This window comes from Planococcus sp. A6, from assembly GCF_028823615.1.
Taxonomy (GTDB): Bacteria; Bacillota; Bacilli; order Bacillales_A; family Planococcaceae; genus Planococcus.
This window is the reverse complement of sequence record NZ_JAPEHT010000011.1, coordinates 1-43,878: the sequence shown is the minus strand read 5'-3', so window position 1 is coordinate 43,878 and position 43,878 is coordinate 1. Positions and strand designations below refer to the sequence as shown.

Genomic DNA, 43,878 nt, shown 5'->3' with positions numbered 1-43,878 from the left:
CTTACTCTATTTGTGTGCAATTACATAACAGAAGGCGGAAGTTAAATGCCCACCGAGCTATGGTTTTCGCTCTCTGCAGCGGCCAGCTGGAATGCATCCAGCAAAGCGCGCACTTCATCAGTCGTCTCGGTGTGCATCAAATCATTGCGGAGTTCACCGGCACCGCGTACGCCGCGCACATAAATCTTGAAGAAACGGCGCAACGGCTTGAAGGCGATCGGCTCGGTTTCCGTCGAGTATTTATCGTGAAGGTCCAAATGCAAGCGCAACAGGTCGAACAATTCCTGCGTGCTGTGCTCACGAGGCACTTCCTCGAAAGCGAACGGGTTATGGAAAATGCCACGCCCGATCATGACGCCGTCGATGCCGTATTTATCTGCCAGCTCCTGGCCGGTCTTGCGGTCCGGGATGTCACCGTTGATGGTGATTAAAGTATCCGGTGCGATCTCGTCGCGCAGCGCTTTGATTTCAGGAATGAGTTCCCAATGCGCAGGCACGGCGCTCATTTCCTTTTTCGTGCGCAAATGGATCGACAAGTTGGCGATGTCCTGCTCCAAGACATGCGTCAACCAGCCTTTCCATTCGTCGACACTTGTGTAACCGAGACGCGTCTTGACGCTGACAGGCAATCCGCCCATTTTCGCGGCTTGGATGATCTCCGCTGCGTTATCGGGATAATTGATCAAGCCGCTGCCTTTTCCTTTGGCGGCAACGTTCGGTACGGGGCAGCCCATATTGATGTCGACGCCTTTAAAGCCTTGCGCCGCCATGCCAATGCTCATCTCGCGGAAATGCTCCGGCTTGTTGCCCCAGATATGGGCGACGATCGGCTGCTCATCTTCCGTGAATGTCAAACGCCCGCGCACGCTGTGGATGCCTTCCGGATGGCAATAACTTTCCGTATTCGTAAATTCCGTGAAATACACATCAGGGCTCGCCGCTGCCGCTACGACATGGCGAAACACCACATTTGTCACATCTTCCATCGGCGCCAATACAAAAAATGGCTTCGGCAATTCACGCCAAAAATTCTCTTTCATAACTCAATTCCAATCCTTTCCTTGCGGGATGAAGCATTCCTTCATCCAAAAATTCACTGTCATCTATAGTAAGAATGCAAAAATATCAAATGGTTCACTACGTCTCGCTATCTTTTCTTAACCTTATACAGTTTACACGATTCTACGCGCTGTGGAAAGAGAGGCGCTCCTGCTTCCGCTTGAACGCAAAAGCCCTTCCCGCAATCCGCAGATTGCCTGGAAGGGCTGAATAGACCATCTTCTATTCACTAAAGCGTTCTTTCATCTTTTGATCCAATCGCTTGAATGCCTGTTGAACCAAATCTGCTGGTATTTCTGCGTACTGGTCTCCCATCGACGTTTCAAAATAACACGACCCGCTGTCGATTTCTTTCAAATAACTGGTGATGCCGATTCCCGTTTCTTGTTCAAGCTCCACGATGACCGGTTCTATTTCTTCTTTTGGATGCGCGAAATGGACATGGAACATATTCGAAACCGGCACTTCCGGCAAAGTCGCAACGTCCTGGCAGGAATTAAAGAGTGAGGCCACTCGTTTCGCCGCTTCGTAATAGTCACTCATTTTCCCAGAGCGCTCGTCAAAATAATAATCGGCCGAGATGATATACGGATAGAGGCTGATCAAATCGCCCCCATGCCGCCTTTTCCACACTTTCGACTGCTTCTTGAATGCTTCGTCCCCAGCCAGGATGGCGCCTGCAATTCCGCCAATTCCCTTGTATAAAGACAAATAGACGCTATCGAATAGGGCACAAATTTCCGCTGCGGACTTTTCGTAATAAGGAGTAACTTCCAGCAAGCGGGCGCCGTCGAGATGAAGCTTGATCTGGTTGTCGCGGCAATAGCGCGAGATTTGTTCCAGCGTCTCGAAGCTTGGCAATTGCCCGCCGATTTCACGCTGCGGCAATTCCAACAGCACCACTGCTACGTCCTCGTCCAACTCCACCACATCTTTCAATTCCACGACACGGTCCGGGTCCGTCAAATACACCGATTCAATGCCATGCAATTCTTTCACTCCGTCTTCTTCATGGATTTCCAAGTGGCTGAGCGGATGGTAGGCCACTCGTTTCAGACCTTTGTCGTCGCACCAAATCCGCAGCGCAATCTGCTGGGCCATCGTGCCGCTTGGGAAAAAGACTGCCGTCTCTTTTCCTAAAAACGCCGCCATCTTCTCCTGAAATTCTTCAATAACCTGCCCACTTCCATACAAATCACTTTCGACATCATCCGCGATGTCTTCAAAAGCCTTTTTCAACACGCCGGCGTTGCGCGTGCCGTGATTCGCCAATTGATACGTCGATTGCTTAAAGACCGCTTGCAGTCGATTGAGTTCAGCCAATATCCCCACTCCTCAAAACGCATTATTTTGAACTGAATAGAACGTATAGCGGTTCTTCCCTGCTTTTTTCGACTGATACAATGCTTGGTCTGCTTGTTGAAGAAGTTCTTTCAAGTTGCAATCCCCACCGGCTGCATATTGGGCAATGCCGATGCTCGCCGACAGCGGGTAATCGGCTTCCCAATTACTCAAGCTTTCGAGCAGGCGATTTGCCCAGCCGCTCAATTCTTCGGCACTGGCTGGTTCGGTAAAACAGACCAGGAATTCATCCCCGCCAAGGCGGATCGCCAAAGCATCCGGATGGACAGCGGTAAATCGCTGTAGCTTTGAGGCCACTTCTTTTAATACCACATCTCCTGTGTCATGGCCGTACAGATCATTGACCTTTTTAAAGCCATCCAAATCGAGGAAGAATACCGCACCTCCCGCCTTTGAATTTCCTTCAAAAAATCGCGTGAGAAAATGGCGATTGTACAGATCTGTCAGGGAATCCCGGTATGCAAAGCGCTCGAGATCCAAGTAATAAGTGAACATCCGCACAATCCGCTGCAATAAAGTGATGCTTTTTGTATCGAACTGGCTTTTTTCATCGTTCACCGCACATAAAGTGCCGAATCGCTCCCCATTAATGAAGGAAATCGGCAGCCCCAAATACGAGCGCACATTGGCCGCTTCCAGCTTCTCTTCAAACACTCCCAGTGCATGCCCATCTTTGACGTCCTCATAGACTAATGGCTGCTTGTTCTTGAAATCCACGCGGCTGCACAGCGAATCATCCAAATTCAACACCAATCCCTCCGCTATGGGGATCGTCGTGTCGTTCGGCGAATGCTTAAGGATCATTTGCTGGGCTTCACTGATGGAGCTTAAATAAAACAATTGATCCGGCAAAATCTCTTTTGCCAAATCGATCACATCTTCCGCCAGTTCGTCAAAATTTTTATACATTTCCAATTCCCGAAATGTCACCATCATTACACACCTCAATTAGTGTCAGATTTATTGTTCGCCTTCTTTTGGTAAATTAATCTAACAGCACTTGTTAATAGCCAATATTTAACTATATTTATTAAAGTTTAACATAGAACGATAGCCCGTGAAGCTTTCTTCAAAGACAGTGAAATAACAAAAACCCCGGATGGCAGCGCATGAATACGCAGCCCATCCAAGGTTCATAGTGATTTTTCCTGATTTAATAACTGACCCAGCTCAAGCCGGTCGTGCCTTCTCCCGCATGGACGCCCACACAGACGCTCAATGGGATGACGTCCACTTTAAGTCCCGAAAATTCCTTCACAAGCTCATTTTTCCACACTTCTGCACCAGCTTCATTATTGCAATGGATGACCGCCACTTCGGGCACCATTCCCGATTCCATATCCGCGCGCAACGCCGAATTGACACTTTCCTTGGCGCGTTTGTTCGAACGGACTTTTTCTTTCATCGTCGTGACGCCGTCAACAAAAGTGATGACCACTTTGATGTTGAGGATATTGCTGAGAAACGCCTGCGTCCCTGACACCCGCCCGCTTTTATGCAATTGGTTCAAGCTTGACGGAATGAACGACAAATGCGATTTGGCGGTCAATTGATTGATCGTCTCCACAACTTCTTCCGGTTCTTTTCCGGACGCGAACAATTCATTGCCGATTTCGATCATTTTCCCCATCGGGAACGAACCGATTTTCGAGTCGACTGGATATACTTTGAAATCCGCCATCTCGGCAGCTGATTGCGCGCTGTTGAATGTGCCAGACAGCCCGCTCGACAAATGAAGGGCCACTGCCAAGTCATAGCCTTCCGACTGCAGTTTTTCATATAAGGCCATCATTTCCCCGATGGCTGGCTGTGAAGTTTTCGGTGACACTTTCGCCGCACGTAATTTATCGTAAAATTCTCCCTGTGTCAGGTCGATTGACTCGCGGTACGACCCGTCGTCAAACACGACACTTAGGGGCAATACATAGACATTATGCCTTTGGATGAACGCATCATCCAATTGCGCTGCTGTATCCGTGATCCATGCTATTTTTTTCATTCAAAAAATCTCCTCTAGATGCAAATTCCATATCGGAAGCAGTTGTCTGCTGTAGTTAACGTACAGGAGGCGCAGCCATAGCGGCTAGTGACAGATGTCACATAAGGAAAAATTAATGTAAGCGTCGACATAATTTGCACTTATCTGGACACAGAACTTTTCGGGGCAGCTATTTCCCGATAAAAAACGGGCAATTATCCATTACAGATAATTGCCCGTCTCATTCTGTCCACCAAGAACTTTCTATTATAGAGACACTGAACCGCTGCGTGTGGAAAAATTCAATCTGTCTTCCATTGCTTTGCCGGTTCGAGCTAACGTCGTTTAGTTTCCGTCCGTTTTCGCCACTCTTGCCTGGCGTCTTGCTTCAGTGCCGAACTGGTCGGCATACATCGTCTTGGCCGCTTTTGGAGCTGCCCAAAACGTCGTCAGCAACAGCAATGAAACCGGAATCGCCGTGACGACGATAAAGGATTGAATGGCTTGAATGCCGCCTTCACTGATCATGAGTAGCACGATTGCGACAGTTCCCATGATGACTGCCCAAAAGACGCGCATCGCTTTCGGTGGATGGCCATTGCCGGTAATCGCTACCGAAATGGTATAGGCCATCGAATCCGCCGTCGTTACCACGAAAAGAATCGTGACCAACAGGAACAGCGGTGCAATCACTGTATCAAACGGCAGCTGTTGCGTGATGGCCATCATCGCAGCCGGCATGCCGTCCGCGTTCAAGGCAGAAGAAATGACACCCGGGTCCCCAAGCTCATAAAACATGCCCGTCCCGCCTACGACTGTAAACCAGAACGCCGTCACAATCGGCGCCGTAATCGATACGGCCAAGATCAATTCACGAATCGTCCGGCCTCTCGTGATGGTGGAGATAAAAATAGCCATCATCGGGCCATAACCGAGGAACCAGCCCCAGAAAAAGATGGTCCAAGAACCCAGCCACGCGGAATCCCCGCGGAATGTGCTCATCGCCAAAAATTCCTGCAAGTGAATGCCCGATGCCGCTAAGAAAGTGTCGGCGATAAAGCCACCCGGGCCAATAACCAAAATAACCAGCATCAACAATAGTGTCAGCAAAATATTGACATTGCTGAGGAACTGGATGCCTTTCCGAAGTCCAGTAATCGCAGAGATCGTCGCAATCACAACGACCGCCACGATGATCATCACTTGCGTAAACAAGGTATTCGGCACGCCGAACAATGACTCCAGCCCGTAAGCTGCCTGCAAGCCAAGAAAGCCGATCGGGCCGATGGTGCCAGCTGCCACGGCGATGACGGCAGAGGCGTCAATGGCAGTACCAAGCACGCTTTTCCCCATAACTTTTTCGCCAAGCAATGGGTAGAGCAAAGATCTTGGTTTTAACGGCATTCCTTTTTGGTAATGCGCATACATCAACACGATCGTTCCAAGCGTCCCGAGAATAGACCAAGCGAGGAAGCCCCAATGCAAATACGATTGGGCAAAAGCCGGCACGACAGCGCTCGCTGTACTGGATTCTACTCCTGCAAAATTAGGGGACCGATCCAGAAAATGATACATCGGTTCAGCCGCGGCCCAAAATACGCCGCCCCCGGCAAGTAAGGTCGTCATGATCATGGCAACCCATTTGAAATAACTAACCTCGGGCTTATCGATGCCCCCAAGGCGGATATTCCCGTATTTCGAAAACCCTATAAACAAAGCAATAAAAAACGTTCCCAGCAACAACACTTGCCAAAATGCGCCAAAGTACTTCACTGCAAAGGCAAAAGCCAAATTCACGATGGATGACACCATCTCCACATTAATAAATGACGCTAAAACAAACGCCACCAATAGCCCACCACTAATCCACATGACTGGCCAATCGGTCCTGGATGCATATTTCTTCAATCTTATTCCTCCCTTATCGTTCTGTTGTGCAAATCCAGGCCGTACAAAAGAATGACAGAAATCGTAGCTGATGATTTCACTTTCAATAGACAGCTGGCATGATGATATAAAAAGACCGCCACACCCGCAAGATTTTTTCAACAAGTGTCCAATTGTATCCGATGATAAAGTGTTTGCCAACTTTTTAAACTTGAATTTCCCTGCTTTTTTACCTTCCGTTATTTACAGACAAAAAAAGCGGGAAACCCTTATTTCATAAGGGTTTCCCACTTTAAATTCTAGCAATAATCACATTATTGAAACAGGAAAAACAATCTCTCTGCTCCGGCTATTGTGCCTCTTATTCCACCGGCTGCTTTACTGCTTGGTTGGCAATCGCAAAGTCCGCAAGCGACGGAATGAGCATATCTTCCATCGGCGGGTTGTGAAGCCCCGCCCGCACATCGCGGTAATAGCGCTGCAAAGGCGATTTTTCCGACAGGCTGTGTGCACCTGCGACGCGCATCGCCAGATCCACGATATCGACCGCTGAATTCGTTACCGCGACTTTCACGGCCCCGAGTTCCGCAGCCATCTGTGAGCGCTGTTCTTCGTCCGATTCATCCCATTGTTTCGCGACGGAATAAAGGAAATGCCGCGCCCGCTGCAATTCCAATTCGATTTGGCCGATCTTTTGTTTCACATTCGGCAACTCGATGATCGGCCCGTTCAAGCTATTCGGCGAATAATCTTGCGCAAAGCGGATTGCGTAATCCTGTGCGGCCTGTGCGATTCCGAGATAGCATGCCGGAATATGCAAAAGCCATCCCGCTGGCTGTTTTTTACCGGGCACGCTGATTTCGACCAAGGCCTTTTCCTCCACATGGACATTCGTCAACACCAAATCATGGCTTCCGGTGCCGGTCATCGCTACGCTATCCCAGGTTTCGTCGATTGCTATGCCACTAGCTGATCTCGGCACAAGGAAATAACCGACTTCCCCGGTCTCTTCAATCACAGCGGTCACATTAAAGTAATCCAGTACCGGCGCCATCGACGTGAACGACTTGCGTCCATCAATGACCCACGAATCGCCAACTTTTCTCGCTGTGGTCGATGGCTTGCCGCCTCTTGTCGGGCTTCCGGTCTGCTTTTCGGTCGCGCAATTATTGATCAATGCGCCACGCGCTTTGATGTCGTCAAATAAAGCTTCAAGCACCGACTCGTCCCATTTACCGGTCTCGCCCAAATCTTGAACGATGCCCATATGCCAGCCGATCGATAATCCCGTCGACCCGTCCGCGCGGCTGATCGCTTCCTGATAGCGCAGCATCTCCGACAAGGAAATCCCCGCTCCGCCGTATTCTTTCGGAATCGTCAACGCGGGGTAATTAATCGCTTTCAGTTCCTCAAAATTCTCAAATGGAAATTTTCGTTCCGAATCGTTATGCGCGGCCCGTTCTGTAAACGGTGCGACTGTTTCATTCAATATGTCCATGCGTTCTTCAAATGTCTTCGCTTTTAGAATATCCATCATTCTTCACCTTTCTTCTATCTATTGCGTCCATTCCTCCGTCAAAATGAAGCCGTCGTACTGCTCATTCGACTCGATATATTCCTGGAACTCCTCGGATTCGTAAGCTTCTTTCAAATCTTTCGCCCACTGAGTATCCGCGTTTTCTTCCTCGATTGTCACCACAATCCGATGCTGTTCGGGCGTATTCTCGATTTTCAACGCATCCGTAATCTTGCGGTCCGGCACATTGGCAATATAATTGCCGTTGACGACGCCAAAATCGATATCCTGCAGCGACACCAAAATTTGCGCTGGGTCTAAGACTTTCAAGTCGAGATCATAATCCGCATTTTCCACTGCGTTCAAATTAAAATCCGTCACGCCTGCATCGTCTGACACCGTCACCCATCCGAGTTCCTCCAAGATGCGCACTGCGCGTTCCTGGTTGACCGGATCATTCGGCAAGCCGACAGTCGAACCATCCTTCACCTCATCCAAGGATCGGTGATGCACCGAATACAAGCCTTGAGGCGCGCTCGGCACAAACGCAATGCCGGTCATGTCCATGCCCAATTCTTCGTTGATCCCTTCCATATACGCCGTGCTCTGGAATATGCTCGCATCGATCGAGCCTTCCTGCATCGCCGGGTTCAACTGCATGTTTTGGGAAAAAGTCGTCGTATCCACTTTATACCCTTTCTCCTCCAAAATAGGCAAGATCCCTTCCTTGAATTGCTGCTCGTACGTCCCGACGCCAAAGCCGACACGCACTTCTTTCTTGTCTTCCCCGGAAGCTTCCCTGCTATCGCCGCATCCAGCTAATAATAGCGCACCCGAAATCCCAAACACACCAATCCAACGCTTGTTCATCTGCCATCTCTCCTTGGTCTTTTTTATTTTGAATGAAACGCTATAATTCTTGCGGCCAATAGAAAAACCCCTCTTCATAAAAAAGAAGAGAGGCTCACCGTCCGGCTCTTCTCATCTCTCAAATGCTTAACAGCACCTGCTGGATTTGGCACAGTTTCAAATTGGACATCCAATCTGTTCCGCTGCCGAAGCTTCAAAGGGCCAGTCCCTCCACTTCTCTGGATAAGAAATTATGTACTCAATGTTAATGCCGAGTAATTTGATATGATTAATACAATAGCAGAGCTTTGATTTCATGGCAATAGAGGATTTCGAAATCATACTATAAAAATACTCCTTCCTAAGATATTGGGTATGTTTCTTTGCCAGCAGGAAAATAGTGTATAATCTTCATTTAAGAACTCTCATAATTCCAAACACTCTAATATTGAATTTTCCAGTTTATAAAATGCTGTTTCTTCCACTTCAAGAACCAGCACAATCTCATGAGAGTTTCATTGTTTCTGTACACTTGCTATCTATTCATTTCAATGGAGGGATTCACATGAAGTACACGGTAATCACAGGCGCCAGCTCAGGAATCGGATATGAAGCTGCACTGGCTTTTGCGACACGCGGCAAAAACCTTATTCTTGTAGCAAGAAGGGATGCCGAGCTCAATAATCTTAAAGAGAACATTCAAGGTATGAACGCGGATCTCGACGTCGTCATCAAACCCACCGACCTATCCGAAAGCGGGCAGGTCCATGCACTATACGAAAGCCTTAAAGACTACGATATTGAAACCTTCGTCAACAACGCCGGCTTTGGAAACAGCTCAACCGTCGCTGAGCAAGATGTAACTAAAACGGAAAAGATGCTGCGCGTAAATGTAGAAGCACTCACCACGCTTTCCACTCTTTATGCACGTGACTATGCGGACCAAGAAGGCGCGCAGCTCATCAACGTATCATCTGACTTAGGCTACAGACTCGTGCCAAATGCTGTTACATACGCTGCGACCAAATTTTACGTGAGCGCATTTACAGAAGGCCTTGCCCAGGAACTGCAGGATAACGGAGCTCGGTTGAAAGTTAAAATACTCGCGCCATCCATGACCGAAACCGAATTCGTGAAAACAGCGCGGGAACTTGATGAATTCAGCTATGGCGACAATGTGCAGAAGTTCCATACCGCAAAAGAGATGGCACAGTTTATGCTGGAGCTTTATGATAGCGAACAGATTGTTGGCAAGGTCAATAGTGAGACCTATGAGTTTGAGCTGATGGATCCGGTTTTTCAGTATACTACTAGGAAGTAGGATCTTATGGCGTGAAAGTAAGGTTCCCTGTCTTTAAATTCAAGTATCGTTCCAACATCAAAAAAGTCCCTCTCACACAATGTGAGAGGGACTTTTTCTAAATGGACTGATGACTTACATCATGCCGCCCATTATAATGTGAAATTTACTTTTTCTAAATGGACTGATGACTTACATCATGCCGCCCATTATAATGTGAAATTTCAACTAGGTTCACCTGAAATCATTACTCATCAAATCTCACCACGTTATATTCAGTCTGTTCTTACTTAGAGTAAGACTCGCGAAATATTTAGTCATCAATATTTGACAAATGTCTTCATATTACATCAAAACTCATTTCTTATGTTTTGATGTAAAACTATGAGCAAACTATGAGCATTTTATCTACAAAATATATTTCATTAATTCTTCATCCATTGTTTCAATAAATCAATACTGTTGATTTTCTAACTCTATTTTCAAGCAACAGTTTACTACTGTCATATCTATGTATGTTAAAAAACACTACAGGTCTTACTATAACATTTTTTAAGAATAAATTAATTTCTACCGTCTATAATACATTATCACAAAAATTGAAGGGTGGAGATTAAAATGGAAATTACTACAAGAGAACAAATCTTAAATATGAATGAAATCAAATTCAGGAAATTATCCAGTGAAGAACAAGTACTATGGGTAAATCAAAGATTACAAGACACAGGAAACAAAGTTGAGGAAGTTGCTAAAGAGATAAGTATATCGTCGTCATCACTCTCTTCTTTAATGAAAGAAGGCGGATGTCGTTACTCCCGGGCTAAGAAACAATATGTATCAATAGAAGTAAGCCAACAAAGCAAGAAAGCAAATCAGGAAGAATTCTTGAACTACTTAGTGGAAAATGCAGGTATTATTCATAAGATTATCGATGAAAGCAGCTCTAAACAGTTAGTCTTTGATTCTTCTATCTACCAGACTGATGATACTTTTACGAGTAAGACAGTTAAAATAAAAACCAATACTTTAGATGAATTTCAAACACTATTGAAAGATAAATACCCACAATTTCGCTTTCAAGACATGCTTACGCAAGCTATTATAGATTTCACAAAAAAATATAAATAAGACATGAATCCCCATTATTCTAATGAATGATGGAGATTCTTTTTTGTAGTTATGTATTTCTATATTTATTAAGACTGACTATATAGCTTATCGCCATACTTTTCTTTTAACTCAGAAATAATTAAGTTCAAATTTAATTCCTTACCGATTTCTACCGCTTCTCCCCATAGCCCATCTTTGTGAAACGGCCATCCATCCATATAGTTGCTAAATGTCATTTTTGATAACTGCTGATAGATTTGGTCTTTTGTTCCTTGGTTAAAGGCGACATCGAACGATACCTGTGTTTCCTCATTATTTTTTAAATTTATCCCCTGAAAAATAGGAGCCGAAACTTCAATAAACTGAGACTTTTCCGTCACTGGATTAGCACGATACAGACCAATATCAAAAACTTCGTTCTTCACTGTAATCCAGGAATGTGTGAAGGGAAAGGAGAGAAGCGGAGCTTTAACAAAGCCTAACTTTAAATTACAGTCAAAGCTACTCTCTTTTAGTAAGATAAATAACAAACTAGATACACTGTGGCAGGCACCACGCCATCCCTTCTTTTGAGAGTGATTGAATACAGCAAAAAAGATATCGACAAACTTTTCATTTTCAGCTCGATGAATTCCTAAAGCTAAAGCCCGCTCTCTCCATAAATCTTGTGGGTTCAAAAATTTATTAATACAACATTTCTTATACTTTCTTCCGCTCCCGCACGAACAAGCTTCGTTTCTATTCATTGTAATAGACTCCTATTCGTTTTCTAAATGGTCTCCAAATCTTAAAGAAATCTAATAGCACAACTAATTAAGATTAAGACATTCTCTATTTTATTATTGTATCAAACTTACTTCTTATACCAACGTTAAAATTAATATTCTGAATAACTGAGCGACTTAACGCTACGAAACTACTCTCCACGCTATTTGAAGAAATTAAAATAGAACAATACTGATTGCTGACGTGACGGCTTTTCCAGTTGCACTATATTCTATTTTGTTAAACTCCTGCCTCCTTACGTTATGACCACTTTCGTTCTATTACTTACAAAAACAGTAGGAATGATGCTTTTAAATTAGAAGACTCCAAAAAGTCTCTCGGGCTAAAATCAATTATCTGCAATTTTACTCTTCTTTACTAACCTCACCTTCAACCGTAGCATGATAAACAATGTCTGTTTCGGAAGATTGAAAGCATAGTTTTAGATGTCCCCCTTGCTTAACTAAATAATTATTAATGCATTCCTTTAACTTCGTATTACGATAATGGTCAGAGGTGCTATCGACGAGCGCTCCTTCAGAATCCACTGTATAAGACCATTCTGTATAAATACAAATTAGATTATTACTGGTCGTTCCAGATACAAGGTAACGCTCCGGGTCTGTATTTTCTTTTTGGATTTCGTTAATATAATGTTCCCAGTCTGCCATTTAAATCTCCTTTGTTAGTAAGAATTTCATTGTTATAGGTAGCTTATTTGAAATATTGCCCTTCACAATTTGGACAGATAAAATAGAATGAAACAGAAAAGCGAAGGAGTAGTCGAATTGAAAATATTGGATGAAGAATTCGGAAAATATGAAAACTTAATATATGAAAAAGTAAATGGTACTCGATTCCGGATGACAGACTTAAAATCCGGGGAAAAAATGGAGTTTAATTTGAGAGGGATAGACTCCGACCGTTATTTATCAATGGATGCTTTTCATCGAAAACTTGAAAACATGAATGACTACAAGTATACGGAAGGGTATGGGTTTTACTTGAATGGAAGTGCCGAATTTGCTATTGGCGGATTTCTACGCGATGGCGGGTGTGACGAATTTGAAAAAGAAAAACTTTACTGCTTTGGTGAGTATAAATTTGAAGTTAGTCCCCCAACTGATTTGTTTAAATACCTTACTTGGAATGACGACGAATCGAAAGACCCTGATTTCGATACAATCAAACTTACCGGCGTTACAAAAGATACCTTTGTAATAGATGTAGAGAAAGCTATTTTATATCTTGGAACTCATTTTAAGTCGGATTACGAAGAAGAATATGGGCAATTTTATTATCCTCAACTTATGGACTTGCGAGAGGCAGGAATGCCTTATGAGCCATTTGACTATACAGAAGTTATTGAAGAATTAGATTGGCACTCTCCTGTATTGAAAAATATTGGTCTTTATAATCAAGGCGAGTCTACTGATAACTATAATTTTTTTTCCTATTACCGATTCATTGAGACTTTCTTTGAAGAAGGACCAGAGGAGGACCAATTGATTGAATTAGTAGAATCCGTCGATACAACCGAACTTATTGAATTTGCAAAGAAACACGAACTTATTAACGAAAATGGTACTGCAAAATCTCTAGCAAAAGCTCTATATGCTGTTCGCAATAGTTATGTACACCACAAACTGACGAGAGTGAGAATATTCGACCCCACGCACAATATTCCTACTCCATTACTGTTAAAATGGCGAGTCGTTGCCAAAGAAGTAGCTATCCAATTGCTGAATTCACACGGAAAACTAGAAGTTTGATTTCCTTTGAGAGCCCTTTCCGGGCTCTTTTTCTAATGAAGTTGATTAACTAACTTCATACTTACTCTACTATATTTTCTTCATTAGCATTCTTTAATTTTTCTGCTTCATCCTGGGCTTCATTTACGTCTTCCTCGCTTAATTCACCCATCTCAATCCACAGTCGAATGTCCTTTTCATTTACGTCACTGATAAGAAGCTTGGGTAGAGCATCTTTGAATAAATTTTTCTTTCTTTCAGCAATATGTTCCTTCCAACTTTCATACTGTATCCGTTCTGAAGAGCCCATCGCTCCAATTTGATAGCGAATTTCTTGAAGTTCGTCATCGCTCACGCCTGCTCGTTGGCGTAAATATTCCTGTAGCGTATCGAATCTTGGAAACCTGAATGATTTAATGAGCACATCCCGGAGCACCTGTTTTTCGATTTCCTGCCTGTCTAAATCTTTTTCCATGTCTGTTTTCCGCCCTTCCATTTTCATTTCACAATCTGACTATATTGCAGAAGCAGTCGCTGAAGACCTTGAACTCCTCGGACGTAGCTCAACCCCGGAAAACTGGATAAAGAACTTTCGTTTACTATATCGTATTCCTATCGATAACATCCATATTTCCACATTCTTTAGTACGAATTGATTCGACAATGTTAAACATCAATCGGTGAATAAATGCTTGGCGCGCTCTTTATAATACCTTCACAACACCTTTTTAAAGAGGTGCGAAGATATATAAATAATCTTCGGTTCCGGGAAAAATATCACAAAAAAACTAGAGCTAAACCTTTGCTATATCTAGCATTTACCTTTGTTTTAAATTTCCCGGAAAGCTAAAAATTAGCACATTATAAAATAGAAAGGAAGATGCACATGTTAGTTCATACAGGTAAATTCTACTGCACTGTCAAAGAAGAAGAAATTCCCACCGTTTCACGAAATCTCAATGAAAACACCAACGCGTTATCTACGAAAATCGATGTTCACTTTCCAGGCATCACTACCCTATTAAAAGAAGGAAGCTATGATTGGACTCTATTCATCTACGTTGATTTTATTAAGCTTCTTGGAAAGGCGGATATTACGGGAGACGATTCTGAGAAAGCCACAGAGAAAATTAACCACTTTATCAAGTTTGTTTTTGGCAATACACCAAAAGAGCCTGTTTTAACGCGTCTCGACTATCGCTTCGATACCATAGTAAAAGATAAAAGCCAGCGAGAACTACTCTTGAAGTTGTATCGAAAAACATATGATACTCATGGGTTCAAGAAGAAATATGACCGATACGACTCGTCACTATATTTCAATTCAAAATCGATAAATATCATTGTGTACGACAAAGAAGAAGAACGCAATGCGAAACAACAAGAGGTGGAGGATTACGAACGTGACGTACTACGTTTTGAAGTGCGTTTGTTAAATCCCCACATCAATTACATGAAACGGAAAAATGGACTCGTGAAAATACTAAGCAATTACATGGACGAAGATTTTTGGAAGACTTACTTAAAGAAAAACCTCTCTCCATTCTTTTTCGCTGGCAGCTTCAGAAAAATCAATATTGCGGAGAAACTGATTAAATCCAGCGAACTAAAACCAACCGAACAAGAAAATTTGAGACAATTCCTATGTGATGTCTCTATTTATGGATTCGACAATATCCTAAAGTTCAAGAAGACTTCGAGTACTGGTGACGCGAAAACCAAATACACAAAGTATTTGATGAAAAAGTATCTTAAGTGGCTCAAGGAATTAGATATTAATCCTTTGCTCATTCCTAAGAACTTCAAAGTTGACTTGGGTCCTGAGAAAAAGATTGAAAATCCGTTGGCTGACGTGTTTCTATTTTCTTGAAGTTTCGTAAATAACCTTTCATAAGGTTCGTGTACTTTAACTAGCTATCACGCTAAGAGTTGTAGAACATCTCACAGAGTTTCATCAATAGCGTTGCTTTTCTAACTTCATCAACTACTTTTTTCAAAGATATCGTATATAGTATGAGCTCGACACTTGAAAACTGGATTATTTATTCGCTATTGATTTATTGTAAAGATAAGCAGTAGATAGAGCTTTGCAACAGGGGTGGGGGAAAGCATCAAATATGCTGCATGTCTCGCATTCCAAGAATAAAGCAACTAAAAATTACTGATAAAATAAGGGGGAATTAAAATGAACACACACAAAACAGCAAAAGAAATTGAAAAGGACCTGGCAAATGATATAGAGAGGTACAATTTCTTTTACCATTCCATAGATTCTCGGCGCTATGAATTAATAGATTTATATCTTTCAAGAAGTATCGTTCTTGATTTAGATAAATTTAATATGGTTGCAAGCGAAACTGCTTCTTTAGCTGGTGCAACTGACTTCCATACTAATCTTAAGTCGGACAATGACTACCACTATGACCCCGGCGTTGGTTTTTACTTAGATAATTACGTCGAATTGGCAATCCCAGAAGGGATGGAAGTTTCTTTTACGAATGATATATTAAGATTAGGAAATTTTTCACCTAAATATGAAATCAGCAAGCCGACTAGCTTATACTTGTTTATTTCAAACAAAGAACCAGCTGGTCAAACTAACTCTAACGACCTGACGCTTAAAATTCATGGGGTCGATATGGAAGACTTCTTTGAATCTAAGGAAATGTAACCGTTGGAATAAGAAATATGTAAAAAAACATATTTCGTAATGAATCCAAAAGAGCCAAACAACGGCTCTTTTTTTCATTGTCGTGGAAATATTAGCTCACAGAGGATACCCTCAATAACAGTTCTTTTAGCGACATTTAGAAGACACAAGTAAGGGATTTTCTATGTGATGTATCGAAAACAGGCTAGATGGGGTTAAAATATGAGAGAATACGGGGATTCTTTGGATGAAGACCTTAAATATTCAAAGTATATGATTTAAAAATAATCTAGTACGTTGAAAATGCTTTGCATTAACCCGATTTGGATTTCCCAAAACATGAAAATAAAGTTAGGAGTTCAAAAATGCTTTCTCAATACCCTTTCTACCTCTTTAAACGGATGATAATTGATGACACATTAGATAAAAATATTCATTTTGATTGTTAGTTATGTCATAAATGATTAGATTAAATGCTTTATACGATGAAAAATAGCATGAGTATAGGGATTTATAGAGTATGTCTTCAATTTCGGGACTCTTGTCCAAAATCTCCGCTCGATAACGAAAAAATCGTTTTTTCTGATGTGCAGATTTGATGACTCAATTCTTCCGAATACCCTGTCCTATAAAGCGTTCGTGCTCAAAAACTACGGTTCAGTACGGAGTTTTTGAGCACAAATGCTGTAGCTACCAATAAATTTGTGTTGATATCTTCATTGCTTGAGAATTCCATTAAACAATTTCTAGTCAGACGAATTCTCATCACTTATTAAACTAAATGCATATAAAGCAAAAGAAGGAAGCTAAGTGAATTCAGCCTCCTTCTCTTTATATTGGGTTTTAAAGTTGCCTGCCAACATTTCCAGCGCCCGAGGTCTGGAATGATTTCAGGTTATTCTGTTGCTCGCTCAACTAAAGACAATATATTTGAAATGCGAGTTTTAAAGTTGCCTGCCAACGTGTCCGGCGCCCGAAGTCCGGGAAGAATTCAGGTTGATTTTCAGGTGCCCAATCACCTCTTGTTACTCATATAATATCATTTACACCATATGTGTTCAATTTAGGTCCTCTTATCGTGAATCTTGTCCAAAATCTCCGCTCGATATCGAAAAAACCTTTTTCGGATGTACAGATTTGATGACCCAATTCTTCCGATTGCCAAGACCGCCGACTCTTTGTGTTGCTGGTATTCGTCATCGAGGTCATCACATTCTAATATATCTCATTTAGCAACAAAATCCGTTCGGTGAAGGGTAAAGTTACATTAACCTTATACAATGATTTAAGGTGAGACTGAGCCGATAGGATATCTGCCATCGTATTTTCATATATGACGCTACGTCCTCCAGCTGGAGTGAAACTCCGTTGCTTCCGGAGTTCTTCAACATCGGCGATTGTTAGCGTATTAAAAGTCGATTTCATTGTTTGTTCCTCCATTCCACAAGAATCTTTTTGATTGCTTTTATGTCCTGACCGTCTTTGTCACTCAGCATCATTTCACAAAAAATCTTAGCCATCTCAGGGATATCGACATTTTCTTCATCAATCAGTGTTTCATCTCTAATCGATAGTTTTTCTTCTTTCAGTTTTTGAATGTAATTCGCTTGCAAAAGCAACAACACATACTGTGACTGAAGAACTTTAAGTCCTGATTTCTGTAAGTCCTCAAGCATTTTAGCTCTAACCTCCATCAGCATTTCTTCGATTTCTTCTCCGTACTTGGCTTGAAAATTAGTAAACACAGGTGCATCAGCATTTTTTTCTAATCCGGATAATAACGCTTGGGTTGACCGCCAATCCTTAACATGCACTGCCGCTTTAATCGCTCGTTCAAATACCGCTGACCTCGACATATCTTGAGAGACATCCAATTTTTTGATGGTATGTTCCTGTGTTGCATGCTTCCAATTGGTCTTAACATTGAATAACTTATCTTTTTCCATATAAACACATCCCTTAACGAAATTTTATTGGCATCAATAAAAATATTATATATCCAGTATTATATAAACATCATTTGAAATATTATATATCCAGTATTATAACAATACCACTTGAAATCTTCAACCTTTAGATTCAAAAAACCTCAAAATCAGCGTTATCTTTACATAACTTATTGAAAAACAAAAGAAAAAGAACCCTATTCAATAGGGTGGTCCGCGTTAGCTTTTGGTTCGATTTATTTGACGACAGCAAATACCCTATCCTATAAAGCGTTTGTGCTCAAAAATCACGTTCCAGTACGGAGTTTTTGAGCACAAATCAATTCATTGCCCCGATGGAGCGTTCTGAGATAAATATTTCATTAAAAAAAGACCGATATAAACCGGTCTTCCAACAAGATTATTCTAATAAGAGACGGATAGGAATACAGAAATTCGGCAAATACGAAGAGCGTAACATCCCTTCTTTACTTATGAAAATCACTTCCATTGGTCCCTCTCCCTGGAAGTCATAAACTTCAATAGTTTTATTCAGTGGGTCAGCAATCCAATACTCTTGGATGCCACTCTCCTGGTACAATTCGAACTTTTTCGTTCTATCATTTATCGCTGCAGGCAGTGATAAAACTTCTACTACAAGCTGAGGCGCTCCTTTTAGACCTTTTTCATCAAAGTGTCCGTCAAAAACTACTGATATATCCGGTTGCACTACTGTATCAGTATTTTCATAGTCATCTTCGTCACCGAGTCGAACCGTAAGTGCAGTAAAAATTTCGTGCCCGTTGTTTCCCATATGTGCTCCAATATGGGAGCTCAAAGCAGCGCAAATCCTGGACACCATGCGCTGATGCAGCATATCCGGCGCCGTAACCTCATAAGGGACCCCTTTAATCAGTTCCCAACGCCCTGACCATCCTAGATAGTCCTGATAAGTATATTTTCGGTCACTGGATGGAAAGTTTGCATTCGCTGCCTTTTCCATTTCCTCTTTACTGCCCCAATTTTCATCCATGCCCAATAGGGTTTCCACGGAAACTTGATAGATATTCGCTAATTTCTGGAAAACTGGAAAGCTGGGTATTCTTCCTTTCTCTATCCGACAGATATAAGAGGAAGACACGCCATCGCTCATTTCTGCTGCAGCATTTATCGATAATTGTTGATTTTCTCTTGCTCGCTTGAATCTTAGTCCAGATTCTATTGCCTTTTGTGTCGGTTCCTGTTGATGCATACCATTTTCTATTCCTTTTTGATTGTTCTCCACTTTAATTCCTCCATTTTGAAGCTTGATGCTTCGCCTATTTTTCGGTTCTTATTATGTTATTCCGACTCCAATAAAATAATCACCTTATCTTTATCATCATGAATCTCTCTCTCGACGGCTATACTTGAATTTTTGAGTATGGGCGGTGAGGAATTCAAGCAACGTTGCAGCAGTCTCAATGCAGTTATAAAGTGAACATAAATGTATAAGATATAAAAACTGAACGGAGATGGTTACATAGATAAAGAAGTGTTCTTCTCAATGGAAAAAACAAAAAGGCTGAATCCGTCAATAAACTACTTGTCGGGAGAAATTAAAGCGAAGTCGCTGAAATCATTGACATTTTACCAAGTTCGCTTTTCTGCAAATTGATGAAAGAAGATTACACCTATATAGGATGCGAAAATAAGTACTTTTAATTCGTTCGACACCACAAGGATACTTAGGGGGACTCTGGAGTTAAAACAATAGCGCTGAGAGCCTTGAAATGCCATTTTTGAGGGAGAACCTAGAAAAACTAAGGCAATTGCTGACGGATTGCGAAGAAAAATTTGTGTTATCGCTAGATAAAGAGATTTACAGCCACGATGCTATTTTCGTGAACAAGAATATTCGCATCAACCAGGCTGTATATGAAAAATTCATCGTACATTGCTCTGACGAGTTTCCGCATTTGAAAATCCAAGACCTTATCGCACAAAGTTTATTGGATTTTACAGGTAAATATTCGACGGATTCGAAGCCTCTTTCTTGAGGCTTTTCGCATAAGCGATTTTAAATTAGAAAAGCTAAGACCTTTAATCCAGGTCTTAGCTTTTCTAATTATCTACGCTCATCTAAAATCTTCTTAATTGCCACTCTTTCAGCTGTCGAACTCGCTCTTTTAACTTGTTTCATTAACTCGTCTGTACTTTTGTTTTGATACCTATTCATATAATTAGCTACCTTTTCGTCATAAGCAGCTCTATTTTCCCCTGCGTTTTTTAAACCTTCTCCTAAGCTATCCCAAAACCCCATGATTACATCTCCTCGTTTTTTAATTTAATTAATATTTTCTTTGCCAATCACTACAGCTATTCCATGCTTTCGTTTCGAAATGTTTTTTAAAACAAATCTGTTCTTCCTCTGAATCATACTCCCAAAATTTTCTTGCATTTTTTTTAGGGACTACGTATGACCCACCTTGGTAGCCATTCCATTGAACACACATCGCGCATATTCTAGTTGTAGAACTACAAGTTCTCAAACTCATTTTTCGACCTTCCATTCTAAATGATAGCAATCCACTATTATTTTACAACATAAGGGAGTTGTAAACTCGTAATTTTTATAAATTTCATCATATCTATATTAATAACTTAAAATTTCATCAATAGAGTTGTTTTACTAACTCTATTGATGAAATTTTTCATAGATATCGTATATAGTACGAGCTCGACACTTGAAAACTGGATTATTCATTCGCTATTGATTTATTGTAAAGATAAGCAGTAGATACAGCTTTGTAAGAGGAATGGAAAATCATAAAACATGCTGTATATCTTGCATTCCTGGAATAAAGCATCTAAAAATTACTGATAAAATAAGGGGGAATTAAAATGAAAAAAGAGATGATGATGAGAATTACTGATGAAAAATATGAACTGAGTTACAGAAAAGACGACGGACTTTCGTTTCTCCATTTTGACGACAGTGGTGATAGGAAAATTATTAACTTAAAAGGTTCGGTCGATGTTAATATAGTCAACGATATTTTCACGTCAGATGCAAATTTAATTGATGAAGATATCTTTACTTACAAATTTAATAGCCCCACAGGTTATCTTGAATTTCCAGTCAGTCCTTATATAGTCGATGAAATGGAGGGATGCTCTTGTGGGTATTACAAGCAGATTTATGTGCGCACAGAGGATGGGAAAAGATATCACTTAGAAATTGGTCCATCAAGTGAAGCCTTTTATATTCTTACGAGTGTCGATAATGATATAGATGAGTACGCATTCACTGTGAAGGTTAAAAATGTTCCGCTAAACGAAGTCTCATCGGTATTTGAAATCTTTTATGACATGGTTGCAGAAGAAAATTGGGATTTTTAAATAAGATGAAATGAAATAAAGAAAAAGACCGGTGTATGCCGGTCTTTTTTTTGCTTAGTTAATCGAAAAAGTTGTGGATAGGAAATTTGAAATCCGCTAGATATGAAGACTGAAGAATACCTTCCTTGCTAACGAATTTTTTTTCTTCTTGTCCCTCTGCTTGAAAGTTATAGACATCAATAGTCTTGTTGAGCGGGTCGGCAATCCAATATTCGTGCACCCCGCTTTTCCGATACAATTCGAGTTTTGTAGTTCTATCTTTGAAGACTGTATCCAATGATAAAACTTCAACTACCAGATGCGGAGGTCTTGGCACTTTCTCGTCAAATCTTTCGTAAAATACTACCGATAAATCAGGTTGAACTACTGTATCTATATGTTTTAAATCGCCTGTTTTGCTGAGCCGAACTTCATATGGTGCAGTAAATACCTCCTGCTTGTTGTTTCCTAGATGTGCACTAATATAGGAACCAATTGCAACGCAAATTCGTGCTGTCAAACGTTGGTGTAACATGTCTGGAGACCTCATCTTATATGGAATCCCCTTAATCAGTTCCCACCTTCCAGGCAATTCCAAATACTCACGGTAAGTGTAAGTTCGTTCAGCGGAAGGATAACCCACACAAAGTGAGCCTTTTCGTTCCTCGCATCTATCCTCAGCCACCGCCAGTCCCAGTAAGGTTTCCGTAGAAACTTCATAGATATCTGCCAACTTCTGTACAACAGATAAACTTGGTTTTCTACTTCCTTCTTCTATCCGAAAGATGTATGAGGCAGATACATCTTTGCTCAATTCTGCAGCCTCTGTTCGCGTAATGCCTCTTTTTTCACGGGCTCGCTTGAAACTTAATCCGCCCTCTAATGTATCTATCGACGGCGCCGGATGCTGCATGTCATTTTCGACTTTTTCTTTGTCTTTGTCCATTACAATTCCTCCAATATGAAACTCTGCACTTTACCTGTTTTTTGTCACATTGTCTGTTATTAAGTTCTCTTTCAAAAAATTCAAACCCAGGAACAGTTAGTGATGGACTTCATATTATCCCGGATTTTGAGACTCGTATATACTCAATTTTTTGAGTATAGATAACGGCTAATAAGTGTGATAACTTATAGTCTTAGTGAATTAAAAAGTATCGATTCAACTAAGTGAAAATAATAAGGCTGCCCTCCAATTCTGGAAGGCAGCCTTATTCTATGATTACGTATTTTTAAAAAAGCTATGGACTTACCTTGATAATATAATTCAAAAGCTTTCTCAATACCGTTGGCTAGTCAACATCATTGTACATTTTCCAGAAGAACCCTTAATGACTTTAATACTCTAGGGCTCATAATCTTCCCTTTAAATACTACCGTATCATTCTCCATTATTGGAGTAAGGTCAAACGAATACTCCCTAGAGTTTTGTAATTCATAGTCTCCAAATTCATCAAGGAGGTTATCAGTAAAGTAGAGTTTATACCACATTTCAAATGCGGCGAAATCCATTTCTTTTTCTATAACATCTGCATTTTCCTTGAGATTTTGTACCCAATTCCAAATAGTCTCTGACGATATGCTATTTCCAGTAAACTGATTGATAGCAGCTAAAAATACATAAATGTGTAAAAGTTCTTTATGGTTAACAACCACCAAATCCACATATTCTTTTGGCGTAATTTTCTTCAAAAATTCTTCACTAACATTTAAAAGTTCGTAATCATTAGTTTTAAAATCCACATTCTTCATATAGCTTTTGAATATATTTTTTATTACCGCAGGCTGTATTTCAGATAACATCTCTAAGGGATTGAGCCGGTTTAATTGCCATTGGTCATTTTCTTTTTCACCCACTTTATCTACTTCAGTCGGAGTTAGATATCCGCCAACTGTCAACATTTCGACCGGTTGCACCCCCAGTACCCCTGCAATGTTATTGAGGACCTCGGCAGACGGTTTTTCTCTTTTACCTGTTTCAAGAGTAGAGAGATATGTAAATGAAATACCTGCCTCCTTACTTACTTGTTTTAACGTCATGTTTGCTTCTTTACGCTTTTGACGAATAAACTTTCCCATTTCATTGACCATGATAATCCCCTCCTAGGTTAATAATATTGAAAATTAGTCCATTAGTCAAATAAAATATTGACATTAGTCAAAATATGTTTTATATTTGACTTAAGTTCGACTGACAGTAAAATTAAAAAGGAGGGATTCCATCATGAAAATTTATCCAACACTGGATTCTACAAAAGGACAATTAACAGCAAAGGAGCTATCGGTTCATTTGGGAATGAGTTGGAACAGTATTCAAAAATACTTTTTTCACTTAGATAACTTTCCAAAAAAGAAAATCGGAAACAAGTGGTACTTCCATAAAGAATTGCTGGATGCATTTCTTAAAGAATATCATTCTGACGTTGCTTAATAAAAAGACAAATTGGGAGGAAGATAAAAATGGCTTCAATAACAAAAAGAGGTGATAAATGGGCTTATTCAGTAAGTATGGGAATGAATCCACTAACAAAGAAACAAAGTCAAATGACGAGAAGTGGATTTTTCACCAAGAAAGACGCGATAAAAGCGGCAAAAAAAATCGAGTACAAACTCCATGTAGAAGGAGGAAGACTCACAAATGAACGAAATAAGTTTTCAGAAGTGGTTGAAGACTGGCTTATTTTATATGAGCAAGAAGTCAAACCTGGCACACTCAGAATTCGAAAGAAAGCTTTGGATAAGGTGCTTCCTATTTGGGGAAGCACCAACATTTCCACTATTGACCACAGAGCCTATCAAAGCTTAATTACCGACCTTTCAGCAAGAGGTTATTCCAGAAACTATGTGGAAAGTATTCATAATTCAATTTCTCTCATATTCAAGTTTGCAAAGAAACAGAATCTCATTTTCGATATTCCTTGCATGGGTGTGAAATTTAGAAAAGAGTACCACTCTGAGGAAGACAAATTAGAGAACTTTCTGGAACGTGATAAGCTAAGCGAATTTCTTGAAATCGCAAAAAAAAGCAAGTTTGAGGATGACTACATCATTTTCTTAACGTTGTCGTTGACTGGTCTTCGTATCGGCGAGCTTTTGGCATTGAGATGGCAGGATGTTAATTTGGACAAGAAGTTTTTAAGGGTAAGACATACCTTATACAACCCAAATAATAATCAAAATGAATATGCACTCAACAGTCCGAAGACAAAGAAATCAAATCGCGTAATTCCATTGGCTAATAAATTACAAAAAGCACTTATTGCATACAAAAGGTATGTTGATTCTCACTTCAAAATACAATCCGGAACAGATTTCGTATTTTTCAGCGGCGATTACAAACCATTAACACATACAGCAGCCCGAAATCGTCTCTTATCACTTATGAAGAGTTGGAAATATGACAAGAAAATCACTCTTCATTCGTTTAGACATACGTTTACGTCGCTGCTAATAGAAGATAATTTTTCTATCTTAGACGTTTCTAATCTACTAGGACATGCGGATACTTCTATTACAATTAAAGTATACACTCATATTACTCAACCTAAGAAATTAGAGTTGCAACGTTCCTTGAGTAAGTTTGCAAATAAACTTTAGAAATGAACTGTCTATAAGTTTATCTTTCAAACAACATCCAAAAACCGTCCTCAACCTGAGAACGGTTTTTCAATATATCTGGCATTTAACTATAGTCGCTTTAATCTAACCAAATACCTGCACGCCTTAGTGCTGCTCTACTTTCTGCTCTTAACCTTGTACGTAAATCATCGATATTTACTGTAGTAGGTTTGTAATTCGGATTTATAGGCGGTCTCTTTCTCTTCTTTATCTTTTTATCAACTTTTGTTGAAGTTCCAGGTTCCTTATCTGCCATTTCTTCTTGCTTACTTGAAGTTTCGGGTTGCTTCTCCATTCGATTCGCTCCTATCTCCAGTATCTGTATTCAATATATTGAATCAGTCTTTCATCTTCGTATTTCATAGGTGCTTGAGTTCGGTCAAATTTGATGTAAGTCGGTCGACGATTCGGATTTCGTGGAGGTACAATTCTCCGCTTCTTTTCTACCTTTTTCTCCATCCCTCCACCAATTTTCTTTTTTGTATTATATGAGCACGTTTTTAAAATAAAAATTTCACAGACTCTGGTTGCAACATACTCTGGTATTCATTTCAAAGATGCTCAAATTCAGATAGAAAATTAAACTTCAGGAGATGATACTAAATGAGAAGAAGAGATTTTTTCCTTACATTTGAAACTGAAAGTCATGAAGAATTTAACAGAATACTGGACCTCTATTTGAAAATGGAAGAGGCTATTGGAAACCCTGACCGAATTGCTTTTGGAATGGAACACGAGAAAATCGATTTAAGAAATGAGGCTAATGAAATAACAGGTTTCGAATTAACAGGAAAAACTATCATTCGTATTGACATTTATAAAGATGAGCTTATTGAGAGGAAAAAGAAATAACTTCGTATAATTTAAAACACTTCACCTTCTTTTCCTATTCTCACTCCTTGAAGACTTTTACATTACTCACTACGGTAGTGGTCGAGAACTATTGGTGGAATATAAACGGTTACAAGCTTCTCTTTATCTTCAAGAAAACCAGCATTACTTATCGAAAAGCCTGAGAGCAAACTATACGCATAGTAGTCACCGTTCTCTACGTATTCCGCTAGCCTCACTAGTCGTTCAGATAAGAGTTTGTAGTTCTCTTTATTAGCTTCTTCATAAACTTGAGTTATTAAACTTCCTAACGTAAACTGTATTCTTCCTGAAAATAAGAAAGTTTCATCTTTGTGATTCATCGCAGCTTTAAATAATTCGAACTCTTCATCCGATAATCCTGAAAATATTTTTCTCAATTCTTTGAAGATGTGTTTCTGTGATGAATTTTTACTCATTATTATTACTTCCCTTCCAAAGTGAGTGTATTTATTAACATACAAGTAAGATAAAAAATTTCTATTTGAACTGCTTAGTATCCGGTTACTTAAATCTATATGCCCTTGAAATTACACCTCAACCTTTTCCTTATTAACAACAAAAAAGGCTTTGACTATAGTCAACAAACTTCTCTTTTTTTAAAAAGAAGAAGTTGCACTTAGTCAAAGCCTTTTAAATTTCTGTTGTTATTTTAAGTGTACAAGGTGTCTTAACGGAATGTCAATTGTCTAATGAAGTTTGAAATGAACAAAGAAACTCACTTTCATTGCCAACATGAGAATAGCATCCTGTTCAGCCTATTTTTCACTTTTAGAATGATTTCATCTCATCGACTTCTCGTAGTTATCTACTGCACTCTAAAGAAAATACCGGCTAGCTAGTCTGTTCAAAAGCTATACACGTTATTAACTTCAAGGTCATGTAGGAAACAAAAGTACTCCATTAAAATAAATCTGGTCTTAGTTGTGCAAAGTAATATGGGCGTTTTTCTATAAATTTAACCGCTTCATAGTCACTCAAGTCTTTAGTTTTCCTATCTTCAAATCGTTCATTTTCTTTTCCGTCGAAGAATTTCCCAGTAGTGATTCTCGTTAACTCAATAGTCCCATGGGATACACTAATTTCATCTTGATAACTATTTTTACTGTAACCAGTAGTATAAGGTTGATACGTATGATTTAGTCCATCAAATTCTCCCGCTTTAAGGGCATCTAAAACCGCTTCCCTTTTCATTTAACCATTCCCTCCTGACACCAATGTGTCTAATAATTAGATTCACAGTAACTCTACCTTAAATTGAGTCGAAGTGGCTCTACTTCTCACTTCTCAAATCTTTATAAGCCACTTTAGCGACAACTTCCATGACCGCTTGATAAAAGTCAGAGTCGTGGAACAACTTCTCGAATGATTTCATCGACTTCTCGTAGTTATCCAATGCACTCTTGTGGAAGAAATCCGGGAAAATACTTTGTTCAAAGATTTGCGAATCATTGTTCTTAGCTGATTTCTTGAGTTTCTGGTCATTCTTCACGGCACGATACAGAGCTTCGATAATAACCCGGTCACCATCACTGAATTCACCTTGGAACTTATCGTTTACTCTTTCGATAATCGTCTCCAGCAGTTCATCTTCCTCAACCGGTTTCACAGCTGTATCCATTTCTTTTGGATTCTTCAGTACGCTATCAACCGTGTTCGGATTTAATGTAATGTCTCCCTTAAATGTCTCCTTCAGCTTAAAATACTCCAACTTCAACTTATCTTCAATACTAATGTCTCTTGAGACCGTCTTCGGGATGAACTTATCCAAATATGAAGTAAAGACGTATTCCTGATGTAATTCCTTATCAAACATTCGAGCTACCTGGATAATATAGGCATACCATTTGTTAAAGTTACGCAATGAAATCCGAAAATCATATTGTTCATCTTCGCTCATGTCTGCATATCGATTTAGAACCGGTTTGAGCAAGCTTGTCATCTCTCCCAGCTCTTTATCTCCTTGCTTTCCTTTTTTGTAGTATATCTTGAGGAATTTTGCTATATCCTCGTCATTATATAGCTGATAGTTCCGGATTTTTGTCCGTATGTCATAGATTCGGTTTACATCAATGGCTTCATCCAAGGAAGTTGCTTCGTAATAAGGAGCAAAAGACGCCTGAATATCCTCTGTTTTATTTACGAAATCCAATATAAAGGTGTCCTCTTTGCCGATATGCGTTCGATTCAGTCGGGAAAGGGTCTGGACAGCCTTAACGCCGGAAAGCTTCTTATCAACAAACATGGTATGTAGCAAAGGTTCGTCAAATCCAGTCTGGTACTTCTCCGCAACAATCAGCACATTGAAATCATCTGTCCGGAATTCGTTTTTGAGCTGGTTCTCTGATATGCTGCTACCATCTTTTGTTTTGTTCATACCGGTCTCCCGATACTCAATACCTCCATCATTTACAACGCCAGAGAAAGCGATGAGGATATCCAAACTGTCTCCATAGCCTTTTGCATCGATGTACCGCTTAAACTCGTGGTAATAGCGGACAGCGTGCAACCGGGATGCCGTAACAACCATCGCTTTTGCTTTTCCGCCAATCTTGTTTGTTGTGATGTCCCGAAACTGCTCAATCATGATAGCTGTTTTCTGCTGCAAGTTGTGTGGGTGCAGCTCCTGGAACCGGCGGATGGCTTTGACGCCTTTGCTTGTCGGAACTTCTGGATTATCCGGAGTATCCTTTGCAATACGATAAGACGTTTCATAGGTCATGTAGTTCTTGAGTACATCAAGAATAAACCCTTCTTCAATGGCCTGACGCATACTGTAGACGTGAAATGGTCGATAGGAACCATCAGATTGACGCTTCCCGAACATTTCGAGCGTCTTCTCCTTCGGTGTTGCGGTAAAGGAGAAGAAACTCAAGTTATTGTGTCTTCCATGGCTTAACAACTCTTTTACCAATTTATCTTCCGCATCTACCAGGTTAGCTTCGGCGATGCCTTCGACTTCCGCATATTCACGCAAAGCTTCTTCTGTATCTGCCAGAGCGCTCCGGAGCTTCTTGGCACTGTCTCCAGTTTGGGACGAGTGGGCTTCATCGACAATGACCGCAAAACGTCTTCCTTTGTTATCTTCAACGTCTTCGTAAATGACCGGGAATTTCTGTAGTGTCGTAATAATAATTTTCTTGCCATCATTAATAGCGTTCTTCAAGTCCTGAGAACTCTTATCTTCGCCGATAGTTTCAACGACGCCTGTTGTGTGGTCAAACCCTGATATCGTAGCCTGTAATTGGTTGTCTAATACCTTTCTGTCGGTAACGACAATGACCGACGTGAAAACGGGCAGGTCATCGATGCCATGCAGACTAGATAATCGGTACGCAAGCCAGGCGATGCTGTTGGACTTGCCGGAGCCAGCACTGTGTTGAATAAGGTAATTGTCGCCACTGCCGTTAATGCGAACATCGGCTACCAATTTTTTAACGACATCGAGCTGATGGAATCGTGGGAAAATCAAGCGCCCTTTCTTGTTATCACCTTCGAGGTGCATGAATCGTTGAAGAATGTCCATAAGGACGTCTTTATGTAGAATCTCTTCCCACAAATAAGCCGTGGCATATCCTTCTTCATTCACCGGATTCCCAGCTCCTCCTACTTCTCCCGCTCCGTTCGAACCTTGGTTAAAGGGTAGGAAATAGGTTTCGTTGCCCTCAAGCTTCGTCGTCATCCACGCTTCGTATAAATCGACCGCAAAGTAGACGAGGAATCGTTTGTTGAACTGGAAGCATAGCTCTCGCTCGTCACGGTCGTACATGAATTGCTTCTTTGCATTGTCGACACTCTGCCCTTTGGCTTGGTTTTTCAACTCCATTGCCACAATCGGAATCCCGTTCAGAGAAATCACCAAGTCAATCGTATTCCGGTTATGCGAAGAATAAGCAAACTGCCGAGTATACGTCAGCCGGTTCTGGTTATAGGCATTGATAACATCTGAGTTCTTACTCGACTCCGGACGGAACGAGGCAATCTTGAGCCATGTCCCCCGGTCACGGATACCATTACGCAAAACATATAGTAATCCGTTCGTGTTAATTTCCTGATTCAAGCGCTTGAACAACTTATCCCGTGCATCGCTTTGATACGTCCGGATGTACTTTCCCCATTCTTTTTCCTGCGTTGCTTCGATATAGGCAATCAATTCATTGATGTTGATAGCTTTCTCTTTTTCATACCCAGACATATCTCTTTTTTCATATCCGCCTCTATTTAATAGAAAGGATTCGATATCTTCTTCAAAACGCTTTTCAGTGTCTTGGAAAACAGTCATTTAAAGAACCTCCTTTTTCCCAGTGATGTACTCGTAGATTAAGGACTTCTTATAAGTTTCAAACTCTTTTATAAGCCTTATCTTATCCTTAATTATGCTGTCGATATACGAGCATTTTTCATCAAGGTACTTAGAAATTTCTAATTGTTCTTTTTGCGGAATTAATAGGAATGGAGCATTTTTATAATCGTCTGTAACTATTCCATATCTAGTGATGCCATTTGCTTTTAAAGAAAACCATTCTCTTAAATAATTGCTCCCAAAAGCATACTTTTCATATTCTAAGACCATATTTACTTTTGGTCTAAATCGCATTAAATGATATCCCATAAGAGTGCTCAATAAGTTTTCTTCCACAACTGTTGAATGTCCTATATCATCTGGAGTTTCTGAAGAACTTGTAAATAGAACATCTCCTTTTAAAAGATTAGCCTTCTCCGCTTTTTCTTCTGTAGCACTAATAATAAGATAATCATCGTTGTTACTAATTTGTTTTAATGAGTTATAATATACGTCTGTGTAATGCACGGATTTATACAATTTTTCATTATCTCTAATTTTTTTATCTACTCCAGCGCTATATAAACTGCCCACTTCTTTCAATTTTTTAATTTCCCAATGACCAGGAATTTCCCCAATCCATTCAATTCCACTATCTTTCATGTCTATATTCTTATTAAGACCTTTTTTAATCGTTTCATTAATCAAAGATTTTTTATACTTCTTAAATTCATCAATAGACTGCTTAGTATCCTCTAAAAGCGAATCAATTTTCGATAATTTTTCATTGAGAAAATTATAACAACTCCAAAATCGCTATCTGTTAATGTGTTCCTCAAACTTTTTGTTAAATGCAACAGAACCTTATTATTATCTAAATAATTGAGATAATAATCATAGAATTCTGGACTATTATCACCTTTTAGAACATATTGGCTATATGCTGGACTTGTTAATCCATCATCTTTAATTAAGCCGATACATCGAGGTGTAACATCAATATCAAATAAACATAACAACAAGTTTCCCTTCTTAACTATTTGATAACCATTAAAAGAGGCAGGCATTTTTCCTTTAGGATTCTCTAAATCTCGTACAATAACACCTTTCATGGTTAGTGATAAAATATTTTGATTAGTATATTGTGGACACAGTTCCTTTTTTTTATACATGACAGTTTTAAATTTAACTGTCTCCCAAGTTTCAGGAATAGCTCCAATCCATTTCACTCCGCTATCTTTCAACGGTCTAGTCATCAATTTCAACCTCCTGTCCAGATAGAGCTTCGAAAGATTTGACGATATTCTCTTCTAATTCCTTTATTCTAAGAGCTATCTCTTCGGTTCTTTCAGGTTCAACATACCTATAAAACAGCCGAGTAAATGGAATCTCATAGCCAACTTTAGTTTTTGATTTATCTATCCAAGAATTTGAATTGAAAGGCTTAATTTCTCGCTCGAAATAGCTATCTATATCTTCCGTTAGAGGTATATCTTCTGTATCTCTATATTCAACATCTGATATTAGTTTTCCATTCTTTTTAACTAAATTACCATTCTCGTCTTTCAGTGGAGATTCTATAGTGACTTTATTAAAACCAAAATCTATATTATCCATTATTTTAGACTCTAGAGTTTGCGCACCTAAAGTATATTCTTTATTGGAAAAATCTCCATAGGATTTTACTATTACCTCTCTACAAGCATTTGAAATATCGTTACGTTTGCTTCCGATTGCTTTCCGACGTTTTTCATACATTTTTGAAGCATCGATAAGTTGCACTTTTCCTTTTCGATGATTTGGCTTGTCTTTCGAAATCACCCATATATATGTTGAAATTCCAGTATTGTAGAAAGAATCACTTGGCAATTGTACAATCGCATCCAACCAGTCATTTTCAATAATATACCGGCGAATCTCGCTTTCTCCACTTTCGGCTGCTCCACTGAATAAAGCAGAACCATTATGAATAATTGCCATTCTTCCTGTATCTTTTAACTTTTTAATCCCGTTCAGCATAAATAATAATTGACCATCGGATTTTCTTGGTAACCCTACACCGAATCTTCCATTTTCTCCTAAGTCATGTTCTTCTTTAACTTTTTTGTAATCGGACTTCCAATCAACACCAAATGGTGGATTACTTATACAATAATCGAAGGTGTACCCCATGAAATGGTCATTTGTCAAAGTATTCCCCATTTTCATATTATCGGGATTTCCACCCTTAATAATCATGTCAGCTTTCGCGATAGCATAAGTTTGAGGATTGATTTCTTGACCAAATGTCGTAACTTCAGCAGTGCTATCCAATAACTTCAGTCGCTCTTCCATAGCTCCCAACATCTGAGATGTACCCATTGTCTGGTCATAAACAGTTTTAACAACGCCTTCTTCAATCAATTCATCTTTCTCTTCAGACAACAAAATATCTGTCATTAGATAAATGATGTCACGACTTGTAAAGTGAGCTCCCGCTTCTTCGTTGTAACTTTCGGAGAAACGCTTGACTAAATCTTCGAATACATAACCCATGTCTGTTGAGGTGATGACATCAGCTCCCATATAACCTTTGACCGTATTGAATTCTTGAATAATATGGAACAGCTTTCCATTCTTTGAAAGCTTCGTGATGTGGTTGTCCATCTCGAAGTTCTGCAGTACGTCCTGCACGTTTTCTGAAAATCCGTTAAGGTATGCCCTGAAGTTTTCCTCAATATGTTCTGAATCGGCGAGTAAGGAATCGAATGTGAATTGACTTGTATTATAGAAAATATGACCAGCCGCTCGTTGCAAGAACCCGTCCTTTACTGCGAATGTTTCATACTTTTCAGCCGCTTCTAATACTCTGTCTCTAGTAGGTAGTAACGTATCATGAAATCTTTTTATTACAGTCATTGGTAAAATGACCTCACCATATTCGTGAGGCTTATAAAGTCCACGCAAAATATCAGCGATGTTCCAAATTAATGCCGACTTTTCTTGAACGTTGAAATTGGTCTGAATGTTTCTGTCTATTGTATTCATTTTGAAATTCCCCCATGAGATATATTTTCTATTCTAACAATCATAAGTTTGACAAAAGGCTTGCAAAAAAATTACCTTTTATACTGTTAGTATAATACTAATATTTGTCTGTCGACAGGTAAAAAAGCAACTCTTTTCCAAACCTATGAGCAAACTATGAGCATTTACAATATTTCAAGCAAAATCAAAAGAGAGAAACCCTTGATACACAAGGATTTCTCTCTTAATTTGTTGGCTATTCTTACATCATGCCGCCCATGCCACCCATATCAGGCATGCCGCCGCCAGCTGGTGCTGGTTCTGGCAGGTCTGCTACGACTGCTTCAGTTGTTAGGAACATAGCTGCAACAGATGCTGCGTTTTGCAGTGCAGAACGCGTCACTTTCGTTGGGTCTACAATGCCTTGTTCAAGCATGTTGACCCATTCGCCTGTTGCCGCGTTGTAGCCGATGCCGACTTCTTCTGTTTTCAGGCGGTGAACGATGATCGAGCCTTCAAGGCCAGCGTTCGTTGCGATTTGGCGAACCGGCTCTTCAAGTGCACGGAGCACGATGTTGATGCCTGTCGCGACGTCGCCTTCTTGTTCTGTCGCAATTTGCGCCACTTGGTTGTAGACATTGATAAGCGCTGTACCGCCGCCTGCCACGATGCCTTCTTCAACCGCTGCGCGTGTTGCGTTCAATGCGTCTTCGATGCGCAATTTACGCTCTTTCAATTCTGTTTCAGTTGCTGCGCCGACTTTGATGACTGCTACGCCGCCAGCAAGTTTCGCGAGGCGCTCCTGCAGTTTTTCGCGGTCGAATTCAGAAGTCGTTTCTTCCAGTTGGCTGCGGATTTGCGCCACGCGAGCGATGATTTTCTCGGAATCGCCATTGCCTTCAACGATCGTCGTATTGTCTTTAGAGACAACGACTTTCGCTGCGCGTCCAAGTTGAGCGATGTTTGTGGATTTCAAGTCAAGACCGAGGTCTTCTGTGATCACTTCAGCGCCAGTGAGTGCAGCAATGTCTTCGAGCATCGCTTTTCTGCGGTCGCCGAATCCAGGAGCTTTGACAGCCACTGCGTTGAATGTGCCGCGCAATTTGTTCACGACAAGTGTTGCCAATGCTTCGCCTTCAACATCTTCAGAGATGATGAGTAGCGGTTTGCTTTGCTGGACGACTTGCTCAAGCACTGGAAGGATTTCCTGGATATTGCCGATTTTCTTGTCAGTGACAAGGATGAACGGGTTTTCAAGAACCGCTTCCATTTTATCGGAATCTGTCACCATGTATGGAGACTGGTAGCCGCGGTCGAATTGCATCCCTTCCACAACGTCAAGTTCCGTCGTGAAGCCGCGTGATTCTTCCAAAGTGATGACGCCATCGTTGCCGACGCGCTCCATTGCTTCTGCGATCAATTTGCCGACTTCCTCGTCGCCAGAAGAAATCGCCGCTACTTGCGCGATCGATTCTTTGCCTTCGATTTGTTGGGAAATAGATTGCAATCCAGTAACCGCGCTTTCCACAGCAAGTTCGATGCCGCGGCGGATGCCGACAGGGTTTGCGCCAGCTGTGACGTTCTTCAAGCCTTCGCGAATCATCGCTTGTGCAAGAACCGTCGCAGTCGTTGTACCGTCACCTGCAATATCGTTCGTTTTGGAAGCAACTTCCGCCACGAGTTTTGCGCCCATGTTTTCAAACGCGTTTTCAAGCTCGATTTCTTTAGCGATCGTTACGCCATCGTTTGTAATAAGCGGCGTGCCGAATTTCTTCTCAAGCACGACATTGCGCCCTTTTGGCCCAAGCGTTACTTTGACTGCGTCCGCTAATTTATCTACACCTTGCAGCATCAAGCTGCGTGCATCTTCACTGAACTTAATATCTTTTGCCATGATTCGGTTCCTCCTATTAAATAGAATTTATGCTTATTTAGCCGACGATCGCAAGGATGTCGTTTTCACGTAAAATTAAGTATTCTTTGCCTTCGTATTTCAATTCTGTGCCCGCATATTTCGAAAAGACGACGCGGTCTCCTTCAGTTACGTCCAGCTCTGTGCGCTGTCCATTTTCACGGATAAGTCCATTCCCTACCGCAATCACTTTGCCTTCCTGCGGTTTTTCCTGCGCCGATCCTGGCAAGACGATTCCGCTAGATGTCTTTTCTTCCACTTCGACGAGCTCAATGATGACACGATCTCCTAATGGTCTTAACAATTGAAACACCCTCCTCAAATTAAATAGCTTCTAGTCGCTTAGCACTCTCAACCTCTGAGTGCTAACCCATAGATAAGTTTAATAAAATCTTCAGTTAATTGCAAGCAGAAACCCTAGACCGTTTTGAATTCTTTGCGCCTTTTTCCGTTAAGCCCTACAATAAAAGGAGCACGTGAAAAGAAAGGAATTTGACTACATGACCTCAACCGATAAAACCGCCTCTCCCTCGAAAGCGAAAGGGTATAAGCGCAAAAACATGCGTACGCCGCTCCTGGTCCTGCTCGTCTTCGTAGCCGTTCAGCTCATGCCGATCCTCTTTATCGGCCCGACGCTCGGCTATTTCCGCGACCAAGGGCTTGACGATGCCACAGCTCGCGCTTCGACGTCTGGCTGGCTGATCTTCCTGACAATGGGCGTCGGCTTTCTCGTCACGATGGCTCTCATCTTGCGCGACCGCAACTTCTTCAATATTTGGAAAGGCAGAAAATCGAGCCTTCCCGCGGCAATCGGCTGGGGCGTCCTCGGCTTTCTGTTATTGATCATCGGCCAATCGATCGCTGCCATGATCGAAATGGCAATCGGCATCGACCCGGGATCCGCCAATACCCAGACGCTTGTCCGAATCGCTGAAGTCGTGCCGTACGCGATCATCGCGGTCGTCCTGTTCGGCCCGATACTCGAAGAACTCGTCTTCCGCAGAGTCGTTTTCGGCTCATTAAATCAGACGATGAACTTCTGGATCGCCACGGCCATCTCGGCACTCGTCTTCGCGCTCGTCCATCTCGAGTTTACCCACCTCTTGCTTTATTTTACCACCGGACTGATCCTGGCTGCCCTCTACCAGCGGACCAAGCGCATCCTTACACCGATCATCGCGCACATCCTGCTGAACGGCTACGTCATGCTCATCCAACTCAATATGGACAAAATCGAAACCTTCATCAAACAAATGGAAAACCTGCAATAACCAAAAAGTACCGTATTTTTCTTTGAAATGCGGGACAGAATATACGCTTTATGTATTTCGTCCACGCACTCGAAACAGACATAGCCATTTCACCGAGCAGTGAACATATCACCTCACTTCTTCGGAAAATAATAAGTACTAGTGAAAGGACAAATCAAAATAAACGAGCCATACATTATTTCACCATTTGATGTAAGAGGGCGACGAAATCTATTACTGCTACAAACTTAGAGATGAAGCGGATGGCGGTGACGCCTGGGTGATTAGCGGGTTTGAGAGACCCCGCAGGCAATGATTAAGCGAAGCATCGCTGAGCCTAATCATTTGCGATGCTCGAACGCAGTGAGAGTTGAGCACATGTTTTGCGACGAGGAGGCTCGATTCCCGCCACCCGGCAAGCATCCGCCAGGAGCGCAATCTCCTGCCCCCATCCCATTTTCATTCCAAACAAAAAAACCTCCCGCCATCATTTCGGCGGAAGGTCTTCTGTCTGTTCTGCAATTGCCTGCTGCTGTTCTGCCCGCAGGAACTTGCGATATCCGATGCGCGCAATGACCACACTGAATTCATACAACAAGATCAGCGGCAATGTCACAATCATATGGGAAATAATATCCGGCGGCGTAATGAACGCGGCGATCGTCACCAGCGCCAAATACGCATACTTCCGGTACTTCGTCATCATCATCGGCGTCAAAATACCGAGACGCGTCAAAAACAGCATCAATACCGGCAGCTGGAAGATAAAGCCGAACGGCAAAGTAATTTGGAACAAAAATTGGAAATACTCATTGATCCCAATCGTCTCCTGGATATCCAGGTTCTCCGAAATATTGAGCATGAACCCAATGACATACGGGAACAGCACCAAATAGGAAAACGCAATCCCGCCGATAAACAACGACAAGGAAAACGGGATATACCCAAGCGTCACTTTTCGCTCCCTGTCAGAGAGTCCCGGGCTGATGAATGCCCAAAATTGGTACATGATCAATGGCGACGTGATAATCAATGCCAAAATCATCATAACCTGCATATATATCTTAATCGGATCGGTTATCTTGAACGCGTTCAGCGTCAGATTCCGCGCCTCTTCACTGAACTGCAAATAGCGGATCAGCGGCTCGGCGAGGAAGAATCCCGCAATAAGCGCGAACAGAAAGAAAACGACTATCAAGGTCAGCCGTTTTCTGAGTTCACCTATATGTTCAACTACCGTCATTTCATTTTGTTGGTTCATCGGACAAACATCCTATCGTGTTACTTGTGCTCGTCTTTCTTGTCTAGATCGTTTTTCTTCGCTGTTTCGACTTTCTTGTCATCTTCATCGTCATCAGCCAATCCTTTTGTCGCGTTTTTGAATTCGCGCAAGGAAGAACCGAATGCTTTACCTAGTTCCGGCAATTTTTTCGGGCCGAAAATCAGCAAGGCGACAATCCCGATGATGATTAAACTTAGTGGACCTGGAGCCATATCAGACACCTCCTGTAGTATGCTTCTAGTGTACATGAAACACGGCCTTTTGGCTATTTGCAATGGCCGTTCAAATGTGAAGGTTTTATGTTAATCATGCTTGATCTGATAGATCAAAGTCTGCAGTTCGACCGATAAATCAATCGTCTGGACACGGATATGTTCAGGCACGGAAATGCGTACTGGCGTGAAATTGAGTATGCCTTTAATGTCTGTCTGCGCGAGCCGGTCGGTGACATCTTGAGCCGACCGCGACGGCACCGTCAGAATGACCACTTCCACACCGTACTGCTTAATCTTCTCTTCAATCAAATCCGGGTGGTACGTATCGATGCCGCTGATCTGCTTCCCTTCATGGGGGCTGTTCGTATCAAAGGCGAGGATGATTTTCGTGTTGTGATTGCGGTGAAAATTGTATTTTAAAAATGCGCTGCCGAGGCTGCCGACACCGATCAAGGCGACATTCGTCGCTTCGTCCTGGTCAAGCGTCTTACGGAAAAATGCCAAGAGCTCCTGCACATCATAACCGTAACCTTTTTTGCCGAGTGCGCCAAGATGGGAAAAATCGCGGCGGATGGTCGCCGAATCGATTTTCATCGCTTCGCTCAACTCCTGCGAGGAAATGCGCTTTTGTCCAGCATTGGCAAAATTCTGGAGAAACCGGTAATACAAGGGCAGCCGCTTCGTTGTCGCTTGCGGGATTTTATGGGATTCGTCAAGCATGGGATCGCTTCCTTCTGAACTGTTGTCAAATCGTATCAATCTTACATGACAGGCCTTGATATGTAAAGGCTTGCGTAATTGCGAAGCGCACGCCCATCAGCTACACTTAAGAAGAATAGAGGTGACCCTAAATGATCGTATTGCAAGTCAATCAAATCCATAAATCATTCGGTGCCGAGGAAATCATCTCAGGCGCCAAACTCGAAGTCCAGCACCGTGACCGGGTCGCACTCGTCGGCCGCAACGGTGCCGGAAAATCCACATTATTGAAAATCATCGCCGGTGAAATGTCTTACGACAGCGGCGATTTGATTATGCCGAAAGATTTAAACGCCACCGTATGGCAGGAAATGATGAAGATCTTCGCCCATTTCCGGAACCAAGAAGCGAAGCTGCGCCAGCTCGAAGCGGCAATGGCTGATCCAGATGTCTACAACGATGCCGAACGCAATGCCAAGGTCATGCAAGAGTATGACCTTCTCCAGACCCATTTCAAAGATGCCGGCGGGTATCAGTTCGAAGCCGATACGCGCGCGGTCCTGCACGGCATGAAGTTCTATGCGGAAGACTACGAAAAGAAAATCACTTCTCTGTCAGGCGGCCAGAAAACCCGCCTTATGCTGGCGAAGCTCCTGCTCGCAAAGCCGCAGCTCTTGATTCTCGATGAGCCGACCAACCACTTGGACATCGAAACGCTGAGCTGGCTCGAAAATTATTTGAAGAATTACCCGGGCGCATTGCTCATCGTGTCGCATGACCGCTATTTCCTCGACCAAGTCGTCACGCTGGTTTACGAAGTGTCACGCAAGAAGGTCCGTAAATACACCGGCAACTACAGCCGTTATTTAAGCGAAAAAGCGAAACAATACGAACTCGATCGCAAGCATTACGAGAAAGAACAAAGCGAGAAAGCCAAGCTTGAAGACTATGTCGCCCGCAACCTGGTCCGTGCTTCGACGACGAAAATGGCGCAAAGCAGACGCCGTGTACTCGAGAAGACCGATTGGATGGAAGCTCCAGAAGGCGATGAAAAATCAGCACGCTTCGGCTTCGACATCCAAAAGCAAAGCGGCAACGATGTCTTGAACGTCCAAGCCTTGTCTGTCGGCTATGGCGACCAGCCGGTGTCGAACAACATCTCGCTAAAACTTTACCGCACCGACAGCCTCGCACTTGTCGGCCCGAACGGTGTCGGCAAATCGACGCTGCTCAAGACCATCATGAAAGAATTGCCGGCACTCGCAGGTGACATCCATTACGGCACCGGCATCCAATTCGGCTATTACGACCAGGAACAAGCGAACTTAAAGGGCAATAAGCTCGTCCTCAACGAATTATGGGACGACTACCCGCATGTAAATGAAAAAGACATCCGGGGCATCCTCGGACGCTTCTTATTCACCGGAGACGATGTCCTGAAGCCGGTATCGACTTTATCGGGCGGCGAAAAAGCGCGTGTGGCACTTGCTAAGCTCATGATGCAAAAAGCCAATGTCCTGCTGCTTGATGAGCCGACCAACCATTTGGACCTCGACAGCAAAGAAGTGTTGGAAAACGCCTTGATCGACTATCCCGGCACACTGTTATTCGTTTCCCACGACCGCTATTTCATGAACCGAATCGCCACAAAAGTGGTTGAACTGTCCCGTGACGGAACAACCGAGTATTTGGGCGATTACGATTACTATGTAGAGAAAAAACTCGAAACTGAAGAACTCGCGGCACTTGATGCACTCGAAGCAAAAGCGAAACAGCCAGAGACCCATGAAGAACTCGCGGCACTTGATGCACTCGAAGCAAAAGCGAAACAGCCAGAGACCCAAACGTCCGCCTCCACTTCGCAAATCGACAAGGAAGCCAAAAAACTCGAACGCCAGTTAGTAAGGAAAAACACCGAAATCGAACAAGCCATGGAATCTCTGGATGAAGAAATCGCAGCGATTGAAGAACAGCTATGCGAACCGGATATTTTCCAGGACCATGAACGCGTCATGCCGTTGCAATCACGTCTCGAAGAACTCAAGCACTCACATGAAGAAACCATGGCCGAATGGCTCGAACTACAAGAACAACTTGAAGAAATGAATTCCTGACCGCATACTGGGTATGCGGTTTTTCTTTTCACTACATATAGGTCAATACCATTTACCAAAATAAATATTTCCACAGATTTGTACACAATAGAAGAGTTGTAAAATCAACTATCAACAGAGTTACGAACATTATCCACAGACCTCTTTTCTTTTATCCACATAGTTTTCCACCTTCAACTCCACAATATATAGGAAATCCACTATTTATCGATAGGTTGTTAACAGCTTATTCACAAATTGTGCATAAGTACAAATGTTCTCTATTGACAGAAAATACATTTCTATGTCTTTGTAACATTTGGATATTATTCATAAAAAAAGAAGCATTACCGCAATTCTCAATAAATTGCGGTAATGCTTTCAGTTAAATCCATGAACTCAAAGGCATACCCGGGCGCCCATTCATGGCCATATCTCCTGTTAATCCTTTTTCGTACATAACCGTTCCAGCCGCTGCAATCATAGCTGCATTATCTGTACAAAGCGGAAGCGGCGGAATAAAGAAAGGAATACCCTCTTTTTCAAAAGTCTCAGTCAGCGATTGGCGCAAGCCTTTATTGGCTGCTACACCGCCGGCTGCAATCACTTGTTGAACGCCAAATTCCCTTGCTGCACGCAAAGTTTTGGCCGTTACAACTTCCACGACGCTGTTTTGGAATCCTGCGGCAACAGCTTCTGGTACTGGTGTTTCCCCGCGTTGCTTCATATTATGCATATAATTCAGCACAGATGATTTCAATCCGCTAAAACTGAAGTCATAGGATCCTTCTTCCAGCCAAACCCGCGGAAAATCGACTGCTTCCGCGCTTTGATGCGCCAACCGGTCGATATGCGGCCCTCCAGGATACGGCAAATTCAATGTCCGCGCCACTTTGTCGTAGGCTTCCCCTGCAGCATCATCCCTAGTTTCACCGATAACTGTAAAATCACCATGCTCTTTCATGAGAATCAACTCAGTATGCCCTCCAGAAATGACCAACGACAAAAGCGGAAACTCCATTTCCTGCTCTAATCGATTCGCATATATATGTCCCGCGATATGATGCACACCCACTAGCGGCAAGCTATGCGCAAACGCAAATGCCTTTGCTGCATTGACACCAACCAGCAATGCCCCTACTAGACCCGGCCCTTCTGTTACAGCCACCGCGGATAACTCAGCTGGCACCAAATTCGCCTGCTGCAAGGCTTCTTCAATCACAATCGTGATCTGCTCGACATGATGTCTCGATGCAATTTCCGGCACAACGCCACCGAAGCGCTTATGGCTCTCAATTTGCGATGCCACCACATTGGAGATGATTTCTGTCCCGTTTTTTACGACTGAAGCTGCTGTTTCGTCGCAACTCGTTTCTATTCCCAATACATAAATGTCTTTATTCATCGAAATTCACCCACATAACTATGGCATCTTCCTGATTATCCGTGTAATAACCTTTTCGGATGCCACCATTTTGAAATCCTAGTTTCCTATATAAATTAAGCGCAGCTACATTGCTAACACGTGCTTCTAATGTCATCAATTTCGCACCTTGTGCTTTTGCAGTTTCTATTGCCTCTTTCATTAATGCTTCCCCAAACTTCTTGCCCCGTTCTTTGGGTGAGATGGCGATATTCGTAATATGTGCTTCGTCCATGACAAGCCACATGCCACAGTAACCGACGACTCCTTCTTGCGTTTCAGCCAACACATAATAAGCAAATTCGTTTTTCAGCATCTCTTGCTCAAACGCCTCTTTTGTCCAGGCTAGCGTAAACGATTGTTTTTCAATTTCATAAACTTCATTTACATCATGTATGGTCATTTTCCGGAATGTCACTAATTCGCTCATCGGCTTTTTCCTTCATCCGTTTTTGCAAGATTCGCTTCCGCTTCTGTAATCCGGCGATATTCAGGAACCGTGTGGTGTACTTCTTTCGCTTCTTCAGTCGTTGACAAAGCAATCAAATTCGATGCTCTTGGCAGTCTATTTTGGTACGGTGCAAAATAGGCCAAGTCCCCAAGTACCTCCTCAATCACTGTCCGGTGAATCTCAAGGTCAACTCCCGTAAACAAAACAGGTTGTCCATGTGTACGGACTTGTTCCAAAAACGTCTTGAAGTCACTATGGCGATCTGAAAGGACCGTTGATAGCTGACGCCCATCATAAAGTGCAGTAAAAGCGGTACCGCGTCTTGCATCCATCACAGGGCAAATCAGACCATTAAATCCCTGCCCGTTCGCTGCAAGAACCTTCAAACTCGATACAGTGGTCAACGGAATTTTCAACGACCACGCGAGAATTTTCGCGATTGTCAGGCCAATTCGAACCCCTGTATAGGATCCAGGTCCTTCTGCAACAACAATTCGTGTTAAATCACCCGGAGCAATTTTCGCTTTTTTCATCAAATCCTCTACTGCAGGCATAGCAGTTAAAGAATGATTGATCTTTAGATTTTGAGTTTCTTCTATTAATACTGTATCGTCTTTCACCAAAGCGATAGCTAGCGGCGAATTCGACGTATCGATTCCTAAAATCATTGCATTAGCTCCCTGCATAAGTTTTCGTAACGGACACCATGCGGCTGAAACTCCACTTCACGCCCTTCTTCAGACAAGCGGCGAATGACAATGTCCAAGCGTTCCTCCGGCAAATAATCCTCGATGAACTGAGCCCATTCAATTACTGACACAGCTTCTTCTGCAAACAATTCATCAAAACCAATATCTTCATCACTATTTTCCAATCGGTATACATCAAAATGATTCAGATTTAATCGGCCTTCATATTGCTTGAGGATAGTGAAAGTCGGGCTATTGACCGTTCGTTCGATTCCGAGCCCTTTGGCTAATCCCTTAGTAAAAGTCGTCTTGCCTGCCCCTAAGTCACCTTCCAGTGTTAGGAGATCTTGAGCCTGTAAAAGCAAAGCCAATCGAATGGCAAGTTTCTCTGTCTGTTCCGGCGATTGCACTGTAATCGTAAAGCTCATGTCTCTTCACCTCGTTTGAGTCTTTTCATAGTTTAGCGGAGATAGCCGTCCAAATCAAAATATATTGTTTCCATAGAAAAAGAGCACAGCGGGTTCGCTGTGCTCACTTTTTGGAATGACGGTCCCGACCGGGATCGAACCGGCGATC

The 43,878-nt window shown here is 41.8% G+C and carries 42 protein-coding genes and 1 riboswitch; of the genes, 11 read left to right on the top strand and 31 right to left on the bottom strand.

Annotated elements, in window-relative coordinates; genetic code table 11:
* Window positions 1-41: 41 nt before the first annotated feature.
* The 7 genes from ON064_RS03135 to ON064_RS03105 all read right to left on the bottom strand — a co-directional run bounded on the left by ON064_RS03135 (window position 42) and on the right by ON064_RS03105 (window position 8,672).
* Window positions 42-1,040, bottom strand: coding sequence for a tRNA dihydrouridine synthase (locus ON064_RS03135; RefSeq protein ID WP_274623578.1), 999 nt, complete (start codon window positions 1,038-1,040; stop codon window positions 42-44).
* A 241-nt stretch (window positions 1,041-1,281) separates the two neighbouring features.
* Window positions 1,282-2,382, bottom strand: a complete 1,101-nt coding sequence (locus ON064_RS03130; RefSeq protein WP_274623577.1) for a threonine aldolase family protein — start codon at window positions 2,380-2,382, stop codon at window positions 1,282-1,284.
* 12 nt (window positions 2,383-2,394) lie between these two features.
* Window positions 2,395-3,357, bottom strand: a complete 963-nt coding sequence (locus ON064_RS03125) for a sensor domain-containing diguanylate cyclase (RefSeq protein WP_274623576.1) — start codon at window positions 3,355-3,357, stop codon at window positions 2,395-2,397.
* Window positions 3,358-3,574: 217 nt separating this feature from the next.
* Window positions 3,575-4,420, bottom strand: coding sequence for a DegV family protein (locus tag ON064_RS03120; protein WP_274623575.1), 846 nt, complete (start codon window positions 4,418-4,420; stop codon window positions 3,575-3,577).
* A gap of 324 nt (window positions 4,421-4,744) precedes the next feature.
* Entirely contained in the window at window positions 4,745-6,307 is a 1,563-nt protein-coding gene (locus ON064_RS03115) for a BCCT family transporter (protein ID WP_274623574.1), read from the bottom strand.
* A gap of 340 nt (window positions 6,308-6,647) precedes the next feature.
* Window positions 6,648-7,820, bottom strand: a complete 1,173-nt coding sequence (locus ON064_RS03110; RefSeq protein WP_274623579.1) for an acyl-CoA dehydrogenase family protein — start codon at window positions 7,818-7,820, stop codon at window positions 6,648-6,650.
* Between the two features lie 21 nt (window positions 7,821-7,841).
* Window positions 7,842-8,672, bottom strand: coding sequence for a MetQ/NlpA family ABC transporter substrate-binding protein (locus ON064_RS03105; protein ID WP_274623573.1), 831 nt, complete (start codon window positions 8,670-8,672; stop codon window positions 7,842-7,844).
* 108 nt (window positions 8,673-8,780) lie between these two features.
* Window positions 8,781-8,901: riboswitch (SAM riboswitch) on the bottom strand.
* A 315-nt stretch (window positions 8,902-9,216) separates the two neighbouring features.
* Here ON064_RS03105 and ON064_RS03100 point away from each other — a divergent pair.
* The gene (locus ON064_RS03100) at window positions 9,217-9,972 is read left to right on the top strand and encodes an SDR family NAD(P)-dependent oxidoreductase (protein WP_274623572.1); all 756 of its coding nucleotides are present in this window, start codon (window positions 9,217-9,219) and stop codon (window positions 9,970-9,972) included.
* A 597-nt stretch (window positions 9,973-10,569) separates the two neighbouring features.
* Window positions 10,570-11,079, top strand: a complete 510-nt coding sequence (locus ON064_RS03095) for a hypothetical protein (RefSeq protein WP_274623571.1) — start codon at window positions 10,570-10,572, stop codon at window positions 11,077-11,079.
* A 68-nt stretch (window positions 11,080-11,147) separates the two neighbouring features.
* On the opposite strand, the gene ON064_RS03090 is transcribed toward ON064_RS03095, so the two are convergent.
* A complete protein-coding gene (locus ON064_RS03090; protein WP_274623570.1) occupies window positions 11,148-11,807 on the bottom strand; it encodes an SEC-C metal-binding domain-containing protein in 660 nt (219 codons plus the stop codon).
* A 384-nt stretch (window positions 11,808-12,191) separates the two neighbouring features.
* The gene (locus ON064_RS03085) at window positions 12,192-12,497 is read right to left on the bottom strand and encodes a hypothetical protein (protein ID WP_274623569.1); all 306 of its coding nucleotides are present in this window, start codon (window positions 12,495-12,497) and stop codon (window positions 12,192-12,194) included.
* Between the two features lie 117 nt (window positions 12,498-12,614).
* Here ON064_RS03085 and ON064_RS03080 point away from each other — a divergent pair, with 117 nt between their 5' ends.
* Complete coding sequence (locus tag ON064_RS03080) at window positions 12,615-13,598, top strand: hypothetical protein (RefSeq protein ID WP_274623568.1); 984 nt, start codon at window positions 12,615-12,617, stop codon at window positions 13,596-13,598.
* 61 nt (window positions 13,599-13,659) lie between these two features.
* Here the strand turns inward: ON064_RS03080 and ON064_RS03075 are convergent, their stop codons facing one another.
* Window positions 13,660-14,052, bottom strand: a complete 393-nt coding sequence (locus tag ON064_RS03075; protein ID WP_274623567.1) for a hypothetical protein — start codon at window positions 14,050-14,052, stop codon at window positions 13,660-13,662.
* Window positions 14,053-14,463: 411 nt separating this feature from the next.
* On the opposite strand from ON064_RS03075, the gene ON064_RS03070 reads away from it, so the two are divergent.
* Both ON064_RS03070 and ON064_RS03065 read left to right on the top strand, forming a co-directional pair.
* Entirely contained in the window at window positions 14,464-15,447 is a 984-nt protein-coding gene (locus ON064_RS03070) for a phage/plasmid replication domain-containing protein (protein WP_274623566.1), read from the top strand.
* 315 nt (window positions 15,448-15,762) lie between these two features.
* Window positions 15,763-16,248, top strand: a complete 486-nt coding sequence (locus tag ON064_RS03065) for a hypothetical protein (RefSeq protein WP_274623565.1) — start codon at window positions 15,763-15,765, stop codon at window positions 16,246-16,248.
* A gap of 1,400 nt (window positions 16,249-17,648) precedes the next feature.
* On the opposite strand, the gene ON064_RS03060 is transcribed toward ON064_RS03065, so the two are convergent.
* From ON064_RS03060 to ON064_RS03050, 3 genes are all read right to left on the bottom strand, one after another.
* Window positions 17,649-18,173 carry a hypothetical protein gene (locus ON064_RS03060; protein WP_274623564.1) on the bottom strand — a complete coding sequence of 175 codons (525 nt, stop codon included), beginning with the start codon at window positions 18,171-18,173 and terminating at the stop codon, window positions 17,649-17,651.
* Window positions 18,174-18,573: 400 nt separating this feature from the next.
* Complete coding sequence (locus tag ON064_RS03055; protein ID WP_274623563.1) at window positions 18,574-19,437, bottom strand: Uma2 family endonuclease; 864 nt, start codon at window positions 19,435-19,437, stop codon at window positions 18,574-18,576.
* Window positions 19,438-20,259: 822 nt separating this feature from the next.
* Window positions 20,260-20,454, bottom strand: coding sequence for a hypothetical protein (locus tag ON064_RS03050; RefSeq protein ID WP_274623562.1), 195 nt, complete (start codon window positions 20,452-20,454; stop codon window positions 20,260-20,262).
* Window positions 20,455-21,035: 581 nt separating this feature from the next.
* On the opposite strand from ON064_RS03050, the gene ON064_RS03045 reads away from it, so the two are divergent.
* Entirely contained in the window at window positions 21,036-21,533 is a 498-nt protein-coding gene (locus tag ON064_RS03045) for a hypothetical protein (RefSeq protein ID WP_274623561.1), read from the top strand.
* 58 nt (window positions 21,534-21,591) lie between these two features.
* On the opposite strand, the gene ON064_RS03040 is transcribed toward ON064_RS03045, so the two are convergent.
* Entirely contained in the window at window positions 21,592-22,458 is an 867-nt protein-coding gene (locus ON064_RS03040) for a Uma2 family endonuclease (RefSeq protein WP_274623560.1), read from the bottom strand.
* A 356-nt stretch (window positions 22,459-22,814) separates the two neighbouring features.
* Complete coding sequence (locus ON064_RS03035; RefSeq protein WP_274623559.1) at window positions 22,815-23,603, bottom strand: helix-turn-helix domain-containing protein; 789 nt, start codon at window positions 23,601-23,603, stop codon at window positions 22,815-22,817.
* 133 nt (window positions 23,604-23,736) lie between these two features.
* On the opposite strand from ON064_RS03035, the gene ON064_RS03030 reads away from it, so the two are divergent.
* A complete protein-coding gene (locus ON064_RS03030) occupies window positions 23,737-23,943 on the top strand; it encodes a helix-turn-helix domain-containing protein (RefSeq protein ID WP_274623558.1) in 207 nt (68 codons plus the stop codon).
* Window positions 23,944-23,972: 29 nt separating this feature from the next.
* Complete coding sequence (locus tag ON064_RS03025) at window positions 23,973-25,109, top strand: tyrosine-type recombinase/integrase (RefSeq protein ID WP_274623557.1); 1,137 nt, start codon at window positions 23,973-23,975, stop codon at window positions 25,107-25,109.
* Window positions 25,110-25,209: 100 nt separating this feature from the next.
* Here ON064_RS03025 and ON064_RS03020 read toward each other — a convergent pair whose 3' ends face one another.
* A complete protein-coding gene (locus ON064_RS03020; RefSeq protein ID WP_274623556.1) occupies window positions 25,210-25,425 on the bottom strand; it encodes a hypothetical protein in 216 nt (71 codons plus the stop codon).
* A gap of 308 nt (window positions 25,426-25,733) precedes the next feature.
* Here ON064_RS03020 and ON064_RS03015 point away from each other — a divergent pair, with 308 nt between their 5' ends.
* Window positions 25,734-25,982 carry a hypothetical protein gene (locus ON064_RS03015; RefSeq protein ID WP_274623555.1) on the top strand — a complete coding sequence of 83 codons (249 nt, stop codon included), beginning with the start codon at window positions 25,734-25,736 and terminating at the stop codon, window positions 25,980-25,982.
* A 62-nt stretch (window positions 25,983-26,044) separates the two neighbouring features.
* Here the strand turns inward: ON064_RS03015 and ON064_RS03010 are convergent, their stop codons facing one another.
* The 8 genes from ON064_RS03010 to groES form a co-directional block, all read right to left on the bottom strand.
* Window positions 26,045-26,419, bottom strand: coding sequence for a hypothetical protein (locus tag ON064_RS03010; RefSeq protein WP_274623554.1), 375 nt, complete (start codon window positions 26,417-26,419; stop codon window positions 26,045-26,047).
* A gap of 484 nt (window positions 26,420-26,903) precedes the next feature.
* A complete protein-coding gene (locus ON064_RS03005) occupies window positions 26,904-27,194 on the bottom strand; it encodes a hypothetical protein (protein WP_274623553.1) in 291 nt (96 codons plus the stop codon).
* A gap of 79 nt (window positions 27,195-27,273) precedes the next feature.
* Window positions 27,274-30,282: a type I restriction endonuclease subunit R gene (locus ON064_RS03000; protein ID WP_274623552.1), complete on the bottom strand. Its 3,009-nt coding sequence runs from the start codon at window positions 30,280-30,282 to the stop codon at window positions 27,274-27,276.
* Window positions 30,283-30,990 (bottom strand): restriction endonuclease subunit S domain-containing protein, encoded by a 708-nt coding sequence (locus tag ON064_RS02995; protein ID WP_274623551.1) that lies wholly within the window; start codon window positions 30,988-30,990, stop codon window positions 30,283-30,285. It lies immediately after the preceding gene.
* 47 nt (window positions 30,991-31,037) lie between these two features.
* A complete protein-coding gene (locus ON064_RS02990; protein WP_274623550.1) occupies window positions 31,038-31,538 on the bottom strand; it encodes a hypothetical protein in 501 nt (166 codons plus the stop codon).
* Window positions 31,531-33,309 carry a type I restriction-modification system subunit M gene (locus tag ON064_RS02985; protein ID WP_274623549.1) on the bottom strand — a complete coding sequence of 593 codons (1,779 nt, stop codon included), beginning with the start codon at window positions 33,307-33,309 and terminating at the stop codon, window positions 31,531-31,533. The genes ON064_RS02990 and ON064_RS02985 overlap by 8 nt, the downstream gene beginning before the upstream one ends.
* 241 nt (window positions 33,310-33,550) lie before the next feature.
* Window positions 33,551-35,182 carry a chaperonin GroEL gene (groL, locus tag ON064_RS02980; protein WP_121300307.1) on the bottom strand — a complete coding sequence of 544 codons (1,632 nt, stop codon included), beginning with the start codon at window positions 35,180-35,182 and terminating at the stop codon, window positions 33,551-33,553.
* Between the two features lie 37 nt (window positions 35,183-35,219).
* Window positions 35,220-35,504 (bottom strand): co-chaperone GroES, encoded by a 285-nt coding sequence (gene groES / locus ON064_RS02975; protein ID WP_274623548.1) that lies wholly within the window; start codon window positions 35,502-35,504, stop codon window positions 35,220-35,222.
* A 196-nt stretch (window positions 35,505-35,700) separates the two neighbouring features.
* Between groES and ON064_RS02970 the strand changes: the two genes are divergently transcribed.
* Entirely contained in the window at window positions 35,701-36,471 is a 771-nt protein-coding gene (locus ON064_RS02970) for a CPBP family intramembrane glutamic endopeptidase (RefSeq protein WP_274623547.1), read from the top strand.
* Window positions 36,472-36,937: 466 nt separating this feature from the next.
* On the opposite strand, the gene tatC is transcribed toward ON064_RS02970, so the two are convergent.
* From tatC to ON064_RS02955, 3 genes are all read right to left on the bottom strand, one after another.
* Window positions 36,938-37,711, bottom strand: a complete 774-nt coding sequence (tatC, locus tag ON064_RS02965; RefSeq protein ID WP_274623546.1) for a twin-arginine translocase subunit TatC — start codon at window positions 37,709-37,711, stop codon at window positions 36,938-36,940.
* Window positions 37,712-37,731: 20 nt separating this feature from the next.
* On the bottom strand, window positions 37,732-37,944 hold the full coding sequence (locus ON064_RS02960) for a twin-arginine translocase TatA/TatE family subunit (protein WP_121300304.1): 213 nt from the start codon (window positions 37,942-37,944) through the stop codon (window positions 37,732-37,734).
* A gap of 90 nt (window positions 37,945-38,034) precedes the next feature.
* Complete coding sequence (locus tag ON064_RS02955) at window positions 38,035-38,667, bottom strand: redox-sensing transcriptional repressor Rex (RefSeq protein ID WP_274623545.1); 633 nt, start codon at window positions 38,665-38,667, stop codon at window positions 38,035-38,037.
* 131 nt (window positions 38,668-38,798) lie between these two features.
* On the opposite strand from ON064_RS02955, the gene ON064_RS02950 reads away from it, so the two are divergent.
* Complete coding sequence (locus ON064_RS02950; protein ID WP_274623544.1) at window positions 38,799-40,760, top strand: ABC-F family ATP-binding cassette domain-containing protein; 1,962 nt, start codon at window positions 38,799-38,801, stop codon at window positions 40,758-40,760.
* A gap of 364 nt (window positions 40,761-41,124) precedes the next feature.
* Here the strand turns inward: ON064_RS02950 and tsaD are convergent, their stop codons facing one another.
* Genes tsaD through tsaE form a run of 4 tightly spaced genes read right to left on the bottom strand, consistent with a single transcriptional unit; the run spans window position 41,125 to window position 43,730 of the window.
* Window positions 41,125-42,144 (bottom strand): tRNA (adenosine(37)-N6)-threonylcarbamoyltransferase complex transferase subunit TsaD, encoded by a 1,020-nt coding sequence (gene tsaD / locus ON064_RS02945; protein ID WP_274623543.1) that lies wholly within the window; start codon window positions 42,142-42,144, stop codon window positions 41,125-41,127.
* Complete coding sequence (gene rimI, locus ON064_RS02940; protein WP_274623542.1) at window positions 42,137-42,592, bottom strand: ribosomal protein S18-alanine N-acetyltransferase; 456 nt, start codon at window positions 42,590-42,592, stop codon at window positions 42,137-42,139. The genes tsaD and rimI overlap by 8 nt, the downstream gene beginning before the upstream one ends.
* Window positions 42,589-43,281, bottom strand: coding sequence for a tRNA (adenosine(37)-N6)-threonylcarbamoyltransferase complex dimerization subunit type 1 TsaB (gene tsaB, locus ON064_RS02935; protein ID WP_274623541.1), 693 nt, complete (start codon window positions 43,279-43,281; stop codon window positions 42,589-42,591). The genes rimI and tsaB overlap by 4 nt, the downstream gene beginning before the upstream one ends.
* Complete coding sequence (gene tsaE / locus ON064_RS02930; RefSeq protein ID WP_274623540.1) at window positions 43,278-43,730, bottom strand: tRNA (adenosine(37)-N6)-threonylcarbamoyltransferase complex ATPase subunit type 1 TsaE; 453 nt, start codon at window positions 43,728-43,730, stop codon at window positions 43,278-43,280. Before tsaE ends, tsaB begins: the two co-directional genes overlap by 4 nt.
* Window positions 43,731-43,878 lie beyond the last annotated feature (148 nt).

Excerpts from the sequence above, each read along its gene's own strand:
- ON064_RS03135 (WP_274623578.1), bottom strand. The coding sequence starts at position 1,040 with ATGAAAGAGAATTTTTGGCGTGAATTGCCGAAGCCATTTTTTGTATTG.
- ON064_RS03025 (WP_274623557.1), top strand. The coding sequence starts at position 23,973 with ATGGCTTCAATAACAAAAAGAGGTGATAAATGGGCTTATTCAGTAAGT.
- ON064_RS03120 (WP_274623575.1), bottom strand. The coding sequence starts at position 4,420 with ATGAAAAAAATAGCATGGATCACGGATACAGCAGCGCAATTGGATGAT.
- ON064_RS03010 (WP_274623554.1), bottom strand. The coding sequence starts at position 26,419 with ATGAGTAAAAATTCATCACAGAAACACATCTTCAAAGAATTGAGAAAA.
- ON064_RS03005 (WP_274623553.1), bottom strand. The coding sequence starts at position 27,194 with ATGAAAAGGGAAGCGGTTTTAGATGCCCTTAAAGCGGGAGAATTTGAT.
- ON064_RS03045 (WP_274623561.1), top strand. The coding sequence starts at position 21,036 with ATGAAAAAAGAGATGATGATGAGAATTACTGATGAAAAATATGAACTG.
- ON064_RS03105 (WP_274623573.1), bottom strand. The coding sequence starts at position 8,672 with ATGAACAAGCGTTGGATTGGTGTGTTTGGGATTTCGGGTGCGCTATTA.
- ON064_RS02960 (WP_121300304.1), bottom strand. The coding sequence starts at position 37,944 with ATGGCTCCAGGTCCACTAAGTTTAATCATCATCGGGATTGTCGCCTTG.
- ON064_RS03085 (WP_274623569.1), bottom strand. The coding sequence starts at position 12,497 with ATGGCAGACTGGGAACATTATATTAACGAAATCCAAAAAGAAAATACA.
- tatC (WP_274623546.1), bottom strand. The coding sequence starts at position 37,711 with ATGAACCAACAAAATGAAATGACGGTAGTTGAACATATAGGTGAACTC.
- ON064_RS02955 (WP_274623545.1), bottom strand. The coding sequence starts at position 38,667 with ATGCTTGACGAATCCCATAAAATCCCGCAAGCGACAACGAAGCGGCTG.
- tsaB (WP_274623541.1), bottom strand. The coding sequence starts at position 43,281 with ATGATTTTAGGAATCGATACGTCGAATTCGCCGCTAGCTATCGCTTTG.
- ON064_RS02990 (WP_274623550.1), bottom strand. The coding sequence starts at position 31,538 with ATGACTAGACCGTTGAAAGATAGCGGAGTGAAATGGATTGGAGCTATT.
- tsaE (WP_274623540.1), bottom strand. The coding sequence starts at position 43,730 with ATGAGCTTTACGATTACAGTGCAATCGCCGGAACAGACAGAGAAACTT.
- rimI (WP_274623542.1), bottom strand. The coding sequence starts at position 42,592 with ATGAGCGAATTAGTGACATTCCGGAAAATGACCATACATGATGTAAAT.
- ON064_RS03015 (WP_274623555.1), top strand. The coding sequence starts at position 25,734 with ATGAGAAGAAGAGATTTTTTCCTTACATTTGAAACTGAAAGTCATGAA.
- ON064_RS03090 (WP_274623570.1), bottom strand. The coding sequence starts at position 11,807 with ATGAATAGAAACGAAGCTTGTTCGTGCGGGAGCGGAAGAAAGTATAAG.
- ON064_RS03030 (WP_274623558.1), top strand. The coding sequence starts at position 23,737 with ATGAAAATTTATCCAACACTGGATTCTACAAAAGGACAATTAACAGCA.
- ON064_RS03060 (WP_274623564.1), bottom strand. The coding sequence starts at position 18,173 with ATGGAAAAAGATAAGTTATTCAATGTTAAGACCAATTGGAAGCATGCA.
- ON064_RS03075 (WP_274623567.1), bottom strand. The coding sequence starts at position 14,052 with ATGGAAAAAGATTTAGACAGGCAGGAAATCGAAAAACAGGTGCTCCGG.
- ON064_RS03020 (WP_274623556.1), bottom strand. The coding sequence starts at position 25,425 with ATGGAGAAGCAACCCGAAACTTCAAGTAAGCAAGAAGAAATGGCAGAT.
- ON064_RS03035 (WP_274623559.1), bottom strand. The coding sequence starts at position 23,603 with ATGGTCAATGAAATGGGAAAGTTTATTCGTCAAAAGCGTAAAGAAGCA.
- ON064_RS03050 (WP_274623562.1), bottom strand. The coding sequence starts at position 20,454 with ATGGGGTTTTGGGATAGCTTAGGAGAAGGTTTAAAAAACGCAGGGGAA.
- ON064_RS02985 (WP_274623549.1), bottom strand. The coding sequence starts at position 33,309 with ATGAATACAATAGACAGAAACATTCAGACCAATTTCAACGTTCAAGAA.
- ON064_RS03100 (WP_274623572.1), top strand. The coding sequence starts at position 9,217 with ATGAAGTACACGGTAATCACAGGCGCCAGCTCAGGAATCGGATATGAA.
- ON064_RS03125 (WP_274623576.1), bottom strand. The coding sequence starts at position 3,357 with ATGATGGTGACATTTCGGGAATTGGAAATGTATAAAAATTTTGACGAA.
- ON064_RS03065 (WP_274623565.1), top strand. The coding sequence starts at position 15,763 with ATGAACACACACAAAACAGCAAAAGAAATTGAAAAGGACCTGGCAAAT.
- tsaD (WP_274623543.1), bottom strand. The coding sequence starts at position 42,144 with ATGAATAAAGACATTTATGTATTGGGAATAGAAACGAGTTGCGACGAA.
- ON064_RS03095 (WP_274623571.1), top strand. The coding sequence starts at position 10,570 with ATGGAAATTACTACAAGAGAACAAATCTTAAATATGAATGAAATCAAA.
- ON064_RS03040 (WP_274623560.1), bottom strand. The coding sequence starts at position 22,458 with ATGGACAAAGACAAAGAAAAAGTCGAAAATGACATGCAGCATCCGGCG.
- ON064_RS02970 (WP_274623547.1), top strand. The coding sequence starts at position 35,701 with ATGACCTCAACCGATAAAACCGCCTCTCCCTCGAAAGCGAAAGGGTAT.
- ON064_RS02950 (WP_274623544.1), top strand. The coding sequence starts at position 38,799 with ATGATCGTATTGCAAGTCAATCAAATCCATAAATCATTCGGTGCCGAG.
- ON064_RS03070 (WP_274623566.1), top strand. The coding sequence starts at position 14,464 with ATGTTAGTTCATACAGGTAAATTCTACTGCACTGTCAAAGAAGAAGAA.
- ON064_RS03110 (WP_274623579.1), bottom strand. The coding sequence starts at position 7,820 with ATGGATATTCTAAAAGCGAAGACATTTGAAGAACGCATGGACATATTG.
- groL (WP_121300307.1), bottom strand. The coding sequence starts at position 35,182 with ATGGCAAAAGATATTAAGTTCAGTGAAGATGCACGCAGCTTGATGCTG.
- ON064_RS03000 (WP_274623552.1), bottom strand. The coding sequence starts at position 30,282 with ATGACTGTTTTCCAAGACACTGAAAAGCGTTTTGAAGAAGATATCGAA.